Annotated in this window: 41 protein-coding genes (2 of these 41 only partly in view); 13 read left to right on the top strand and 28 right to left on the bottom strand. The window is 43.1% G+C overall.

Annotation, left to right across the window (positions count from 1 at the left end; all coding sequences use genetic code 11):
* The 26 genes from DSM08_RS04050 to DSM08_RS03925 all read right to left on the bottom strand — a co-directional run.
* On the bottom strand, positions 1 to 524 hold the 5' portion of the coding sequence (locus DSM08_RS04050) for an EboA domain-containing protein (protein WP_149524956.1). 319 nt of this gene lie to the left of the window's left edge; only the first 524 of its 843 coding nucleotides appear in the window; the start codon lies at positions 522 to 524; its stop codon lies off the left edge, out of view.
* Between the two features lie 47 nt (positions 525 to 571).
* Positions 572 to 1,372 carry a 3-keto-disaccharide hydrolase gene (locus tag DSM08_RS04045; RefSeq protein ID WP_149524955.1) on the bottom strand — a complete coding sequence of 267 codons (801 nt, stop codon included), beginning with the start codon at positions 1,370 to 1,372 and terminating at the stop codon, positions 572 to 574.
* A 24-nt stretch (positions 1,373 to 1,396) separates the two neighbouring features.
* Entirely contained in the window at positions 1,397 to 2,557 is a 1,161-nt protein-coding gene (locus DSM08_RS04040; RefSeq protein WP_223110861.1) for a Gfo/Idh/MocA family protein, read from the bottom strand.
* Positions 2,558 to 2,580: 23 nt separating this feature from the next.
* Complete coding sequence (locus DSM08_RS04035; RefSeq protein ID WP_149524953.1) at positions 2,581 to 3,618, bottom strand: sugar phosphate isomerase/epimerase family protein; 1,038 nt, start codon at positions 3,616 to 3,618, stop codon at positions 2,581 to 2,583.
* A gap of 25 nt (positions 3,619 to 3,643) precedes the next feature.
* Positions 3,644 to 4,855 carry a cupin domain-containing protein gene (locus DSM08_RS04030; RefSeq protein ID WP_149524952.1) on the bottom strand — a complete coding sequence of 404 codons (1,212 nt, stop codon included), beginning with the start codon at positions 4,853 to 4,855 and terminating at the stop codon, positions 3,644 to 3,646.
* Positions 4,856 to 4,875: 20 nt separating this feature from the next.
* Positions 4,876 to 5,940 (bottom strand): aldose 1-epimerase family protein, encoded by a 1,065-nt coding sequence (locus DSM08_RS04025; RefSeq protein ID WP_187773971.1) that lies wholly within the window; start codon positions 5,938 to 5,940, stop codon positions 4,876 to 4,878.
* Between the two features lie 11 nt (positions 5,941 to 5,951).
* Positions 5,952 to 8,630, bottom strand: coding sequence for a c-type cytochrome (locus DSM08_RS04020; RefSeq protein ID WP_246172441.1), 2,679 nt, complete (start codon positions 8,628 to 8,630; stop codon positions 5,952 to 5,954).
* Between the two features lie 43 nt (positions 8,631 to 8,673).
* On the bottom strand, positions 8,674 to 10,158 hold the full coding sequence (locus tag DSM08_RS04015; RefSeq protein ID WP_149524950.1) for a RagB/SusD family nutrient uptake outer membrane protein: 1,485 nt from the start codon (positions 10,156 to 10,158) through the stop codon (positions 8,674 to 8,676).
* 9 nt (positions 10,159 to 10,167) lie between these two features.
* A complete protein-coding gene (locus tag DSM08_RS04010; protein WP_187773970.1) occupies positions 10,168 to 13,194 on the bottom strand; it encodes a SusC/RagA family TonB-linked outer membrane protein in 3,027 nt (1,008 codons plus the stop codon).
* 780 nt (positions 13,195 to 13,974) lie between these two features.
* Entirely contained in the window at positions 13,975 to 15,252 is a 1,278-nt protein-coding gene (locus DSM08_RS04005) for a M28 family metallopeptidase (RefSeq protein WP_149524948.1), read from the bottom strand.
* The gene (locus tag DSM08_RS04000; protein WP_149524947.1) at positions 15,242 to 17,086 is read right to left on the bottom strand and encodes a CocE/NonD family hydrolase; all 1,845 of its coding nucleotides are present in this window, start codon (positions 17,084 to 17,086) and stop codon (positions 15,242 to 15,244) included. The genes DSM08_RS04005 and DSM08_RS04000 overlap by 11 nt, the downstream gene beginning before the upstream one ends.
* 12 nt (positions 17,087 to 17,098) lie before the next feature.
* Positions 17,099 to 18,574, bottom strand: a complete 1,476-nt coding sequence (locus DSM08_RS03995; RefSeq protein WP_149524946.1) for a glycoside hydrolase family 28 protein — start codon at positions 18,572 to 18,574, stop codon at positions 17,099 to 17,101.
* A gap of 11 nt (positions 18,575 to 18,585) precedes the next feature.
* Positions 18,586 to 19,323, bottom strand: coding sequence for a glycosyl hydrolase family 28 protein (locus tag DSM08_RS03990; protein ID WP_149524945.1), 738 nt, complete (start codon positions 19,321 to 19,323; stop codon positions 18,586 to 18,588).
* Between the two features lie 7 nt (positions 19,324 to 19,330).
* Positions 19,331 to 20,812: a glycoside hydrolase family 28 protein gene (locus tag DSM08_RS03985; protein WP_149524944.1), complete on the bottom strand. Its 1,482-nt coding sequence runs from the start codon at positions 20,810 to 20,812 to the stop codon at positions 19,331 to 19,333.
* Positions 20,813 to 20,829: 17 nt separating this feature from the next.
* Complete coding sequence (locus DSM08_RS03980) at positions 20,830 to 23,691, bottom strand: glycosyl hydrolase (RefSeq protein WP_149524943.1); 2,862 nt, start codon at positions 23,689 to 23,691, stop codon at positions 20,830 to 20,832.
* Positions 23,692 to 23,695: 4 nt separating this feature from the next.
* Entirely contained in the window at positions 23,696 to 24,541 is an 846-nt protein-coding gene (locus DSM08_RS03975; protein ID WP_149524942.1) for a sugar phosphate isomerase/epimerase, read from the bottom strand.
* Complete coding sequence (locus DSM08_RS03970) at positions 24,535 to 25,356, bottom strand: phytanoyl-CoA dioxygenase family protein (RefSeq protein ID WP_149524941.1); 822 nt, start codon at positions 25,354 to 25,356, stop codon at positions 24,535 to 24,537. The genes DSM08_RS03975 and DSM08_RS03970 overlap by 7 nt, the downstream gene beginning before the upstream one ends.
* A gap of 62 nt (positions 25,357 to 25,418) precedes the next feature.
* Positions 25,419 to 27,008: a RagB/SusD family nutrient uptake outer membrane protein gene (locus tag DSM08_RS03965; protein ID WP_149524940.1), complete on the bottom strand. Its 1,590-nt coding sequence runs from the start codon at positions 27,006 to 27,008 to the stop codon at positions 25,419 to 25,421.
* Positions 27,009 to 27,022: 14 nt separating this feature from the next.
* Positions 27,023 to 30,502, bottom strand: a complete 3,480-nt coding sequence (locus DSM08_RS03960) for a SusC/RagA family TonB-linked outer membrane protein (protein ID WP_149524939.1) — start codon at positions 30,500 to 30,502, stop codon at positions 27,023 to 27,025.
* 559 nt (positions 30,503 to 31,061) lie between these two features.
* Positions 31,062 to 32,417 carry an FGGY-family carbohydrate kinase gene (locus tag DSM08_RS03955; protein WP_149524938.1) on the bottom strand — a complete coding sequence of 452 codons (1,356 nt, stop codon included), beginning with the start codon at positions 32,415 to 32,417 and terminating at the stop codon, positions 31,062 to 31,064.
* 7 nt (positions 32,418 to 32,424) lie between these two features.
* Positions 32,425 to 33,699: a TIM barrel protein gene (locus tag DSM08_RS03950; protein ID WP_149524937.1), complete on the bottom strand. Its 1,275-nt coding sequence runs from the start codon at positions 33,697 to 33,699 to the stop codon at positions 32,425 to 32,427.
* A 61-nt stretch (positions 33,700 to 33,760) separates the two neighbouring features.
* Positions 33,761 to 35,869, bottom strand: coding sequence for a bifunctional aldolase/short-chain dehydrogenase (locus DSM08_RS03945; RefSeq protein ID WP_149524936.1), 2,109 nt, complete (start codon positions 35,867 to 35,869; stop codon positions 33,761 to 33,763).
* A 23-nt stretch (positions 35,870 to 35,892) separates the two neighbouring features.
* A complete protein-coding gene (gene rhaT / locus DSM08_RS03940) occupies positions 35,893 to 36,966 on the bottom strand; it encodes an L-rhamnose/proton symporter RhaT (protein WP_149524935.1) in 1,074 nt (357 codons plus the stop codon).
* A gap of 216 nt (positions 36,967 to 37,182) precedes the next feature.
* Positions 37,183 to 37,812: a 3-oxoacid CoA-transferase subunit B gene (locus DSM08_RS03935; RefSeq protein WP_149524934.1), complete on the bottom strand. Its 630-nt coding sequence runs from the start codon at positions 37,810 to 37,812 to the stop codon at positions 37,183 to 37,185.
* 3 nt (positions 37,813 to 37,815) lie between these two features.
* A complete protein-coding gene (locus DSM08_RS03930; protein WP_149524933.1) occupies positions 37,816 to 38,994 on the bottom strand; it encodes a thiolase family protein in 1,179 nt (392 codons plus the stop codon).
* Entirely contained in the window at positions 38,987 to 39,709 is a 723-nt protein-coding gene (locus DSM08_RS03925) for a CoA transferase subunit A (RefSeq protein ID WP_149524932.1), read from the bottom strand. The genes DSM08_RS03930 and DSM08_RS03925 overlap by 8 nt, the downstream gene beginning before the upstream one ends.
* 458 nt (positions 39,710 to 40,167) lie before the next feature.
* On the opposite strand from DSM08_RS03925, the gene DSM08_RS03920 reads away from it, so the two are divergent.
* Together DSM08_RS03920 and DSM08_RS03915 are read left to right on the top strand one after the other, a co-directional pair.
* A complete protein-coding gene (locus DSM08_RS03920; protein ID WP_149524931.1) occupies positions 40,168 to 40,758 on the top strand; it encodes a hypothetical protein in 591 nt (196 codons plus the stop codon).
* A gap of 398 nt (positions 40,759 to 41,156) precedes the next feature.
* Entirely contained in the window at positions 41,157 to 42,149 is a 993-nt protein-coding gene (locus DSM08_RS03915; protein WP_149524930.1) for a transposase, read from the top strand.
* Between the two features lie 272 nt (positions 42,150 to 42,421).
* Here DSM08_RS03915 and DSM08_RS03910 read toward each other — a convergent pair whose 3' ends face one another.
* Together DSM08_RS03910 and DSM08_RS03905 are read right to left on the bottom strand one after the other, a co-directional pair.
* Positions 42,422 to 44,191, bottom strand: a complete 1,770-nt coding sequence (locus tag DSM08_RS03910; protein WP_149524929.1) for a M14 family metallopeptidase — start codon at positions 44,189 to 44,191, stop codon at positions 42,422 to 42,424.
* Between the two features lie 11 nt (positions 44,192 to 44,202).
* The gene (locus DSM08_RS03905) at positions 44,203 to 45,822 is read right to left on the bottom strand and encodes a M14 family zinc carboxypeptidase (protein ID WP_149524928.1); all 1,620 of its coding nucleotides are present in this window, start codon (positions 45,820 to 45,822) and stop codon (positions 44,203 to 44,205) included.
* Positions 45,823 to 46,131: 309 nt separating this feature from the next.
* On the opposite strand from DSM08_RS03905, the gene atpD reads away from it, so the two are divergent.
* The 11 genes from atpD to leuD form a co-directional block, all read left to right on the top strand.
* Entirely contained in the window at positions 46,132 to 47,634 is a 1,503-nt protein-coding gene (gene atpD / locus DSM08_RS03900; RefSeq protein ID WP_149524927.1) for a F0F1 ATP synthase subunit beta, read from the top strand.
* 180 nt (positions 47,635 to 47,814) lie between these two features.
* Positions 47,815 to 48,063: an ATP synthase F1 subunit epsilon gene (gene atpC / locus DSM08_RS03895; protein WP_149524926.1), complete on the top strand. Its 249-nt coding sequence runs from the start codon at positions 47,815 to 47,817 to the stop codon at positions 48,061 to 48,063.
* A gap of 366 nt (positions 48,064 to 48,429) precedes the next feature.
* On the top strand, positions 48,430 to 49,320 hold the full coding sequence (locus tag DSM08_RS03890) for a branched-chain amino acid transaminase (protein ID WP_149524925.1): 891 nt from the start codon (positions 48,430 to 48,432) through the stop codon (positions 49,318 to 49,320).
* A complete protein-coding gene (ilvD, locus tag DSM08_RS03885) occupies positions 49,304 to 51,004 on the top strand; it encodes a dihydroxy-acid dehydratase (protein WP_149524924.1) in 1,701 nt (566 codons plus the stop codon). Before DSM08_RS03890 ends, ilvD begins: the two co-directional genes overlap by 17 nt.
* Before the next feature lie 176 nt (positions 51,005 to 51,180).
* On the top strand, positions 51,181 to 52,923 hold the full coding sequence (gene ilvB, locus DSM08_RS03880; RefSeq protein WP_149524923.1) for a biosynthetic-type acetolactate synthase large subunit: 1,743 nt from the start codon (positions 51,181 to 51,183) through the stop codon (positions 52,921 to 52,923).
* A 1-nt stretch (position 52,924) separates the two neighbouring features.
* On the top strand, positions 52,925 to 53,515 hold the full coding sequence (gene ilvN / locus DSM08_RS03875; protein WP_149524922.1) for an acetolactate synthase small subunit: 591 nt from the start codon (positions 52,925 to 52,927) through the stop codon (positions 53,513 to 53,515).
* Between the two features lie 12 nt (positions 53,516 to 53,527).
* Positions 53,528 to 53,998: a DinB family protein gene (locus DSM08_RS03870; RefSeq protein WP_149524921.1), complete on the top strand. Its 471-nt coding sequence runs from the start codon at positions 53,528 to 53,530 to the stop codon at positions 53,996 to 53,998.
* 37 nt (positions 53,999 to 54,035) lie between these two features.
* A complete protein-coding gene (ilvC, locus tag DSM08_RS03865; RefSeq protein WP_149524920.1) occupies positions 54,036 to 55,517 on the top strand; it encodes a ketol-acid reductoisomerase in 1,482 nt (493 codons plus the stop codon).
* 96 nt (positions 55,518 to 55,613) lie between these two features.
* The gene (gene leuC / locus DSM08_RS03860; protein WP_149524918.1) at positions 55,614 to 57,011 is read left to right on the top strand and encodes a 3-isopropylmalate dehydratase large subunit; all 1,398 of its coding nucleotides are present in this window, start codon (positions 55,614 to 55,616) and stop codon (positions 57,009 to 57,011) included.
* Between the two features lie 18 nt (positions 57,012 to 57,029).
* Positions 57,030 to 57,254, top strand: a complete 225-nt coding sequence (locus tag DSM08_RS03855; protein ID WP_246172439.1) for an antibiotic biosynthesis monooxygenase family protein — start codon at positions 57,030 to 57,032, stop codon at positions 57,252 to 57,254.
* A gap of 91 nt (positions 57,255 to 57,345) precedes the next feature.
* Positions 57,346 to 57,671, top strand: the 5' portion of a protein-coding gene (leuD, locus tag DSM08_RS03850) for a 3-isopropylmalate dehydratase small subunit (RefSeq protein ID WP_149524916.1). Its footprint extends 259 nt past the window's final position; the window shows 326 of its 585 coding nt (coding positions 1-326); it begins with the start codon at positions 57,346 to 57,348; its stop codon lies off the right edge, out of view.

The following is a 57,671-nucleotide window of genomic DNA, read 5'->3' as shown; positions in this document are numbered from 1 at the left end:
ATCTTCTTCCCGGTAAAGAATGCCTTCAGAACCAACTGATTCCAGGAATCCTCATCTAGGTATAAAAAGGGAAACGTGTTATGCTCGATGACCGCTTCCTGAACCGTTCCGATATTACTGCGGATACCTTCCTTACATCTTTCTATCCAGCTTTCCGGATAGTCGAGCAAGGGAAGTGCCGCATAAAGTGCTTCGAGTTCATGCATATCAGCGAACTCGAATAATCTATTGATAAATTGTTGATAGCTAGCCTCATCATCGGAAATCTGCCCGAGCAACCATACCCGTGCAAGCTTCAGAACGCTCCAGTTCACTATCAACAACTTATCGGTATCTTCTGCAGGAATGCTAATTAAGGATTCGCGCGTATCAAAGGATAAACGCCTATTCAGCGTGGAAAAAATACGGACAAAGTGCTTCTTGTAATCGTCTTGAATTTGTTGGGTGCTCAGCTCTAAATATGCCTTCTCTTCATTAGAAAGCACTTGAAATAGTCTTTCAGTTACTTTGTCGGTAGTTTTCATTGCTTAGGTTTATTCAATATTAGCAATTCTGCACATCAAATCCAAACCTACTTCAGGATTTTGATCTGCATATCCTTGTACTCGATTTTCATTGGCGGACCCACGTGAACTTGGACACCAATCAAACCTTTATCGTTTTTATTTTTCGAGTCATTGTCAATGACTTCACTCATCAATTTACCATTTACAAAATGAGAAAGCTTGTTCCCTTCTGCAACAATTTCGATATCATTCCAATCTTCCGATTTAATCGCATTCTTCAGCGCTTCTAAATTATCGATCGTATCCAAGACCCTCCTGTTTGTCCAGGCATTACCTTTTGCTTCGGCAACAAGTCCATCCTCGATCTCGCGAATCTCTGTGCGCTCACCGCGATAAGCTAAAGTCGTACGCTTGCGCTCTTCGTAGTTCTGCCCGGTGTAGTTCTTCTTGCCGTCGATATCCGCCTGATAACCTTTCAAGGCATAGGGTAGTTCCGTAAAGCGCTCGCTACGGTAATTTATCCCGCTATTTCCCTTATCCGAAATCTTAAACTTCGCACGCAGCACAAAGTCACCCGGCTCACCTCCCTTCCAGATAAGAAAAGTATTGTTCTTTAGCTCGGCTCCTGGTTTTATTTCGCCCGACAACACACCCTCTTTCATAGACCAGATCGTCGAGTCGCCCTCCCAGCCATTCAGGCTATTTTGATCAAGCATGGAAACAAAACCCTGCTCTTCAGAATCTTGAATCGTGCTATCCTGCCCTACTTCTGCTTTCTTTTCGCTCGTATTGCCATTGCAGGCTGTAGCAAGCAGCAGGGCACTCAGGCACATGCTGCTATAGGCTAGGTTTTTTAGTTTTTTCATCGTATAGCTTAATAGATCGATTACTTATTTATTTTTCCACTCGACGTCCGTTTCTTCCCAGCGTCTGTTTTTTGCCGAGGAGATAACCGCTTCACAGACTTTCTGTGTTTCATAGGCATCACGGAACGTAGGATGACACTCCTCGCCTTTTTCTACGCTCTCTAAAAAGTCTGCAACTTGGTGAATGAACGAGTGCTCATAGCCAACCGATAAACCCGGTACCCACCACTTGTTCATATAAGGTTGATCGCCATCCGTCACATGGATAGAACGCCAGCCTCTAACGGTAGAGTCATCTGCATTATCGAAGAACTCCAATCGGTTCAGATCATGTAAATCCCAGCGTAAGGATCCTTTTTCTCCGTTGATTTCAAAAGTGAACAAAGCCTTATGCCCTCTAGCATAACGTGTAGACTCAAAGAGTCCTAGGGAGCCATTATCGAAGTGGCAATGGAAAATACAGGCATCATCGATCTTCACGTCTTCCATCTTCCCTGTTTCCTCATGCATACGCTGCTTGACGAAAATCTCCGTTACCGACGATACATCCTTGATTCCACCATTCAGCCACATCGCCAAGTCGATACAATGCGCTAATAAATCGCCTGTAACCCCAGAACCTGCAGCCTCCGCGTCCATACGCCAAAAAGCACGGCCGCCTTGCGGTAGGTTCTCGTTGATTGTCCAATCTTGTAGGAAGTTGGTCCGGTAGTGGAATATCTTTCCTAATTTGCCCGAGTCAACAATCTGTTTTGCCAAGGTCACAGCAGGCAATCGACGATAATTATACCATACCGTATTTTTTACATCTGCCGATTCCACCGCGTCTACCATTTGCTTTCCTTCTTCCAGCGTTCTGGACAAAGGCTTCTCACAAAGTACCATCTTCCCCGCCTTTGCCGCAGCAACAGCAATCTCGAAATGCATATTATTCGGTGTACAGATGTCAACCGCATCAATATCGTCACGCTCGATAAGCTTGCGCCAATCCGTCTCGTACGACTCATAACCCCACTGCTCCGCAAAAGCCTTTACCTTATCTTCACTGCGCGAACAAACCGCTTTTAAAACCGGCGTATATCCTAAATCAGGAAAGAAATTAGGTAAGCGTCTATATCCGTTGGAGTGGGTTCTTCCCATGAAACCACAACCTATTAATCCAATTCTTAATTCTTTCTTACTCATAATACTTGTCGATTTACTGTTGATTATTCAGACCAACCATGTTGATCACGCACTTTGATTAGCGTCTCTAAAATAGAGTTCCAGGTTTCTTGCTTATGCATCACCTCATTCGGGAACATACAGCCGTCCCAACAGATATGATTGAACGCTTTCGTCAAATTACCTTGCTCATCGCGCAACCAGTAACCTGCATCTTTCACGATATCTAATCTTCCGTTCGGATCCGTAGGCAAACAGTGGCGCCCCGTCTTATCATGGGAGCCTGAACCGAACACCGTGCCGTCGTTCTGAGCAACATGGAAATCAATGGTCCAAGGACGCAACTTCGATGTCAGGAATTGTAAGCCGCGCTCTAATTCCGCCCGATCGCTCCATTCAAAATCGGCTTTCAGTATTCTGTCTTCCGGCGCATTGTAGCCCAATAGATACAAAAATGTATGCGACATATCTGCCTGGAAGCCGATATTATCGCGATCCACCATTTCTAATGTATCCAACATGGTTTTCCAGCTTTGCATCCCGCCCCAGCAGATCTCACCCTCCGCAGCAAGGCGCTCCCCATATTCAGCAGCAGCGTCGCATGCTCGACGGAAAGTCTCCGCAATAAGCTTCGTATTCTCTAAAGGATTCTTTGCCCAATCCTCGACACCTGAAGCCGAGTCTATACGAATCACATTGTTGGTACGAATTCCTTGTTTGCGCAATTTATAACCGAATTCTGCAGCGCGTTCTACCACATCGACAAAACGGTCGCGGTCTTCTTGCGAGCCCATAGCTGAACCTCCATCCGGTGGCCAGATCGGCGCTACTAAAGTCCCAATATCTAGTCCATAGCCGCCGATTTTGTCGACAACCCAGGAAATATGATCATCTGAAGTATCTAATTTTACGTGCGGATCGAACAGACCTAAGTCTACCCCATCAAATTTAACCCCATTTACATTCGCAGCAGCGGTCTTTTCAAGTAATTCATCTAATGAAATAATTGGCTCATGATCGCCTTTACCCACGATTCCAGGCCATGTCGCATTGTGTAATTTTGGAAAATTGTTCTTGCTCATAACATATGTTTTTAAGGTCTTTTACTTATTTCTTGATGACTAAGTCCGGATTGTTCGGGCCAAAGTGCTTCAGCATCACGATCGGATCTACCTGCGAATGGTTCTCAATCCAAACTCCCTTTACTGCGGCTTCCTCAGACACGAAATACTCATCATACGTTAGCTGCCCATAACGGATCAACGATGGCGTTTCAATCGTCCAATCGTTCAACTTACCATAACCCTGCATCATAATTAGACCATAAGCGGCAGCATCTTGGATCAATACTTTCTGCCCCGGAAAAACCGTCAATTCCTTCGCTGAAAATGCCTCAGACTTATAGCAAATCCATTTCTCACTATAGCCTGCTGCTTCCATTTCTCCTTCATCCTTTACCGGAATCGGCGCCATGAAGCGGTTCTGCATCATATTCGGATCAACGTTCAAATCCCAATCAATAATATCCATCAAACCATCGTAATTCCCGCGTTGATCTTCCGGAAGTCCTTTCCATAACAACTCCTCGTCAATAATCGCCTCATTGACCAATGATTGATACATCGCGAACACATCGGATGCTTTTTGTGGCTCGTAGGTACACATACTGCCCGGCGCGTGCAATAGTCCCGGAGGAACATCCCAACCGGTACCCGGCTCCAAGCGGTATGCCTGAGAATAATTGGTGATTTTATTATCTCCTTTAGAGAAATTCTCTAAACATTCCTTGATCGTTTCCTTTGACGTGCCTGGCGCAATCCCCATAAAGGTATATGGAAAATCACCGCCATGATTGTTCAGCTGCGGAGGGAAGTAGTATGCCTCGGGCTTACCTGCCTGACCGATTAACGCTGCTTTCTCATCGTTATGGTGAATGTGATGAGGCAGTGGACCCATGTTATCAAAAAACTTCGAATACATCGGCCAGCTTTGATACTCATCCCATAAGCGGTCACCAATAAGGCGGCCTTTCAATTCGTTTACAAAATCCGACAACAAGATTTGCTCCGTCTTGCCATCTTCCTCATATACTACAAAACTTAAGCCTTCGAACTCCCCGGTCAAAGGGCCGTTCTTTGCTGGCGTTGTAGATGAAAACCAACGCTCATCGATCCCTCCACGTTCGCCCCCTAGCACATAATAATCATCAGGATGAAGTTTAATGCGACGACCAGGTACACAAAATGATCTCGGCACCCAATTCGGTGCTAACCTTAATACTCCTTTTCCTTGCTCAAAAGCCTTTTCAATATTTGCCATTGGATTTATGTTTATGTTGATTAATTCTTGTTTATAATTTCTTCGATACCTGCGGCGGTATCCGATAAATGTATGGTTAGCTCGTAGGTTCTTTTTTCGTGGGGCTTCAGCATGATAAGTTCCTTGCGCTCGCGCAGTTTCTGCTGGCCCACCGGAGGATTGGTTCCAGGTTCTAGGCCCGTCACATATTCCCCCTTGCCCCAGTGCTGCCAATTCGTAAGCCAGGGCAATTGACGCTTATCGAACGATAAGCGCAGCGCTAAACCCAATTTTTCATTATAGATCGCGCAATGGCTCATATGCTGCGCATCAGCAGCGATATCGATAAAAGCAGCCTCTTCACCGCTGCCTTTATGGTCGTTGCGAGGAGCCTGACAGCGTTTAAACGACTCTCCTACCTTAAATATCTTGTTGGCTTCGCCTTGCTCACGAGCTGTCCAAGCACCTTCCCACAGCAACGCTGTAGCTTCATCAATTAAAGGCCACCCAAAATTGAAATGATATAAAATCATATGAGGAGTATCAATATTGCCGACATTAATGATCTCATCAACGATGTGTAATGTAGGCTCGCCTAGCGTACAACGGATGGTGCGTTTCATTTCGATGTTGGTACCTAGGGGGTGGCCTTGTTTAATAATGCCTGTAATAAACATTTCTCGATCGCCACTGATCACGTCAGGTTGTTTTACCTGTATAATTTCTGCCGGGGTATTACTGATTTGATCGTGCAGACCACGACGACCGAATTCATCTTCTTCCGGACCGCCCACATGGGTCAAACCGCAGGTAACTAGTAAGCCACCGCCGAAGGTCCGCAACCAATCGACTCCACGATCGGAAAGTGGCTGTGGCGGTGTGACGCCCAATCGGCTGATCCAACTTAAATTATATTGGTTATATGCCGCATCAGCAATGTCCATAGCGCGATCTAAAAGCACTTTGAACCGTAATCCGGCGCCCGTGTTGATCCAGGCAATACGAGAACCGCGACCCAATCCATTGTCTAAAACAGAGGTTTCAATCCCGCCTACCTGTGACGTATGCGATACTTTGTCTAACCAATCCTTATTCGAGTAATCCACGATCTTATCTTTTATTTCTTCTTGTATATTTCTGCATTCTCATTTCCCCCCGACATCAGATACGCCATGATATCCTTCACTTCGTCCGGACTCATCGTATTCAAAGTTCCAGGAGGCATAATCGATACTTCCGAACGTTTGATATCCTGAACATCTTTCTTCGCCAGCTCTTTCGTTACATGCGGAGCATATGGGTTTTGAGAAATGACATAAGCTTTCTCATTTTCGCTCATCAATCGTCCCAACACGGAAGTACCGTCTTTCATATTGAATACTTTCGATTCATACTGATCGGAGATGACTTCGCTAGGCTCTATAATCGCTTCCAACATATCGCGCTTCGAGAAACGGGTACCCAATTGCGTCAAGTCTGGACCAACCGAACCGCCTTCGCCCTTCATCGTATGGCAGGAGCCACATTTCACAGCGATATATAATTCCTGACCGCGTTTGAAATCGCGAACGCCCGTATTTTCTTCTACCACTTTTAAGGCCGAATCTATTTCCCATTGTCTGCCGGGTCCTTTTGGTGGAACCACATTCTCAGCTAGGCGTGTCCCCTTCTGATTCAACAAAGAGTCTCCCGACATCTTACCGTACATGGCCAATTGATCCTTCGGCACATGAGATAAAGCTTTCTTTCTAGCATTATCGATAAAACCGATGTAAGAATTTCCACCTTTGAATCCAAACGCTTTGTAGAACCAGCTAAAGTATTGCTCGCGCAGTTCCGGCGTCCAGCCGGCTTTGGAATCGCTTAAAGCGGTCGCTAAGAAAATTTGTTGTGCAGGCGGAATATTTGCCAACATATTGGCGATATCTAATCCATATTGAGGGTTGCGCAAGATCAAGTCCGAAGAACTCATGAAGTTGGTCTCCGTCGTATCATCCTTTGCATTCGCTAATAAATCTAAAGACTTTTTCACGGCTGATTCAGAATTCAAGGCCAATAACAATTTCGACAATTGTCTGTTCAGGCTATTGCTTTTTGCAGGATAGAGCGGCTCTAAACTCGCTGCTAGCGCCCGACTCGCCTCTTCTGTAGGTTTGCCCATACGCGCAATAACAATCTCATACACGCGGGTCAAATTCTCCAACATGCGTGGAGTAAGCTTATCCACGGGAATCGTCGCTAACTTAGCCATAATTCGTGGTTGCAAGGAAGCATCCCCTACGCGCGCAGCAGCAACCATAGCCTCCGTTAAACGAACGACGTTACGTTCCTGAAACAATAGATTTTGCCAAGAAGCGAGCGGTTGGTGTTCCAACGCTACGCGTGCCGCATAACGGATATGGCGATCTTCATGACCCAAGTATTCCCAAATCTCTTCGGCCGTCCCTGGCGCTGAAGCTTGATGATATTGTTCAATTTCACGACGTAACTTCACCAATTCCGGAAGATCTTTTTTCTTCAGTTCGGCTTTTACCTTATCCTGATCTTTGTAATAAACACGGTATAAATCCGAATCAAGCTTGCGCCCGCCAGTTAGGAAGTATAAAGCGCCGTCTGGCCCCACTACCCCGTCGGTTAATGGAAGCGGCGAACCGGAGATAAACTCTTCGGCCTTCGCCGTATAGGTGGCACCCTCGGATTTCAGTTCTAAGGCGTAGATAATACCAAAACTCCAGTCGAAGGCTAACAAGCTATTTCTATATTTTTCCGGGAATTTCGCTTGGCTTGGGTTAATAAAGTTGGTCGGAGAACCCTGACCAATATTTAATACGGCTGGAAGGTTATCTAAGAATCGTGAGTCCCATTTAGCATCCCCTTTTCTCCAACCGAATTCCGAGCCGCTCGTTACGTGTAAGATACGCGTCGGGCGATACCAAGGCATCCCGAAATCCCACTCCATATCTGAGTCGTAGGTAAATAATTCGCCTTCATTGTTGAATGCGATATCGAACGGATTACGGAATCCCGCGGAAATCAACTCCCAGTGCTTTCCTTCCGGATCGGTCTTCGCAATCCAGCCACCGGAGTTATGAGAATCCGAATCATGACCATGCGTATCGAGAATTAATGGAATAAGGTTATCGACACTATCATTTGGTTTTATACGATAGGCATCCATTTCCGGAACCTTCGTGAAGTTGCCAGCGACAATGTAGATTGCTGAGTCTGGTCCCAATACAATGCTGTGCGGGCCATGCTCGCCAGATCCATCAAGCGACAAGATTTCGGTAATTTTATCTAATTTATCATCGTTGTCTGTATCCTGTAGTCGGTATAAACCAGAACCTTTCTTTAACTCATCGTTCGGCTTATGATTGACCATCACATAAAGACTGTTATATGCCCACAATAAACCCTGAGCAAAGCCCATCCCTACTTTTTTCTTGGTGGTATCTGCTAAGGGAGGTCCTTCGACAGGAAACTCAATAGGCTCAATCTTAGGCTTGACCGTCGAGTCTGATCCTAATGGTGGCAGCTCTACTCGGAATAACCCTCCAAACTGATCGGAAGTGATCATTCTACCTTTATCATCGAATGTCATCGACACCCATGACCCGTTTTCATTGTCCGAAGGGCTGTAAATATGCTCGATGGCAAATCCTTCAGGCAAGGTTATTTTCTCTGTTTTCGGGTTAGTATCCACTACCTTTGGCTCCTCTTTCCCCTTACAAGCCCCCGCTGCGAAAAGCAAAAACATGGAAAACAAATACAATTGTGCTCTATTAGTTCTTATCATTGTGGTTTAATATGTTGATTAAGTTTATAACAGCTTATATCGTTTAGTACCCAGGATTTTGGCTGATGCCATTCAACTGGATCTCACGATTTGGAATTGGATAAAGTAGCATGTATTCTTGAACATTATATGAAGCGCTACTCAGTCTCGTTAATCTATTTTTTTCCGCTTCACCATGCGCCTTCATCACTTCTATTGCTTTCCCTGTTCTGAGTAATTGATACCAGCGCTGATTTTCGAATGCAACTTCCACTCTTTGCTCATTTGCTATAGCTTCTCGAAGTGTCGCTTGCGACAGCCCACTTAATGCAGTCAAGCCTGCACGCGCACGGACAGCATTTAGATGGATATAAGGGTCACCCGACCCGGTCTCATTGTAGGCTTCAGCCAACATCAGCAACACATGACCATATCGATAGACAGGCCAATTTTCATTCGAACGTCCATTTTCAGGATAAGGCGGATGGTAGAACTTTTTGATATAAGGCATTTTCCCACCGAATGCTATTGCCTCTGGATATTTTGAATTCGTCGCATCATCGAATAAAGCGATTGAGTGATCTTTCCGTTTATCTCCGGGCTCATAAGCATTATAGATACTCGGCGTCGGAATATTACTTGCACCAAGCGTTCCTGTAAATCCGACTAATTTTACTCTTGCGTCACGCGGACCGAACATGTAAATGAAATTACTGTTCTCTCCTTCAATCGAGTGATCATATTGTACTTCAAATATTGACTCCGCATTATTCTTTGTCGAAGGATCAAAACAGTCACCATAATTGCTCATTAATGAATATCCTAGCAGAGGAACTTCCTTTAGCACGGTAACAGCATCAGGAAATTGTTTGCGCGTTAGGTAAACATCGCCTAACATTGTCAATGCTGCTCCTCGCGTAGCACGACCTACTTCTGCAGTAGGGTATTCTTTAGGTAAGACATCGGCTGCACGCTTTAAATCTTCAATAATAACATTGTAGACTTCATCCACAGATGATTTTTTTCCATCGGTAAAAGCTCCTTGAGGACTCGTTACCTCCACAGTATGTAGTGGTATTTCTCCAAACAAACGAACTAGATGAAAATACGCAAAAGATCGAAGAAATTTCACTTCCGCAACGTACCTATCCTTCAATTTATCATCTGAAAAAGTAACATTATCGATACGTGTTAAAATTACATTGGCCTGAGCGACAATCCCATAGAGATTCGCCCAAGCAGTATTCACAAAGTTGTTCGACGAGGTGATCAAAAACTCATCTATTTCTTCTCTTTGTTGAGCGCCACGGTCGGATTCAGAATATTGGTAATTGGTATTATCCGCACGCATTTCAGTTAATGCATAAAAATCGGAAGTATGAAGCCCCTGAAGACGTCCATAAACGCCGTTTACAGCACGGAGAACCTGAGCCTCATTTTCATAGTATGTATTACCACTGGAAAACGTATAGGGATCAACCTCTAGTAAATGGTTACAAGACGTTAGGCTCCAAATCCCGAGACTTAATATGATATATTTTATTTTCATGACGTTCGCTTAAAAACTAAAATTCAACCCTAGTGTATAAATCTTTGGTACTGGATACGCGCCGTAATCAATACCCGGCACTAATGGACTTGTATCTCCACGATTCATATTAGTACCTTCGGGATTTCCATCATACCCGGAAAACATAAATGGGTTTTGAAGATTGCCGTAAATACGAACATTATTGATTACGCCGCCAATTGGCTTGGGCAAGGTATAGCCGAACGTAATATTTCTAACCCATAAATAGTCGGTCTTTTCGATAAACAAGGAGTGCGTATCACGATACATAACGCGACCACGCCCTGTACCATTGGTAGTCGGCACTAAACCGCTCCCCGGATTATCTTCCGATCGCCAGCGATCTGCAACTTCTTTGCGGACATTGAAAACACCATCGATATTATCCGTGTAGAATCGTGTTGCATGCAACATCTCTTGTCCCATCGCACCAACCATCATCACACGTAAATCAAAGTTCTTATAAGTAAAGCTATTAGTCATACCCCAAGTAAAGTCAGGGTAAGGATTCCCAATTACATCAAAATCATCGTTAGGTGTAATCTGACCATCTCCGTTGACATCGCGCATGCGCAGGTTTCCAGGAATTGCACCAGGAAAACTTGGATATTTGTCTAAATCAGCCTGATTCTGATAAATCCCATCCACGACATAACCGATAATCATTCCAACCGGCTCTCCGATTCGCGTAATGTTGGTGAAATTACCCTCTGAACTCTGACCAGAATAAATCGGATCGGTACTTCGTCCTAGAGCGATTACTTTGTTACGGTTAAACGAAATGTTGAAATCGGTAGTCCAAGTAAACTTGTCCTTTTGAATATTTGCAGAACTAACCGAGAATTCATAACCTTTATTTTCTACATCCCCTCTATTCTCTGTCACACTAGTAAATCCGGAAGATTGCGGAACAGGAGTGTTTAAAAGAAGATCAAGTGTATTTCTTCTATAAAAGTTCGCGGTAAATGTCAAACGATTATTCCAGGTTGAAAAGTCCACTCCAATATTCAACTCTTTCATTCGCTCCCAGCCCAACAGGGAGTTCGCTAAACTATTCATCACACGTCCCGGCGCTAAAGCCCCACCCAGCACATAGTTACCTGTGCCGATACTGCTTAGCGAAGCATAGTTTGCAATATTGAAGTTACCACTTCGACCATACGATGCTCTCAAGCGCAATTCGTCTAACCACTCCTTACCTTTTAAGAATGCCTCTTCAGATAAGCGCCAACCGACTGCAACCGAAGGGAATGAACCCCAGCGATTGTCTTTCCCAAATCTTGAAGATCCGTCCGCACGGAAGGATGCTGTTAAAACATATTTATTTAAATACGAATAATTTACCCGCGCTAAATAAGATAGTAATGCCCAATCTTCAATCGCAGTTCCACCGGTAATTCGTGCAGCACCATTTAAGGTTTGAATGTCGTCGTCAGGAAACTGTGTGCCATTGAAAGAAGCGCCTTTATTTTTCTGAACCTGTACGGAATAACCCGCAAGTGAATTTATGGAATGGCCATTTTCGCTCGACCAATCATAAGTTAGCGTATTTTCGTTTGCCCAGTTGATATAGGAGTCTCTATAATAGCCCCCACTCGGAATCGATAATCCAGGCGCATTTTGATTGGCTAGCGTAGAAGGACGGAAGGTTTCCCGACTTTCATCTAAATAATCAACGTTGAAGGTAGTTTTGAACTTCAGGTTAGGTAAAAAACTATATTCGGCATAAGTGCTCATCAATAGTTTCAATTCTGACGATTTGTTAACCCGTTGATTCAAATACATCACAGGATTCGGGTTACCGAAAGACCCCGCTGACTGAATGTAGGGAACATAACTCCCGTCGTCGTTGTAAATCTTAGCAACCGGTGTAGTGATTTCAAAAAACTCATCGCGACCCTGCCCGTTTACTCCACCTTTCAGATAGGAAAGCGTAGGAGATAAATTGATCCCCAATTTTAATTTATTGAAAATAGTACCATCTATATTTGCGCGAACTGAAAAACGATCGAAACCTGTATTTAGCATCGTACCGGTTTGATTCAGATAACCCGCTGAGATAAATGATCGCATATTTTCACTACCCCCACTTAAGCTAACATTTATGTCTGACATAGGCGCAACCCGAAGGACTGCATCATACCAGTCTACACCTGCTCCTAAAGCAGCTGGATCTCTATACTCTTCGGGAATATCATTGATAGTTGGTTCTCTATTCTCCTCAAAGCGTATCTTATCCTCGATTGCCTCTTTACGAAATTGTGCAAATTCTTGAGCATTCATCAGATTTGGACGACCCTTTTGCGGAACGGACTGTAGCCCTGAACTCGCGGCAACATCGATTTTCATCTTCCCAACGGCGCCCTTCTTCGTATTAATCAATACCACGCCATTGGAGCCTCGAGAACCATAGATCGCTGTAGCAGAAGCATCCTTAAGAATAGTCATCGATTCAATATCATTTGGATTGATGGTCGCTAAAGGATTGCTCCGCTCGCTAGACGACGCAGGAACAGGGAATCCGTCGATCACATATAACGGTTGACTTCCCGCACCGATTGCACCAATACCGCGAACTTGAATTTTTGGCCCACCGCCAGGAGTACCATTGGATGTGCTCACCTGGACACCAGCAATCTGTCCGGTTAGGGCTTGATCTGGACTAATAATAGCTTGACCACGAACGTTCTTCATCGAAACTGTCGCGATTGAGCCTGTAACATCCCTTTTTTGTTGACTTCCATACCCAATCACCACAACTTCGCCGATATCTTGCTGACTCGATTCCATCGTTACATTGCGAACACTGGACTCCTGAATAACAAATTCAACATCCGCATATCCAATCATCCGAAACAACAAAGTTTGGCCTTTATTCAATTCTATTTCATAACGGCCATCTTGATTCGTAGCAGTAGCAACAGAGCTCCCCTTAACCAACACCGAGACACCCGCCATGGGCGAGTTTTCTGGATCGGTTACGAGTCCGCGAACTGTTACAACTTGTTGAATCATATCTTTTTTGTACTTACCGTCTATTTTTTTAACAACTATTTTCTTTTTTTCAATTGTTACATCCTTATTAGAGGATCTAGCGATCGAAAATTGGCTCATCAGCACTGCTGCAACAAGGCAGGCAGTTTTCGGGAAATTCCCCTTTGCTAACATGCACTTTGTATAATCTACTATCCGATTACAACTAAATCGATTGCGATTATTTCTTAGTATTTTAGGTTTGTTTAATTGGTCAGTTTGCATACCTTTGCAAAGTTTAAAGGTTAAACATAATTAAGAGTCAGGAACCTCTTTTTGATCTTGTTTGCTTTAAATTTTAACCGACGGTGCTCGAACACTGTCGGTTTTTTTAAGCAATTATTTACTGTATTTTTTTTTCTGCTTAAAAAATCCTCCTTTCTATAAATCATTAATATTTTATTTTATAGGTTCGCTTCGTACCGGGCGAAAGTAACAAAGCACATTACATTTATAATTGTTAGTAGTTCGGATGTTAGAATTCCGAAATGCGTCTAACCAAATATATTAATCACAAAAGTGGAAAGCATCCTGTGCTATCCTGACACCTCATCTAGGAAGGCCAGACGATTTATTGTCCAGACTACTTCAACTATAACCCCTTTCAAACCCAATACAAACCCAATACAAACCCCATACAAACCCCAATCATAACCGTTCGGAAAGGGTTATGATTGGGGTCTGTATAAGTTAAAGTGAGTGTTTAATGTTTCGCAGACTGCCATAAGAGGGCAGTCTAAGTTGAGGAGGATGTCTAATACCTTAGAACTGATCGATAAAGTCTGTCAACAGGTTTGCATAACCGTTAAACCTTGTGAATGGCAAAGTTTCGTAGCGGTCATAGATATCGTGATAGGCTGTTGTGCCTCCCAGTGTATAGATGAAAAAGGCAGGCACGCCCTTTTCATAAAAAGGAGCGTGATCGCTGCGGTTCATGGCACCACGAACTTTAACTTCCGGCAAATATTTTTTTTCAGCATTCAACTTCGTGAGAAGGTCAAATTCTTTGGTGAAGATACTTCCGTTGACCACCTGAATCCCGTCATCGCCTGTACCGGCCATATCCACGTTGATCAGGAACTTTACTTTTTTCAGATCGTTCAGCGGGTTTGCTGCATAATATTTAGATCCTAAAAGTCCACTTTCCTCGCCTGAGAAAGCTAAGAATATCATGTTATACTTCGGCTTATTCTTACCGTAATATTGCGCCAAGTACAGCATGAGTGCTGTTCCACTAGCATTGTCATTAGCCCCGTTGAATACGACTTTTTTACCGATGACGCCCAAGTGATCGTAATGTGCTGTCACGAGGATGGTAGAATCGGAGTCACTACTTCCTTTCAAGAAACCACAAACATTCTGCGTTTTATAATCGGGTTGATATTTTGCCGTAATATCCAAAGATATCTGACTGTCGTTTGGATTTATCGCTAAATCTTTGATGTAGACTGCCGGTTTTAAACTTTGGCTTACTGAGGCTCTCCAAGTAAATTTGCTTGGGGTATTCACCACAATGGCGCGGTACTCTCCTGCAGTCATCAAAAGCATTATGGCACGACGAAGCTCCTGCGCATTGATAGTCTTCAACTGTTCGGCCTCATCAATATAGATGGCTTTGCCTGCGTAAGCTTTATCTTGTGCAATTTGTCTTAATACGTTATCATCATTCAATTTTCCGGAAACAGGAACGAGATCGAAGCTTCCATTGATGGATGGCGATGCGGCATCGACCAAGACATTCACCCCCATTTTCAGTTCTTCATTATTTAATTTGACGGTTGCCGCTTTCGGGAACACATTAGCCCCTAGGCTGAAATATTGCATAAAGGATTTGCCATCTACTGGTGTCAATCCTGATTTCTTCATTTCCTTCGCAATATATCCGGCTGCTTTTTTGTCGCCATTAAAGACATAACCGCGACCTGCGTACTTATCGGACGCTAATACACTAACGACTTTGCGTGCATAGTCTTCTTGCGCCTGAGCAAATTGACAGGCCACAAAGAGCATTGCAATCAGTGTAAATAATCTATTTTTCATTGTTTTTAATTAGTGGTAATAGGATACTAGAAGGATATTGACGATTAAAAAATACCCGATGATTATGCGTTTCGAAATCCGCTTCGTCGGCTTCATAAATATTGACAAACTTCTGCGGATTGCGATCCACCAAAGGGAACCAAGAGCTTTGAATCTGCACCATGATTTTATGCCCTTTCTTAAACACATGGGCAGCATCTTGCATATCAAATTTAACTTGTGTGACTTGGTTGGGTTGCATCGGCTCAGGATGCGAGAAACTATTTCTATACTTGGCGCGCATCACCTCCCCTCTGACCAGGATTTGCGCATCCGATAAGGGTGCATCTTTTACATAGGGATGCACATCGATTAATTTAACGATATAGTCTGCATCGGTACCGGTTGTACTAACGAATAAATTCGCCTGTAGGTTTCCCATGATTTTGACATCCTCCGTCAACACCTCCGACTCAAAAACCAATACATCGGGACGTCTTGAAACAAACACCTGATCTTCGAACATGTATTTAAAGCCGCGCATTAAGGTTTTCTCTGCCGTATAAGGTACGGGCTTGCTCGGGTCTGCGGTGTATTCCGCGTAAGCGGTATCAGCAGCTTCCGGTTTATTAAAAGATAATCCGCCGTTGGCTTGTAGATAGAGAGGTGTTTCCACCTGTTCCTTCGATGGCCATTCACTCAAGTAATTCCACTCATTCGCTCCCGTTACGAAGATGGAAACAGGGGCTAAGGGCTTTGATTCTTCATTTTTCAAATGCTTTTTGAAAAAGGCTAATTCTAGCTCTTCGCGATAATAATTACTGGTATTGGATGCAAAATCGAGGTCTCCTAAGCTTCTGCCATCTCCCCTTGTCCAAGAACCGTGATACCAAGGCCCCATCACAAAAGACAGTTTATTTTTTCCGGATTTCGCAAGTGCTTCGTAAGTCTTCAAAGGACCATATAGATCTTCCTGATCGAACCATCCGCCAACAACAAGGACCTCAGGTTTAACCTTGTTAAGATATTTGGTATAGCTACGCTCTTCCCAATAGGCGTTGTAATCCGGATTGTTCATCATCTCATTCCAGAGGATGCTTTTCCCTTGCAGGTAGTTTTTGTTGAAGTTCTTTAACGGACCTGACTTGAGGTAAAAATCATAGCCATCGCTGGTGTTGTATGCATAGAATCCTCCTGGGTGTGTGGTGCCTACGGAGTCTCTCATTTTTCCGAAAGAAGATAGGAAAGAAAAACTTCCCATCAGCATAAATGCGCCGTTATGATGTCTATCATCTCCCAAGAACCAATCGGTCACTGGCGCTTGTGGGGAGACTGCTGTTAGATTCGGATGCGCATCAATCAGTGACATGGATGCATAGAAACCCGGCGAGGAAACACCCCAAATACCGACTTTCTTATTCGATTTAAGCTGTTTTATGAGCCAATCGATGGTATCGTAGGTATCCGTTGTTTCATCCGTTTGGCCTTTTTTCTTCTTAGGAATATAAGGACGATTGGCGATGAAATCACCTTCCGATTTATACTTCCCCCGCACATCTTGATACACGAAGATGTAGCCGTCTTTTGCAAACTCCATGCTTGGACCAATGCTAGGGCGCATCTTATCCTCCCCATAAGGGGCAACGCTATAAGGTGTGCGGATCATCATAATAGGATAAGATTTTGACCTATCCCTGGGCTCATAGATCGCCGTGAAGAGTTTTGTTCCATCCCGCATTGGGATATACACTTCACGCTTGCTGTAATTGTTTTTTATGTACTCGGCATCATTTGTTTGTTGTGCGAACAAAAGCGTTGCACAACAAACAAAAAGGCCTACTAGAAAGTGCTTCATTCTTTACAATCGTTATTTCTTTAGTGTCGACTTGTATAAAACCAGCTGTTTTTTTCCTTTTTTATTAGGTTCATTGTATTCCACGTTTGTCATCTGCGCGTTCTTCACGTCGTCCATGACAACAGCTGGACGGTATTCCTTATCCTTCGCTGTGAACTTCACGTTTTCGAAGGTTACTCCGTCTACATGGCGCAAATAGAATGCCCATGCAGGTAATTCCTTAAATTGAGAAAACTCAGGGTAAGCCGCTTCCATCTCCGGAATGCTATCCAATTCTTTCGGGCTAGTGCCACGGAAGGCGTAGTTGGGATTTGAACCTCCCGGATAGACAATCTCAACGTTTCTCAAGACTACATTCTTGATCGGTTGACCTTTCAATCCAACAATACTCGCTGGTGAGATATTTCTTGGATTGTCTTCAACAGGTCCTTCGAATGCATAACCAGCATCGGGTTTGTCTGCAGGAACTTCGATGTAGATATTCTGCATCGTCACGCCATCGATCGACCCTTGTCTGCCTTTATTCCATCGCGCACCGATGCGTAGATAGATGGCATTACCGGTATTGTAAGCATACAAGCTGTCTACTAGTACATCTTCCACGATACCTCCGTCAGGAGTCGCAATCGTGAAAGCAGAACGAAACGTGTCATACACACGGTTGTTGATGATGCGGATATTTTTATATCCACCTGCTGAAACGGTTCCAAACTTGATACCATTTGCACTGGAGCGTGCTACACAGTTTCTGATTTCGATGTTTTCATTCATCTTCGTCGCGTCATGCGATTTCAAACAGATGGCATCGTCAGAAGCATCGATATAGGAATTTAATAATTTGAAATTCTTACAATCAACGATGTCGATACCGTCATTGTTCCAGAACACTTTGCTATCCACCGTGATGCTGTCGATCAACACATCCTCACATTGATCATAGGTCTGAACCCAGTCGGCAGAGTTTTTCACAGTGACATGCTTGATGGTTACATTATTGCATTCGCGGAAATAGATCGCCTTTGGGCGATTATTTCTTGGTCTATCGTAATCTAATGGATCCTTGATAATCCCTTTGTGGATATAATCCATCAGGCTGTAGGCTACTTCTTTTCCCTGTCCATCGATGACACCCTTACCGGTAATTCCCACGTTCTTTACCCCTTTGGCGTAGACCAAAGCATTGTTAGGCGTTCCGACATTATAGTCATTGATATTGGTAGAACCTAGCAATACCGCGCCCTCTTCTAAATGCAGAGTGACGTTGGATTTCATATGGATAGTCCCAGTCAAGTATCGCCCGACGTAGAACTTTAAAGTTCCTCCACCGTTCTCACTAATGAAATCAATAGCACGCTGAATGGAAGTCGTATTTAGTGTAGTTCCATTTGATTTAATCCCAAAGTAGGAAGCATTATAATCCTTCGCCTGCAACAATCCTATGCTAAAGATCGTGCACAGTATACTTAAATATATATTCAATCTCTTCATGCTCTTCTCGATTAAATGGATTTGCCGTTTGGCGTTATACTCTTTTTAATGGCGATCGTTTGGCTTGCTTTATCTTTAACCAAAGCCTTGCCAGCGGTATCTACATAGAGATTCTCGAAGCTTACACCTTTGGAACCGGTAAGCACTAAACCTCTAGAATTTGCATAGTTTTGGCTGCGGATAATCTGATTTTTGAAGGATACATTCGTACAGTTTACCAACTCCGCGACATCACCAGATGAGTCTTCTAACACGATTCCGTCAATCTCTACGTTCTGGCAATTGTTAAACCCTAGTAAAGTCGGGCGAACGGTATTAAGTTCATTGGTCACAACGCCCTTATTCACCTGATCATCAATCTTTGTTTTTACCGCAGCTGCTTGTCCTAGGATAACGCCTTTCCCGATAATTTTTACGTTGGATTGGTTCTCTCCATAGATAAAATAACGCTTACCGTTCTTTTCAATGAAGTCGTAGTAGCTTGGATTCGCAACTAGGATAGCACCTTCATGCAAGTTGATCGTAACGTTAGATTTTAGTTCTATACCGCCTGTTAAATATCGTCCTACGTAGAAGTTTAAAGTACCTCCTCCTTTAGATGATATTAAGTCGATAGCGGCTTGTATCGAACGCGTATTATTTGTCTGTCCGTCGGATACACATCCGAAAGCAGAGGCGTTATAGTCGACTGCTAAAGCCTGACCGAATGACATCGTCAGCAATAGCATGATGTATAAGATTCTTTTCATGTGATTATTATTTTACGATGTCAACATTATTGCTTTTATGCAAGAAGATCTGCTCCTTATTTCCAGCTTTTACCTCATCAAACGTCACGTTTTCAAACTTACCTGTATTCAGGTCGTCCGTTACGATGGCTGGTCTGTAGTCGGCTGCTAGCGCCTTAAATTTCACGTTCTTGAACGTGATGTTGTTCGCATGACGAATATAGAATGCCCAGGCCGGTAGCTCTTTGAATTGTGAGAATTCAGGATAGGCGGCTTCCATTTCTGGGATACCATCCAATTCCGCTGCGGAAAGCCCTCTTTTCGCATAATATGGATTACCCGCGCCTGGATAAACAATTTCGATGTTCTCCAATGTTACGTTTTCGATCTTATAGTTTGGCAATCCAATAATGCTCGCTGGAGAAATATTTCTAGGCAGGTCTTCAATCGGCCCCTCATAGTTATATCCCTTATCAGGTTTCTCCATAGGTACTTCAGCGTAGACATTTCTTATCGTAATATCCTTCATTACCGGTTCTTTCCCCTTGCTCCAACGATTACCGATTCTTAGGAAGATCACATTTCCTGTGTTGATTGATCGAACACCATCCACTAGAATATTCTCCACGATACCACCGTCTACGGCGGCGAAAGTAATTGCAGAACGATATGTATCATAAACCGTTAGATTTCTCACCACGAAATTGCGGAAGCCACCACGTGAAACCGTTCCGAATTTTAAACCTGATGCACTTGAGCGTGCCGTACAGTTTTCTACTAATACATTTTCGCAAATAGCGTTGGCATCATGCGACTTAAAACAGATCGCATCATCTGCGGCATCGAAATGCGAGTTACGAATAATCACATCCTTACAATCGACAATGTCAATACCGTCATTATTCCAGTAAGATTTACTATCCACCGTAATACTGTCAACCAATATATTGACGCATTGATCGTAGGTTTGATTCCAGCTCGCAGGGTCTTTTAACGTGATACCAATAATCTTTATGTTCTTACATTCGCGGAAATAGATATTCTCCGGTCTATTCCATTCGCGAACGCGGTCGTATTTCAATTCATCTTCGATCAGCCCACGGTGGACAAGATTCAGAGTATTCATGGCGTTGTCAAAACCACGACCATTGATAGTCCCCTGCCCCGTAATACCGATATTCTCCTGCTTAATAGCATAGATTAATGATTTCCAATTAATATATGGATCCTTATCGTAATCAAAGGGATTCAGAGAACCTAGAATACTAGCTCCCCTTTCCAGATGTAGCGTAACATTTGACTTGATGTAAATTGTCCCCGTTACGTAATTGCCTGGTCCAAATACTAATCGACCCCCACCTTTCGCATTTACATAATCAATAGCAGCTTGAATAGATTTCGTATTCAGCGTGTTTCCATCGCCCTCAATACCAAAATCTCGAACTGCATAGTCCTTTGCAAATACCTGAAGGCTGCAAAAACAAACGAGTAAGCATAATAGTTTCTTCATTATTGTAGTCTTTTTGGTTAGTTATAAATTTCTACGGGGCCTACAATCCCCATGGATTGTATTTCCTGTTCGCGTCCAGGTCTGTTGACCCAGTACTGCGCATTTTCATTGTCTTTTAAAGTCTTTAGATAGTTGCCCATCGTGGTAGTCACACGAATCTCAATATCATTGCTTCCCGGTTTGAGGAATTTACTGATATCGTATATGCGGCGACCAAACCATTTTACACCCACAGGCTGTCCATTGATAAAAAGGTCTGTAATTCCGAACACCTGACCTAGATTAAGCGTCTGGTTCTTGACGTTCTGAACATTGATTTTCTTACGATAGATCGCCGTTCCGGAGAAGTCGCGCAATTCATCATCAAGCTTCATGTCGATCAGCTGAGATAGTTGAATCTTCTTACTGCGGTTCTCCTGAGCATGCTTGAGCTCAAGCTCCCATTCCGCATTCAGATTTTGTTTGTTAGTACCGTCTAGTTTCGCAGGCTGATACCATTCGCCACCCTTCGACTTGTCGAATACGACAAGAAGGGACTCCGTTGGTCCGAAATTGTGCTCAAAGCCATTAGAGCTATCCAATTTCAATCGAAAACGCTCGCCCGTGTCGGCATCCCAAATCCAAGCTTGTTTGCCTTTGCCAACTCCCGATAGGAAATCAATGCGCGTTTTATGGCTGTTGAATCGGTGCGCATTCTGAAAGAAAAAGAACTCCGACTGATCATCACGGATATATCGATTCTGCATGAAGAAGCGATTCGGCTCACTGATTTTGACATACTTTGGCAGGTTTTGCTCTTCATGAAAGCTCTGATACCATTCCAAGAATTTATTATCTACGGGCTTTTCTACGAAGACGAAGTTTGAACCTAGCCCTTTAATTTTCTGCATCCAGGTCTGCACTTCCCGATCTCTAGCTTGCATATCCTTAAAGCCCAAGCTTTTCGACGGAGTCGTCTCCATACAGATCAGTTTGCCACCCTGCTGTACAAACTCGTGCAATTTCTTGGCAGTTTCCACACCTAGGCTTTTAACGCCAGGAAGAAACAATACGCCGTATGATTTCTTTCCAAACATAATCTTGCCGTTTTGAATCTTAGAATCTTTAAGAATCAACTCCGTGACGTAATCTGCCGCACCTCCTGTTTTATGGATAGCTTCCCATAGCAGGGAAGTGTAAGGCACGTTGAGGCGCTCTGGGAAAGGATCCGTTTGCACACCTTTCTCTGCCCACAGATCGTAGTTTGCAGGGAGTATAGCCATATCGGTATACATATCTGCATTCTGCAATTGTGAGGACAAACGAGCCTTGTAAGTATTTAAATATTTAAAGTAAGGCCACCAGTTATTCTTCTCCGAATAGTAAGATCCATATTGAATCCATCCAGGGAATGGCGCCTGCTTTGGCGAATAGTTGAAACCATGCCAAATGGAATGCGTAATACCCGAAAGTAAACTCTGATCTGACCCTAATTTAAGCAGTTCTAAGGTCGCATTGAATACTAGATAGGTGTTGGTCATCTCCTCGCAGCTTACCACTCGCTTGCCTGTCAGATGAGCGGCAGAAGAAACGTACTTATTGATCATCGTATAGCCTCGACCACGACGATAGTCTTCATCCGACATCTCTTCGCCTAGCTTATGTCGTAGGTAGTTTGTTGTCCAGGACTCTCCTTCAGGAATGTCATAGCCTAAGGAAGTTTCTAACGGGAAAAAGCCGCGTCCATAAGCCTGTGCTCTAGACTTAACTTTTAAGCCCTTACACCAGGCTAAATAAGTTTCTGTAAATCGCTCTCTTAATAAGCAAGCCTTCACATATTCGAAGTCAAATCTAACGCGACTCAATACTTCCTTAAAGTCTTCCGACTTCTCCGCACCATAGTTTTCATCAACTACAGCGCCTAGTCGACCTACTTTAAACATAATAAAAGGCAGGTAAGGCATCAGGTCGTAGCCGCAGCGCTTTTGGAATTCTTCAGCAAAATCATGAGTCCAGTTACAGCCCTCTAATTCCATGCTATCAGAAAATAAAGCACGCAAGTAATTTGAGAGCGCCCCAATGCGATTCTGCATGGTATTGGACATGCGGTTCAAGTAATTCTGTACCGCCTGCTTGTCCATATGATTCAAGATAGAGCCTGATGCGCCCGGCGCGCCGTTGATAACCTGTGCAAACGAAGTGTATCGAACGACCGCATAAAGCACATGCTTTCCTTCCGGTACATCCACATGTATCGTCGCGTCGTTACGCTTAGCAGACAGGTCCTGTGCTTGATCAAGACTGCTCATCGGATCTTTCGCCAGATGCAGCGATAGAATCTCCGGCTTGCGAAGTGGATTCTTATCGGTTACTCCCGGATCCACGGCCTGACAGATATTGAACTGCGAGGTCTCAAATTGCATGGGTCCTGTCAGCTTCTCCGCATAGACTAGCACAACCTGCGCACGCTCGTCCTCCTTCAGGTCTTCCGAGCCGAAAGGCCATCCCGAGCCCACGATAAGATCACTCGTCATATCTAATGACTTCGCATCGTCTGCAGTATGTTTTACCAGATCAATCCATTCATTGCTCAGCCATTTTACCGATGGTATCCCCATATCGTCTGCCCTTTTAGGAAAGGATATAGGGTTTATTTCTACCCCGCCAATGCCGGCATCTTTCAACAGACGCAATTGACGCGACAGTTCGCCTTTTTCTACCTTATCACCATTCCACCACCAACGGACGAAAGGACGATAATGCATGCTTGGATTTTTAAAGAGTGTATACCAATCCTCTTTTGCTTTAAAGGCTGAGGAAGCAAAGGATTCCTCGAGGTTGGCTAATGCCAATCCCGCACCTAACAGAGAGGTGTTGCGTATAAAAGATCTTCTATTCATAAATTTAAATAGTCTTCAAATGGTCCATTAGGTATTTTTTTATCCACAGGTTTTGACGCCATTGCTCCTCATAATCCTTCACTGAATCGCCGGACGTAATGAGATACGGTGGAGGGCCAAACTCCGTGGTAAAGGTTAGTTTCTTTCTTCCTAATTGGATTTGTTTAATAATATATTGTTGCCAGACCGCTAAATGGGTCTTTACAATGTCTTCAAATAATGGGTTGCTAACATCCGATATCTGTGAGCCTTGCGTGTGCCCGACACGCGAATGCACATGACATACATCGGATAATAGGCTAGTTAATAGGTCTTGCTGATCTTCCAGATAGCTTTCCGATACGCAATACCAATGTGAGATATCCAACGTCAATTTAAGACCCGGAAATTGCTCTTTGATTGCTGGAATTCGATGAATCCCGTAGGTCCATTTATTACGGTGTGTTTCCTGATAAATGGATATTCCTGTTTGTTGTTCTACTTTAGAACAGACCGCTAAACATGCTAATATCTGCTCGCTCGTATAGTACTCTCGACCCACCTGTGCAGAAATGAATTCCGGAGCCAAACCATACTCCCCTAAGTTAGCGAGTTCTGTAAGCTGTTCCTCTAATAATTCCAAATAATGTGCAAAGTCCTTCGCTCCGCCAAATACAGCGAACACGATACTATAACGCAGTTGGCGATCCTGCAGACTTTGCAACATCTGCTGGTAGTCATTTTTATTTTTCTCCCCATAAGGGTACCATTCAATTCCTTGATATCCGGCGTCTTTAACGCGATCTAGAAAATCAGTCCAAGCAGTATGCTCTGCCCCCCAACGCGGATAAAAGAATTGGATATCTACCATGATTTATGATAGATTAATGGGTTTTGTTCGTCATCATTCAACAGATCGCCTACTTTCAATGTAGCCAGGTAATCCGGAGGAAGAATATTCGCTTGTCCGTTGAATACATTGCCATCCGGCATGTACGCGCAAGTCATTGCCCGGCGGTAGCCGTTGGTCATGTTCGGACCAGCGCCGTGAATGGTCAATCCGTTGTGGATAGAACAGCTTCCGGCTTTCAATGGTGCTGGGGCAGGATTTATCTGCGCTAGCTCGGGATATACTTCAAAAATACCGTTCATATTCTTGCCGATACCGATGTTCGTAAAGTCCGTTTTCTTAAATGATCCAGGCACAAAATATAAACAGCCATTCTCCAAGGTAGCATCGTCTAATGCGATCCAGATGGATAGCGCTTCACGGTCGGAAAACGACCAGAAAGGCGTATCTAAGTGCCATGCTGTCGGGTTGGCGAAGGGACGTTTGAATAAAGCCTGATCGTGCCAAATACGAATACCATCCGCCTGCGCTAAATTGCCAACCAACTCACCGATACGACGATCCAGCATCAATTCTTTAACACCTTCATCCGTTTGCCATAAATTCAATAGCTGATCGAATACTTTTCCGAAGTAATCCGCATCTTTATTGATTCCATCGTCCTCTCCCACTTGTGTTTTCTTACCAGGCATCTTTTGCCCTGCTCTTTTTTCCACGGCAGAGAAAACGACCTCCCGCCAATGTTCCAGCTCTTCGGGACTCAAAAAATCCTCGATAACTAAATAACCGTTCTCACGATAGAATGCAATTTGCTCCGGGCTAACTTGATACTTCATAATATTAGTTTATTTATAACATAGGTAAAGCAAGGTCTTGGCAGACCTTGCTCTATGATTGATTAATTTTGAACCATCTTATCGTTGTACATCATCTCATCCAATGGAATCTGCAAAGTCATTTTTGATACCGGGTAAGAAGATTTATCGACATGGTTTGTCGAACCAGCACGGTTTACCGCGATATTCCAACGCTTATTGTTGAAGAATTCGCGACCACCTTCGCCCCATAGCTCGATACGCGTTTGCAATTGAACCATTTGAAGCGGCGTAAGGCCTGCCATTCCTGGATAGTTGTCCACTGTAAGCGTTGTTGCACCTGCTTTAGTTCTAGCCGCCAACAATTTATTTAAAGTCGCTTTCGCTCCTGCTGCATCGCCGCTTTGTGCCTGTGCTTCTGCTTTCATCAACAAGGCTTCCGATGTACGGAAAAAGTAAGCCGTATTTTTGCCCACATTTTTCTTATCGTCACTGCCTAGTCCATGCGTTGCAGCAAACTTCAGGTTCGTGTATGCAGGAATAGTACGTTTGTCGTTGTTTGTAGGATAGGTATAATCGCCCCAAGCAGTTGCCATAAACGCATTCTTACGGAAGTCATCTGCAGCGATGCTATTGTACAATCTGGCGTCGATACGTTGGTATCCGCGCAACAGACCACCCTCAGCTTCGGCAAATGGATTCATCCACATGTTATGTGTCGTCAAAGCGTCGCCTAAAGGAAATCCGAAGATTACCTCTGGGTTCACAGCATTGTTCAGGAAGCCATTCTTCTCCGGACGCATAATTGGGCTTGCCTGCGTACCGTCGTTCGTTGCTCCATAGGCCGACTGCGGTAATAGATTAGGATAGTTTGCTAAGATATCATTCGTCGATGAAATTACCGTAGCCCAGTCTCCTGTCCATAAGGCAACACGCGCAAGAATAAAATTAGCAACCCCTAGATCAAAATCGTTTACCTCAGCAGTATAACCTTTCCCGGCATCTTTTAGATATTGGATGGCTTGTTGAAGATCCGCCTTGATGAAGTTATAAGTCTCCGTTGCTGTAGCACGAGCTTTGCTTTCTTGCGTTGGCAGGTAGGTATCATAAAGCGGCATTCCTAGCTTATCCTTGCCACCTTGAAGGTAGGCATCCTGATAGTTCTCCATCAAGAAGTTATAGGAGTAAGCACGAAGGATCAAGCCTCTAGCTTTGAACTCTTTCAAGATGGTATTGCTTCCCACCGTTGCATCATCTAAATAGTTGAGCATCTTGTTGGCCGTGGTGATACCATTCCAAGCAAAAAACCAGTATGGCGAGTTTTTATTTGTTCCTTCGGAAATAAAATCCAAAAACCTATACTCATCGCCACCAAAGATCGTTAGGTTCTGATCTCCAAAAACGATGTCATTTCCTTCCAAGTTACGCATAACTTCCAAACCGAAAACGTTCGTATATCTAGATTCAGAGTTACCTGATCCACCGTAGTTGAATGCGCGGGGCATACTATTCGCCATACCACCTAAGACGGTACGGATTGTTGCTTCATCACCACTTTTCAATAACTCCTGGATTTGCTCATCCGTAATGTTATTCGGTGGTGCCACGTCTAATTTCTTATTACATGAAACGAATAACGTTCCTGCTATAAAGAACAAAAATATCTTTTTCATAATGTGATTCTTTATTAAAATTCTAGATTAACACCTGCTGAGAATGTACGCATCGTAGGGTAGCTGTAAGCACCTACTTCCCAACCACCAACTAATGACATTCTTGGGTCGATACCACTGTGTGAAGTCAGCATAAAGATGTTGTCGCCAGAAGCATAAACTCTTAATCTTTTGATTTTGCTATTTCCTAATAGATCCGCAGGAAGTGTATAGCCTACTGTAATGTTCTTTAAGTTCAAATAAGAAGCATTGAACATCGCCATATCGCTATACATCCAGCTTCCGAAAGTAGAACCGTTTCCATACGTATTTCCATACATCACCATTGGGAATTTAGCACCTGTATTTTCTGGCGTCCATGTATTGCCAATCAATTCTGATGATAAAGCTTTACCTGGGTTCTCAGTTACGTATAAGCTGTTTGCATACTCTGTACTCAAGAATTTACCACCAACTTGGTAAGCAAATGCACCGTATAGGTCGAAGTTTTTATAACGCAATGAAGTAGAGAAACCACCAATCCAAGAAGGAACAGCACTTCCCATTTCATAACGGCTCGCTTTCGAGTAATCTGTAGTCGCTACACTTTCTCCAACTTTAGAGCCTGAGAATAAACCAGCGCTTAGATCTGCTTCCGTTACTCTATGGTAGAACATCGGTAAACCTGTGCTCTGATCGACACCCGCGTATTTGAAAAGATACATGTTGAAGTAGTCCTTGTCGATACCGCGTAGGTAAGCAATATTCGTATTGCCAGCTGTACCTGCCGAACTCCAGCCGTCTACACCGCCAGTCCAATCACCATCCAATGCTGCAGAACCAACACCCGGAGGAACTTCCTTCAAGATTGTACGGTAGTGCGTTCCATTAGTAGAAACGGTCCAGGTCCAGTCCTCGTTTTTAATAACATCCACACTTAAGTCAACCTCAAAACCGTAGTTGCTTAATTTCGCAGAGTTCGTTAATATCGATGATTGTCCTTTGGACATAGCGATAGGCTGTGACCAGATTGCATTGGTTGTTAATCTGTTATAGTAATCGAATGTGGCACGAACGCGATTGAATAATCCGACCTCTAAACCTGCATCGAAGGTGTTGATTTTTTCCCAAGTCAATTGATCATTCACATAGGCATTTTGGTTCAACACGTAGGATGTAGGAATACCTGTACCACCCGTCGTCTGTTGATAAACTGCTGAGAATCCCCAAGTCTGATAACCTGAATAGTTAGAAATACCATTCTGATTACCAATAACACCATAACTAGCGCGAACTTTTAAGTTATCTAACCAGCCTTGTGTATTCTCCATGAAATCCTCTCCGTTGATTCTCCAACCTGCACCAACAGACCAGAATGTACCCCAACGTTTATTTTTCAATTTGAACTTCGAAGAACCATCACGACGTACAGAAACTTGCGCAAAATATTTATCCGCATAATTATAGTTACCGCGAGCGAAATAACTTTCCATACGACGTGTATCAATACCACCACCAGGGTTGGAGAATGTACCGCCGTCATAGCGACCAACATAGTTCGCATAGGTCGGGAAGTTGTCGATCAGGGAGTACGATGAACGATAGTTTAAGGTCTCAAATTGGAAAGCATCATATTCATGTCCTAATAAACCTTCAATCGTGTGAGAGCCTATGGTTTTGTTATAGTTCAATAATTGTTGCGCATTCATGATAGACACATTCGAGAATACTTTTCCGAATGCACCAATTCCAGCTGCTTGGCCAGATTCCGCATTCCAGTAACGCGTACGGATATCATTGAATTTATCTAATGAGAAGTTTGCTGTAAACGTGAAATCGTTCAAGAAGTTGATCGTTCCGTAAACACGCGTATTCCAATCATCAGAAACTCGCTTATCGATATCATTATCTAATACCGTCAACACATTGGTTGAGCTTAATGCTGCTGCCGTTGGACCTACCGGTGACCAGGTGTCGCCTTGTAGCACGTGTACTTTATCTTTACCATTTTCCTGAATGATATTTCCATTCTGATCACGAGCGAACAATTGCGTCAGTGGGTTTTGTCCGTTGATAAAGCGGAAAGCGTTTGCTGTCGAACTACCCGGATTACGACCAAAACGTGTTGCCGGCGATTGCGTATCGCGGTTAGCATAGCCAACATTGGCACCTAATTTCAACCAATCATAAACCTGTGCATTCACATTCGCACGACCGTTATAGCGTTTGAAGGATGAACCGCGGATATAAGATGGGTCTCCCAGGTAACCACCCGAGATAAAATAGTCTATTTTGTCTGAACCGCCAGACGCTGAAACATTGTATTCCTGTCTAGTTCTGTTTTGAAGTAAATGTGAGTCATAGTTTTCGTTGTAAAGTAATCTTGCATTTGGATTCAACTTACCGTCTGTATTAACAAGGTAAGCGCCAGTCATCGTCGACGATGCATTTGCACCTGTTCCTCCTGTTGGCGTGTAGATGGCTCCCGGCACATCATACAACATCCAGTTGCCTAAGTTATTTACTTTAAAATCAGTTGTTGAGCCGGTATAGTCAAACAAGTGCTGCGACGCAAATAGCGCTGCCTCCTCATGTGACATATTCGGATTTTGGACATTCGTCGTGTAGCCTTTGGCAGTTCCTGAACCGTCTACGCCATAGCGAACTGAATTATAAATGGACAACCAAGCAAATTCATAGATATCTTTTGGATCAGATATCTTGTCATATTGGTATGGTCCAATTTGATTCATCCCTAGTTTACTTTCAAACGCAATTCTTGGCGTTCCTTTGACACCCTTCTTGGTCGTGATTAACACTACCCCATTGGCACCACGAGAACCGTAAAGCGCTGTGGAAGCGGCATCTTTTAAGATCGTCACGCTCTCGATGTCCTTCGGACTGATCGATGCAAGCGGGTTATCGTTCTGTGCTGGAACACCATCGATTACCACTAATGCATTAGACGTGTTTTGATTTGCCGATCCTAAACCACGAACGCGGATACCCATATCGACCCCTGGCTGACCGTCAACCGCCGATACTTGAATACCCGGTGCAGCGCCTTCTAAGGCTCTACTCACCGTAGAGTTGGATTGTTGCGTTAATGCTTTGGAGTCGATTTGCGACACAGCACCTGTCAAATCACGCTTCCTTGCCGTACCGTATGCAACGACAACAACCTCCTCCAGTTCTGACTCGTCCTCAGACAGCTGAACTCGAATGTTGGACTCCGCGCCAACGGTTACTGTTTTTCTTGCATAACCAACATATTGAAAGATTAATGTTGAATTGGTTCTGGTTCCAATTTCGAATGTACCATCATTTGCCGTGGAAGTGGCATTCTTAGTAGCAGAGTCGGAAATGGATACTCCCCCTAATGCAGCACCTGTTGTAGCATCTACAACGGTACCCCGGATTACTCGATCGGTCTGAGCCATACTCATGCTCGTGGTAAACACGAACAGCATGCTCAAAACGAAAGAGAAATACCTTCCTAATTTAGATTTACACATAGTTGTTGATATTGATTAATAACTTGATAACCAAATATCATTTATTTACTATGAAAAACCATCCTGTTGCATCCTGTATCGTTTTAGCACGCTATTAGCGAATAATTAAGGCTTTTATTGACTTTCAATATATTTTAAATTCTGGTCTCGAAAAATAATCCAGCAGCTAATATAGCTCAGCCTAAAATTCCCATTAGGTTAATTATCTTTTATTAGGACAGGAAAAATTCTTGAAAAAAGTTTGAAAAAGATGGCTTCTGTAAAATTCGAGCCATCAAAAATGACCGGCTCTTTAATTTTGCTAGATCTTGACTGAGGGAGAGTCGCTTCTAGCAGGAGACTGGTTCTACACTAAACCCTTTCAAAGCCCTTTCAAACCCAATACAAACCCCTATCATAAGCCTTTCGGATTGGGTTTGATAGGGGTTTGGTGGGATTGGAAGAAAGTTGTCATTCATAGAAGGCCAATCTCTTTCCTTAGGTTGGTTGATCACCTACTTGATGACGATCAGAATGATCATCAATTGATTCTGAAAGGATTTATTTTCACTAAGTTATTTTACGCTCTAAAAAACCTGATCTCGATCAGGTCGTTTGGTATCGCTTGCTTATTCCAATGCTCATGTATAACCAGGGCAGCGCCAATTGCTGTTGCCTGTGCCATAGAGGCTGCATAAACCTCCATTTCAGGAAATTCATGCGCTAACAAATTCATGTAAATATTATTCTTACTAAAGCCGCCATCAACAAAGATGCGGGTTGTTTTCTTACCTGCCTGTATCAGCTTGGTCGATACGACCTGCGCTCTGATCAGATGTAAGATCAAGGCGTGGTAGGCCACTTCGTAATTGGCATATTGTGCTAAGTCGATTTGACCGAAAGCATCTAATTCAGATGATAGGGTTGATTTCTCTAACTCTTTCACGATTCCCCAATTGATATCCATATGCTTGAATTTCGCTGTGGTGATATCAAAATGGTCGGCTATCCTTTTCGATTGAATTTCATGTTCCTGTCCCGCAAATAAGCGCGAAGCTTTAACATGCTTCCCTTGAAAAGAAAGATAGAACAAGCAATCGCTTTCTAATTCTGACTTGGTTAAGGGCTGATCATTGAACGGATTGATTGAAATACACCAAGTTCCGGTCGAGATCAGAATGAAAGGCTCATGGAAGTTCAATAGGTAAGGAATCAATGCTGAGGAACTATCATGCAGCCCGACACCAATTTTAAACGTACTGCCGGGAAAAGTCGCCGGGAAGACCGCCGAAGCATCCACCACCGGCGCTAATTTCTCATCAATCTTTTCATCCTTCACCCATTGGTGATAATCATGCTGCTTATAATCCCATAGTGCTGTATGGCAGCCTATGCTCGTCATATCGGAATAGGCCTTTCCTGAAAGCAAGAAACTCAAATACTGCGGTAGATGTAGAGCATATTTCGTTCTCTCGTAGACTTCCGGTTGTTCCTTTTTAAGCCTGTAGACTTGAAGTCCGGAGTTCAGGCTTCCCAATGCCGGCGATGCCGTATCGAGACTGAACTGCTCAATACCACCATATTTTTTATGTAAGTCAGTGGACAGGGCATCCGGGTATTCTTTTAGGTAATTATATAGCGGTGCCAAGGGACGTCCGTTCTCATCAACGTAGACGAAACTCGCTCCATAGGATGTAAAATTGATGGCTTTCACATCAAACTCTTCACGGCGAAAGATTTCGTGCAAAGAGTCGAAGACTGACAATCGCAGGCTCTCCAAGTTTTCACAGGGGTCGCCATCCTCATCCAACGTCTCTAAGAAACGCGCAGATTTCTCATATACAATCTGATAATGCTCATCGAATAAGAAAAGTTTCTTATTGGTCTTGCCTACATCAAATATGGCTATTACCGGTTTGCGTGTTTTTCCCCCCATACGCTTATTATAAACCGGTAGCTACCGTATTATTACCACGTTCTTTTATTAATTGCTCACGAACAGCAAGCTCATTGAACAAACCGATTGGATCCAAGGCTGCGCCATCGCGAAGTCTTGCTTCAGCAACGACCGCACGTAAATCCGTACGGAAAGCATCTTGCAAAATTTGTTGTGCCTTTACAATATCGTTGTTGCGTTGTGCTTCTTTTAATGCATTGCGATCCACTAATAATGCTTGTGCATAGGCTATCATAATCGCTTCTACGGATTGCAATAAATCTACCAAAGGATCCTTTAAATTATGTGAAGCGTCGATCATCCAGCCCAGTCCCGTTGCATGGTCCATTCCTCTGGCGTCCATCCCCTCGACCAATTCGTTAAAGATGAGGAACAATTGATATGGCTTGATGCTTCCTGCCGTTAAATCATCGTCCGCATACTTACTATCGTTGAAGTGGAAACCACCGAGCTTACCTTCCATCAAAAGCAAGGAAACAATCTGCTCGATATTCGCATTCGGTAAATGGTGACCTAAGTCTACCAAAGTGTAGGCCTTAGGACCTAATTTAGAAGCCAACAATAAAGACTGTCCCCAATCTCCTATCGTCATCGAATAGAAATAAGGTTCAAAAGCCTTGTATTCCACAAATAGTTTCCAATCCTCCGGAAGGTGCGCGTAGATTTCCTTCAAGCTTTCCAACGTATTTTGGAATGCCTCGCGGAAGTTCAACTGTCCCGGGAAAGAAGAACCATCGGCCAACCATACCGTCAATGCCTTAGAACCCAAAGCAATACCATGATTGATTACATCGATGTTATGCTGTACAGCTTGTTTGCGCACTTTCGGGTCTACATGATGTAAGGAACCATACTTATAGCTCAATTCTTGCTCGGCTTGATCCTGAAAGGTATTTGAATTTACCGCATCAAACTGTAGTCCGAAGCTTTCTGCCAAAGCCTTGGTTTGTTCGGCGTCTTTTGGAATATCCCATGGAATGTGCAATGAAATGGCCCCACTAGAGCGGTTTAAAGCATGTAGCAATCCCACATCTTCGATCTTTTGCTCTAGGTTACCCGGTTCGCCCTTGCCGGAAAAACGTCCGAAGCGCGTACCGCCGGTACCCAATGCCCAACTCGGGATAGCAATCTGAAACTGCTGCAGTTTATGGATAATAGATTCCACCTGAGGAATATCCTCAGAAATAAAATCAAATGCTCTCTTATGCTTAGCTGCTAATTTACTATTATGCTGCTCTATTTGTTCTTTCTCTAATCTCATCGGTTCAGCTTTAAAATAAGTAAGGAGCATAGCAAGCGCTATGCTCCTTGCTTTTGTTGGTTTATCTTACGAATGACATGGCTACACCGCCATCTACATTCAATACATTTCCGGTCGATTTGTTCAGCAAACCGCCTACAAAAGCGAAACATGCATTTGCAATATCCTCCGGAAGAATAATTTCATTTAACAATGTACGTTTTGCGTAGTAACCCGGCAATTCTTCAACCGTCACACCATAGGCTTTCGCTCTACCTTCAGCCCATCCGCCAGCCCAGATATTACTATCTGAGATCACCGCATCAGGATTTACCACATTGACGCGAATCTTCGCTGCGCCAAGCTCGGCTGCATTCAGCCTGCTCAAATGTAATTGAGCCGCTTTTGCACTTCCGTATCCGGCATTGTTCGGCCCACTCACTAATGCATTCTTGCTCACAATGTTCAATACATCCCCTCCTACGGCCTGAGCCTTCATGATTTTAATACCTTCCTGTGTCACGAAGAATTGTCCTTTAACTAACACATCATATAATAAGTCAAGATCTTTTTCTGTATGATCTTCAATTGATTTAGAAATCGATAATCCAGCATTGTTGACCACAATATCAATCCCGCCGAACGCTAAACTAGCCTTCTCGAATGCTTTCTTAATCTGTTCTTCATTGGTAACATCTAAAGATACGGAAACTACGTTATCCTTGCCAAATAAGCCTACAAACTCTTCTTCAGCGCCTGACAAACGCTCCGCATTCATATCATTCAATACCACGACCGCACCTTCCGAAGCAAACTTTTTCGCGATTGCTTTTCCGATACCGCCGGCACTGCCCGTTACTAGGGCAATCTTTCCGGATAAGGCCTTCGGTTTTGGCATACGTTGAAGCTTCGCTTCTTCTAACAACCAGTATTCGATATTGAATGCCTCCTGACGAGGTAATGAGGTGTATTCGCTCACCGCCTCGGAACCTTTCATTACATTGATTGCATTGGTATAGAACTCCGCAGCAACACGCGCGGTCTGCTTATCCTTTGCAAAGGCAAACATGCCGACCCCCGGATAGATGATGATTACCGGGTTTCTATCGCGAATAGCAGGACTGTTTGGATGTTTACAGGTTTCGTAGTACTCCGTATACATCGCTCTATAATCCTCAAAAAGAGGTGCTATCTTTTCTTTGATTGCCTGTAAGTCGCTTAAATCTTCGCTCTTATCTAAATTCAGGATAAGGGGCTGAATCTTTGTGCGCAGGAAGTGATCCGGACAACTTGTACCTAAAGGCGCAAGTTTCTCTAAATCATTCGAGTTAATATATTCCAATACGCGAGGATCGTCTGTAAAGTGACCAATCATATGGCGCTCGCTTGAGCAGAATCCTCTCAAAATTGGAGCTAATTTAGCTGCTTGCGATTGTCTATCTGCTTCGTCTAAGCTTTCTACTTTTTGGCCTCCAAATACAGGTCTATCTTTACCGTAATTCTCCTCCAAATAGGTCGCACAAGCTTCAATTACATCTAATGAATTCACATAGCTTTCATAAGCCGTGTCGCCCCAGGTGAACAAGCCGTGAGAACCTAACATGATTCCGCGGATACCTGGGTTTTGTTCCAAGCACTCTCTCAATTGTAAACCTAGATCGAAGCCCGGTTTCTGCCAGTCAACCCAGCCAATAGTCCCGTTGAAAAGATCTTGCGTAATCTGCTTACCGTCTTTGGCCGCTGCAATAGCGATCGCAGCATCCGGATGCAGGTGATCTATATGTTTGAAAGGTAGGAATCCATGTAATGGTGTATCGATGGAAGGTGCTTTTGAATTCAAATCGAAGATACAATGGTTGAATAACTCCACCATCTCGTCTTCATGCTCGATTCCACGGTACACATTCTCCAAATTACGAAGACGGTCTACGTATAGTGCCGCTAATCCGGATTTCTTCAATGTACCGATATCACCACCGGAACCTTTGATCCACATCACTTCCACCGCTTCGCCAGTCAATGGATCTTTATCCATCACCTTGCAGGATGTATTTCCTCCACCATAGTTCGTAATTCTCAAATCTGAGCCCAACAGATTCGAGCGGTATAACAATAACGCAACCTCATCACCCTCAAGTGACTTTGCTTGCTCATCGTTCCATAAATAGTTGACGTGCTTGTATGTTTTCACTTTCCTAAGTTTTTTTAAGTTTTTTATTCTAATGTTTTCGCAAAACCCACAATGCAAATAGATAGAATGATGGTTACAATTCCAGCAATAATGGCGGTGTACGTGGGTTTACTCACACCCTTCCATTCTTTTAACGCAACTCCCCAAGCATTGGATATCAAAATGATGAAGGCCATGTGTAAGATCCAGGAACTCGCCCCGTTCCCAAGTCTACTCTCGCCCATACCATAGAAGAAAAACTGCAAGTACCAGGTTGTTCCAGCAATGGCACATAGCAATAAGTTCTTTCCAATTGGAGAAGTTGAATTTGTATAATCTTTATATGTTTTATTTTTTAGTAGAAGATAAGCACACCAGATGAAATTGGTACAGAAACCACCCCAAAGGATAACGATATACGTCACGTTATTCTGATACAAGAACTCGCCTTGTCCGGGGTTCGCGGCCTTCCATAATTGGTTTGCTACATCCGCCATAGGCTTCCCGGCTTCGATACCGAAATTGAAACAAGCGCTCAATACACCCGAGACAATCGCAACGACAATCCCTAAGCCGAACTTATATTCGGACTTCGCCTCTTCGGAAAGTGCACCTAGCCCTTTTTCCTTGAGCATACCTGCCTTACCGCAGAGATAAATCCCGACGATACAAACCAGTAAACCAATCATAACACAGATACCGGCGCTTTCGGTAAAGAAATAGTCGATACCATGCTTACCCTCTGTTTTATTGAAAAAGTAATAGATGGCCGGCATCAGCGCCCCAAAGACCATACTTAATCCCAGGATAATACTGCTTCCTAAAGACACGCCCAGATAGCGAACGCCTAAACCATAGGTCAAACCGCCTATCCCCCAGAGCACACCAAATAAAAAGGTGTAGCCTAGGATACTTGCGCTACTCTCAGAAATAATCTCGACAAAATTTGGAATGGTTAACCAGGCAGCTATCGGCGGAACGATAATCCAGGAGAATAATCCTCCAAGGATCCACATGGATTCCCAGGACCAGCCTTTTACCTTCTTGTAGGGAACATAAAAGCTTCCTGATGCAAATCCTCCAATAAAATGAAATATAACACCTGCGATTGCATTCATATACTATTCTTTAATATCTCTGTTTAGGTTTCTAATTAATCGAAGATATTTTAAATAGTACGTTTAACTGTTATGTACTGTCATGCCAAGCGTGGGAAAAGTGTGGCAGGGAGCGAAGAACGAAAGGAGTGAATAGGTTTAGTTGGAGGCAAAAAGAATAGGGATGTCTCACGACAACCCTATCCCACTTTTTAATTAAAATTCATATGAAAAATTCTAATATATCAGTTTCCCATTGGTATATTGCTTCACGGTATCTATTGACACCCCTTCATGCAACTCGACGACTTTAAATCCACCTTCTGGCAGCACATCGAACACACCAAACTCCGTCACGATTTTCTTCACGCAGCGGACGCCAGTTAATGGCAGGGAACATTCTTTTAATAATTTCGATTCGCCATGTTTATTCACATGTTGCATGGCAACAATGATATTTTCAGCACTGGCCACTAAATCCATCGCGCCGCCCATTCCTTTCACCATTTTTCCGGGGATCTTCCAGTTGGCGATATCCCCATTTTCCGACACCTCCATGGCGCCAAGAATGGTTAGGTCTATTTTGCGGGCTCTAATCATGCCGAAGCTCATCGCCGAGTCAAAGATCGCAGAACCGGGCAAGGTCGTGATCGTTTGTTTTCCGGCATTGATATAATCAGCATCCTCTTCGCCTTCATAAGGAAAAGGTCCCATTCCTAGCAAGCCGTTTTCACTTTGCAATACCACCTGCATACCGTCGGGAATGTAATTTGCCACCAAGGTCGGAATACCGATACCCAGATTGACATAATAGCCATCTTTGATTTCTTTGGCTATTCGCTTTGCAATTCCAAATTTATCTAACATAGCTTAAACCTTTTTAATGATCATCGCACTGGCACCACCCCCACCATTACAGATCGCAGCTAAGCCGATGCTTCCATTTTCTTGATGTAATACACTGTTCAACGTAACGATGATTCTAGCACCGGAACATCCCAGTGGGTGACCTAATGCAACTGCACCACCATATACATTTATTTTATTCGTTGTAATCTCCAACAATTGTGCGTTGGCTAATGCAACCACCGAGAATGCTTCATTAAATTCGAAGTAATCGATATCGTCGATCGTCAGCCCTGCTTTTTTTAACACCTTCTGCGTTGCGATGGCTGGTGTCGTCGTGAACCATGCTGGATCTTGTTCTGCATCAGCATAAGCTATGACTTCCGCCAAAGGCGTTAAATTCAATTCTTTTACTTTCTCTTCGCTCATCAAGATTACGGCTGCTGCTCCGTCGCTCAGCGTAGAAGCGTTCGCCGCAGTAATCGTACCGTCGGTTGTAAATGCAGGCTTTAACTGCGGTACTTTTTCAAAGTTTACCATTTTGAACTCCTCATCTTCCGCTACAGAAACTGTTCCTTTACGCGATACTACCTCTACAGGAGCTACCTCATTCGCAAATTTTCCTGTTTCCCAAGCGATCTTACTTCTTGTATAAGATTGTATTGCATAAGAATCCTGATCCGCTCTGCTAATATTGTATTTATCCGCACAAAGCTCACCACAATTCCCCATCGCTTCGTTTGAATACACGTCGGTCAAACCATCTTTATGTAGGCCGTCGATTAACTTCTGATCGCCGTATTTTGCACCCCAGCGGGTAGTTGCGCTATAATACGGTACCTGGCTCATGCTCTCCATACCCCCTGCTACAACCACATCCGCATCGCCCAACAGAATTTGCTGCACACCTAAGCTGATGGCTTTCATACCACTGGCACATACTTTATTGATTGTTGTTGCCGGAATATGATCTGGCAATCCCGCAAAGCGTGCTGCTTGACGCGCTGGCGCTTGTCCGACATTCGCCTGCAATACGCAGCCCATCAATACTTCATCAATCTGATCTTTGTCTAAACCTATTTCTGCAACAACTGCTTCGATGGCCTTTGCTCCTAGCTGCGATGCTGTAAAACTTGATAATGCACTTCCAAAACTTCCCATTGCAGTACGTTTTGCTGCAACGATATATACTTTTTTAATCATTGTCTTCTTTATTTCTTACTGTTCGTTGTTCTATTCTTTTCTCGTATTTATCGCCTTGAAAAATCCGTTGCACAAATACGCCTGGTGTATGGATAAAATTTGGATCTAACTCGCCCGGCTCAACCAACTCTTCGACTTCCGCGATCGTGATCTTTCCGCACATAGCTACAGCATGGTTAAAGTTCTGTGCTGTTCCGCGGTACACTAAATTACCCGCCTTATCACCCTTCCATGCTTTTACGAAAGCAAAATCAGGCTCAAAAGCATATTCCATTAGGTATTCTTTTTCTACGCCATGGAAGGTGAATTTTCGAGTTTCCTTGCCTTCGGCAACCTCGGTCCCCACCCCTGCCGGCGTAAAAATTACAGGCATACCATATCCGCCGGCCATTAAACGAGATGCTAAGGTGCCTTGTGGAATCAGATCCACTTCCAATTCACCGCTCAACATCTGGCGCTCAAATTCCGCATTCTCTCCTACGTAGGAAGCAATCATTTTCTTGACCTGCTTTTTCTGTAGCAGCAGGCCCAAGCCGAAGTCGTCAACACCGGCATTGTTACTGATACATGTCAGATTCTTAGTTCCTTTTTGCAGCAATGCAGCAATCAGATTCTCCGGAATTCCGCATAGCCCAAAGCCACCCAATGAGATGGTCATCCCATCTTTGACGTCTTGGATTGCGTCCGAAGCATTTGCCACGCTTTTATCAATCATAGTTTGAATAGATTTACAATTCCCCTTCGGGAGATAAATAATTATTAAGTCAGCAGTAGTCTTTAGTCTCAGTTAAATCGAAGCATTTGCATCCGTTACATCGGATTAAAAATACTGTGATGCAGCCTAAATCTCCTGGACTTTGATTTTATAAGTTTATAAGCGATATAAATATAAGAATATTTTGTTAAGCATTTAACTTTCAACAATTTTTATAAATAGAACATTAACTAAACAGAATTTTTAAAAAGTTATCAGTGTTTAAAACAAATCCTTGATTTGTTTATCACATTATGACAAAATTTAATAGACCGCGTATTTCAAAAATCTTCTTACAGTTAAAAGAGAAGGTCTAAAAACCGCAAAAACAGTGGGTTTAAGAGGGATTAATTTTTAATAATTTTCACAATGTCTAATTAAATTGGTAAAATTGACATGTAAAGCTTAATCAAACCCGTATGCGCGTATTTATTTATTCCCTTTTATTTTTTGTTTTGTTAGCTCCCGCAGCTCAGGGACAAATGTTACAGCAGAAGTTGAGAACTTCGAGCCTTGACAGCCAGTTTGTTTATTTGAACTTGTACTCCAAGTCGCAAAGTGCAGATTTTAAAATTATCCGCCGAGCAAACCTAGAAACCGTACGTCAAAATGTGCGCGACTCCCTCAGCACCTACAGAAAGCAAATTGCAGATTTATCTTCTTCAAATTCTTCTTCTGCCGGTAATATCAAGGGGCTTCAAGATTCGGTCAGCTCCCTGACTACACAGTTAGAAGCAGAACAAAAGAAGACTGATAGCATCTCATTTTTAGGTATGGACTTCTCCAAAGGATCATACCACACCATGGTTTGGGCTATTATATTAGCGCTTGCAGCAGCATTCTTCGGAACGCTAGTCGCATTCCGCAAAGCCAAAGTAGACACCGACGACTCCAAGAAAACTGTGGATGAATTGCAGGATGAACTGCAAACACTCCGCAAGAAATCGATGGAAAGAGAACAACACCTAAAACGACAACTACTGGACGAACAGCTGAAGAGAAATTCTTAGGCTAGTAGTTAGTAGTTAGTATAAAGACCTTGGGCGCCTATTTGGCGCCTTTTTTGTGATTAAATGATAGTATTAGGATAGACGTGAATACGGTTTGCTTTAAGCTAGAAAAGGAAGGATTAAGGGAATGCGGTTGTCTTGAACCTTTGGTTTAAACAGAGAGTAATTGATGAATAAATACTTAATAGAAGATATAAGGTATTACCTAACGGAAGCGTTAGGATGAATAAGGCAGGTTGAACATTATTTTGAAGTAGTCGTTAAGGACTTTTCCTGGTATCTGTGCCTACCTTATTCATTGCCTAAGGCCAAACTAGAATAGTTTTATTATCAAAGGTACTTCAAAGGTACTAGGTAACGGGCAATTTTTCAATCATTTACATTAAAAAGTTTAGATCATGAAAAAAGATCGTATTACCTTAGGTGTCGACGTTTCTAAGAAGACATTGGACATCTGCCATTGGGGCACACATGATTTCATTAAGATCGAGAACAACAGTTCGGGATTTAAGCAATTGGCAAAGTGGATGCGAGGGAAAGGTTTTGTATCAAGCCAAGTCTTCTTTATCATGGAATATACTGGTGGATATGAATATAGATTCCTGCAGTATTGCGAGTCAAAAGGTCTTTCGTATACACGCAAATCTGGTCTAGAGATCAAGAAGTCGATGGGCATGGTCCGTGGCAAGAGCGATAAGCAAGACTCCTTTAGGATTGCCCAGTATGGGGAAGAAAAGGCTTATATGCTCGAACCAAGCGGTAAATTGAATTCTACAATATTTGATCTTAAGCAGCTGATCTCCTTTCGTAAACGTCTAGTGAGAGAGATGGCCGGTTACAAAGCGAGCAGCTCTGAGCGCAAGGCGATGTACGGGAAAGACGCAGGGAAGGTGATCCTGAAGGTCAGTAAAACAATGATAGATGTTTATAAGAAAGAGATCTACAGAGTAGAACGAGAAATCTTACAGCTCATCGAAAGCGATGAATCGCTCAACAGGAACTATCAGATCCTCAAAAGCGTCAAAGGGATAGGCCCGGTCAATGCCTGGATGACGATCGTTTATACGGAGAATTTCAAGGCTTTTACCGATCCCCGAAAATACGCTGTCTATGCCGGTGTGATACCATTTGAGCACACTTCTGGGACCAGTATTCGCGGTCGAAAGCGAGTCTCGCATATGGCCAACAAGGCCATAAAGCAGGAGTTGAACCAAGCGGCAAAGATTGCCATTACACATGACAAGACGCTCCGAGAATATGCGCAACGGAAGCTCACAACCAAAGCTTACCCGTTGGTCTTGAACAATGTGAAATTCAAGCTGATTTTGATCATGTTTTCCTTGATCGGACGACAGGAGATGTATCGGGAAGATTATCATTATGCAGCGTGATAGAAAAAATATTAAAGAAAATTTGCATATGTCAAAAACCTAGAATACCAGGAAAGGAAGGTGTAAGGATGGGCAGGATCTTCCACCATCGGTCTAACTACTAAATACTTACTACTAAATACTATTTCTGAACCAGGAAAGGAAGGATTAAAAGATAAGCAGGATCCTGTAAATCCTTACATCGTTCCTTTCCTGGTATTCAAAACAAAGTCCATTATGGCGTCTAATGTCTAACGTCTAAAATCTAACGTCTAATGTCTCATATCTAATATCTAAATACTGCTTAAATTATATTCCAAGTAGCCGCCTTTGGGACTATCGATTACAATCTTGGCGTTATTAGGATTTCCTTTCACGATCCAACGTACGGAAACCGCGCTCATGCCGTCGATGGTTGCGACTTCGATTTGCTCGGGTTTAAAGCGTTGCTCTTTAGTTTCGTTGAAATCTTTATTTACGACTTGCATGCCAGTGATGACCTGTGCTCCTTCTAGTCGAATATGGTTCGGACGCTCGATCTTCATTCGCACGTCATGGTCGGAATGGGTCGGGATAATACGGCTATTCCATATCGTTGCGTTGACTTCATATAAGTTGCCGCCAAGCGATCTCGTTGTTGCTTCTATGACCTCTAACTTCGGCATATGGTATGCGTGATAAATTGTGAATGCTGCATTCCGATGTGCATCTTCTAATAATAGGAATCCCGGGTGATTACGCGTGTAATTCTTTTTCGCACCGCCAATCTCGATTTTTCCGTATTGGGGATGATCATATTCCTTCCATGGCACGTATGCATCACCAAACATCAGCAATCGGTCGAACTCATAGTATTCATCCGACTGTCTAAAACCGCCTTCCGATTTTTCATTAAATAGTTTATAGGTTGTCATTAACTCGTTAGAGAAGGTAAAAATGCCGCGCGTCAATGCGAAGAAGTCTATCTCTCCGCCGAATACCGTGTATAAGTCTTTATGGATGACGATATAATTATATCCAGGCAGCATTTTTTCACCAGTCTGCCCAATAGCATTATACACTTGCACATCTTTGTTTGAATAAAAGCGTTCATCATCCGCTGCCCCAGGACCGCGCAAAATCATTCCGCCATAATTGTGATAGGATTGCGCGCCGGCAATATTGGGGTGTTTATAGACAAAATCTTTGACGGCCTGTGTTTCTGGCAATGTTCCAGGATAGTACAAAGCGCCCCCTTGCACATAGTTGGGTTGCCAGTTCCAACCCCAGTCGCGGTTAGGGTCGTAGGTGCCAGTAATATCCTCGTTGACTAGGCCATCGCCATCATTGTCAATACCTTCGAATCCTAACATCTCATACTCGCCAACCTCACCTGGCTTAACCATAAGCATGCGATTCGGGTTTTCCGAATCAACCTTGTATCTGCCTGTTTTTGATTTGCGGCGCATCATTACAATTTCACCATCACCATCTAAGTCGTCATATAAATCCTCTGCTATTAAGCCATCACCATCGTTGTCGAATGGACGGCGGCCGGTACGTGACGAGTGCATGCTGTTGGGGTTATAGATGAAATACTCGCGCGAATCAGGGTTAATGGTTGGGGCAATATAGAACACCTTGTCCTTTAACAACTCTTTAATAAAGGGTACCGCATGATAATTCTCGGCCAGATACCAGGCTGTGTACATCGATATTTCGGAACCCTGTAGTTCATTGGCGTGAATATTTCCGTCGATCCACATCGCAGGCTTACGATCAGGATTGCCTTCCTTAAAGTCTGTAACGGTCAATACGAAAATATCTCTGCCCTCATAACTTTTACCGATGGACTCGCATTTTACTAAATTAGGATATGCCTTCTGGAGATCCTTATAGAATTGCTCCATCTGTTTCAAATCATGATAGCGGCTCCAGTTCATTTGCACTTTTGGATTTGATGGAGACCCCACAGCACGAAGTCCAGCAATTTCTTTTGGTGCTTCATCCGATTTCTTTTGTGCAGATGCTGTGGAAACAGCTAATGACAAGCTTAAGGCTAAAATTTTATAGGTTAATTTCATGTTCGGACGCATTAAAGATTTATATCGATTACTTTCATCCCGGCAGTCGGACAACCGACAGTTAATTGTGCTCTACCTCTTCCTTTCACTAACCAGGAAAGGTCTTGCGACTTACCCGCTCCTAAGCTGGGGTAAAGCTGCAAACGCTTACCACTTAGGAAGGACTGGTTTTTCTGCAATTCCAAAACAGATTTAAGTTTGGATACATGCTTAATTTTATCTGCTATTTCCGGGTAAATGGGCAAAGCCCCGGTGTTGAATAAACGCACCTCGATTCGAAAGATATCATCGCCAAGTGGAGTGATTTTGGGTTGTGAAAATTCTAAACTCGCCATGGCACGCATCAACTGCACGACGAAATTGCTATGCGCCTGTGCGGAGGCGTTCAGATGTTCGATGGGTGGGTTATGTTGAAAACGTTCTACCTTGCCCCCTACCTCTACTTCCTGATTTGGGAAATCGGGGTGATTGACCTTAGTCCATGGCAGGATGGCGCCTTGTATATTGTTGGCTTTAACCCATCTTACAAACATGTCATCGTCCTTCGCTCCAGACGGCTTAGCAGTAGTTTTGCTACTGTCCTGCGTGGTTGGAATCCACCAAGAGGGTGTAACAAAGCTGAATTTTCCAGCATGATAATAGGCGGTGCTGGAAAAATTACCCTTACCTGCCGGCATTTTAGGGGCATCGCCTAGCTCTTTAGCTGCCTCTTTATAAAAGTTGGTTACCAATGCGGACACTTGCGCGTCATTGTTTGTCCAAGATTTCATGATACGTTCTGAGGCTTTCCTTTGGTCGAAAACCTCCGCTGTCGAAAGGTTATTCTGTAAACCAAAATGAAGAACAACGGCTATCTGCGGATTATCGAAGATTAAATTCATCAATGCTCGGGTTTCAGGCTCCGAGGCAGCATAGTCGCCGGTCTCCGATTCAAAAAAAGGATAATCGTAGGTGAAATTCTTATCGAGGTTAACTCCAGATAAACCATCTTCACCGTAGAATCCATCCTTATCTGCGTCTACTCCTTCTTTGTAGAGTTCAAATATGCCGGCCTCCCCTTTATTCTTTTCCGCGAGCAAAAGGAAATCCGGAGAAAGCAAATGTGGTCGGTATGTTCCGGCGGGCGACTTCACGCGCATTTGAGAAATGAGGCCATCGCCATTGAGGTCCTTCTCGGGATCTTCATCGATGCGCCCATCTCGATCAAAATCAATCTGGCGAGCATTGCCAGCTGTTAATTCGATGTGATTGGCATTCCTTTTATAGGCATCCGCATTCAGCAGCGGTAAAACCCAAATCGATTTATTTGCCAAGAGATCGGACAACTCATCTTTAGGGAGATCCAAAAGTCGTTCCGCCACATTCAAAGCATTGATCGTTCCTGCGGGGTGTTTACCGTCGATGCCAGCAACCAGTAAGAGCGTAGGTTTCGCCTCCTTACCACGCTGTATCTTAATAATGGGGATTTGTTCAGCGCCAAAGGACTTGCCAATAACGTCTAATTGCACATTGGATTTGGAGGTGAAGGATTGGATGCGCGCTTTCAGTTCATTATACTTAGGATAATTCCATTGAGCATACGTAAAGAAAGGCGTGCTGCAGAGTAGCAGCATGATGAACCTTTGTTTCATAATTTAGGGACTAATTAGTTTCTAAAACTAAACAATAAAGTGATGATTTGAAAAAAAGGACTGTCACATTCTTGATTTATTGACAATCGATCAAAAGAGCCATCTTATTATTTATATCGGTCAAAAAATCAGCCTTTTAAATACCTATATTCTTAGTAAATGATAGGGTTAGAGGGCTTTTAAAAAAAATATCCATTTATTTAGCACTTGTCTTTTGCTTTTAAGGAGATAAAACTTATTTTTGCATTCCAAAATGCAGTGTGTAAAAAGCTGTATTAAAATTGAATAATAAATTTTAGTCCCTATAATATGCCCAATATTGGTAAAATAGCGCAGATTATCGGCCCAGTAGTTGACGTCAACTTTGCCGACAATGAAAATCTTCCTAAGATTTATGATGCCTTGTACATTGAGAAAGAAAATGGACAACGCATTGTATTAGAGGTTCAACAGCACTTAGGTGAGGAACGTGTTCGTACGATTGCAATGGATGCTACCGAAGGTTTAGTTCGTGGCATGAAGGTAGTTGATACTGGCGCTCCGATCAAAATGCCGATTGGCGAAGAAATTAAAGGTCGCGTATTCAACGTTGTTGGTGACCCAATTGACGGTATTAAAAGTTTGGACAAAACAAACGGTCGTCCTATCCACAACGTACCTCCAAGATTCGAAGATTTATCGACAGAATCTGAAGTACTATTCACAGGTATCAAAGTTATCGACTTATTAGAGCCTTACGCAAAAGGTGGTAAGATCGGTTTGTTCGGTGGTGCTGGTGTAGGTAAAACGGTATTAATCCAGGAGTTGATCAACAACATCGCAAAAGGACACGGTGGTTTATCCGTATTCGCAGGTGTGGGCGAGCGTACTCGTGAAGGAAACGATTTACTTCGTGAGATGCTGGAGTCCGGCATTATCAAATATGGTGAGCACTTCATGGAAGGCATGGAAAAAGGCGAATGGCCTTTGGAAAGTGTAGATTTAGAGTTGATGAAAGATTCTAAATGTACATTCGTGTTCGGACAGATGAATGAGCCTCCTGGTGCACGTGCGCGTGTTGCCTTATCAGGATTAACAATTGCAGAATATTTCCGTGACGGTGATGGTGAAGGCCAAGGTCGTGACATCTTATTCTTTATCGATAACATCTTCCGTTTTACGCAAGCAGGTTCTGAAGTATCGGCTTTATTAGGTCGTATGCCTTCAGCGGTAGGTTACCAACCAACACTTGCTACAGAGATGGGTTTAATGCAAGAGCGTATTACATCGACTAAAAACGGATCTATTACTTCAGTACAAGCGGTATACGTTCCTGCCGATGACTTAACTGACCCTGCTCCAGCGACAACTTTCGCTCACTTGGATGCAACAACAGTATTGTCACGTAAGATTTCTGAGTTAGGTATCTACCCTGCGGTTGACCCATTGGATTCAACTTCACGTATCCTTTCTCCAGCGGTTTTAGGTAATGAGCATTACGATACAGCACAACGCGTAAAAGAAATTCTTCAACGTTATAAAGAACTTCAAGATATCATCGCTATCTTAGGTATGGATGAGTTATCTGAGGAAGATAAATTAACAGTACACCGCGCACGTCGTGTACAACGTTTCTTATCTCAACCGTTCCACGTTGCAGAGCAATTTACAGGTTTGAAAGGTTGTTTAGTAGACATCAAAGACACAATCAAAGGATTTAACATGATCATTGATGGTGAAGTTGATGAATACCCAGAAGCATCTTTCAACTTAGTAGGTAGCATCGAAGACGCGATCGAAAAAGGTAAAAAACTATTAGCAGAAGCAGTTTAAATTAGTAGTTAGTATTTAGTATTTAGTAGTAAGACCCTTGGTTTGCTAGTAAATACTAAATACTGGTATAAAATCTATAGTTCTTTTGATTTAGGGAAATACGAAAAAACAATTTATTGTCGACAATTATTTCCATCCTAGGTCTTTATACTAACTACTAACTACTAAATACTATATTCAATGAATTTAACAATTATTACTCCAGACAAATTAGCTTACGAAGGTACGGTTACTGCTGTTACAGTTCCTGGATCTGCTGGTTCCTTTCAAATTTTGAAGGACCACGCTGCTATTGTGTCTACGCTAGATGATGGCAAAGTCATTATTAAAAATAATAATGACGAACAAGTCATTATTATTAAAGGTGGTGTGGTTGAAGTAAAGGACAACAAAATCATCATTTTAGCGGAAGGAATTGCCGGAGAATAGATAGATAAAAATAAAGATTTTGTAGCCCTTAAAACTTCAGGTTTTAAGGGCTATTTTTTTGCAAGCTATTTTACGTTTTTAGGGATTTCAGGAAGAATTTTGAGACTTTTTGAAAAAACTCGATAAACCAAGGAATATACCGATTTTAGTTTTAGTCTACTAACCTCAAAACTAAAATGTAATAAATATCAATTTTTATAAAATATTATTTTGTTAATTTTTAATCGTCAAAATAATAAACTTAATGAAAATACTTTATTTGGCTATTGTAAGAAATTTTAAATCGGAGTAACTTACAAAGTGATAAAATCACGGTGAGTGTAAACCGAATAAATAGTTCGATTCAGGTAACAAAAAAAGAAGTGTATGCAGTACTATAATCAAGACACCCAGATCTACTTAAATAATAGCTTTGTAAAAGCTAGCAGTGCCGGTGTAGACTTATTCGGTCAATCGTTGCATTATGGCTATGGCGCATTCGAAGGATTACGCGCATATAGCACGCACAACGGCACACGCATCTTTAAGGCAGAAGAACACTACGAGCGATTAAAGAGATCATGTGAGGCAATAGGATTGCCTTATACATGGAATAATCGCGAGCTTATTGAAAAGACTTATGAGCTACTGGAGGTAAACAACCTGCGTTCGGCATACATCCGTCCGTTGATCTATTCGGGATCGAATATGCACCTGACCTCAGCGACCTCGGCAAACATCATGATTGCTGCCTGGGAATGGGGACCTTATTTGGGGCAGAACCTATTAAAGGTGAACATTTCGAAAATAGAGCGTCCGAATCCGAAGTCCTTCCCTGTAGGGGCGAAAGTTTCCGGACAGTTTATCAACTCTATCTTAGCAACCAGTGACGCTATTCAGCATGGTTTTGATGAGGCCTTATTGGTAGATCAGGAAGGTTTTGTGGCGCAAGCTTCGAGCGAGAACTTATTTATCGAGAAAGACTTTAAGATCTATACCCCACCGTTGGGTAATATCTTCCCTGGAATTACACGCCAGACCGTTATTGATATCTGTAAAGGATTAAACTTTGATATTATTGAAAAGCGTTTGTCTGTTCAAGACGTTTATGCTGCAGACAGTGCTTTTTTAAGTGGTACCGCAGCGGGCATTATAGGAATTAAACAAGTAGACCAGGTTGTTTACCCGGAAGCATGGGAAGACAGCATTGGCGCATCTATCCAACGAAAATATAAAAACTTAGTATTAGAGCAAGAGAATTATGAAGTCATCATCTGATAACGAAAAGGGAATCAACAAGTACAGTAAGATCTTTACGCAAGATCAGACGCAGCCAGCGGCAAAGGCTATGCTCTATGGTATCGGCTTGACCGATGCAGACATGGAGAAAGCACAAGTTGGTATTGCGAGTATGGGTTATGATGGGAACACCTGTAATATGCACCTAAATGATTTGGCGAAAGTCGTCAAAAAAGGAATTTGGGATAGCGAATTGGTGGGTTTGACCTTTGGAACTATTGGAGTGAGTGATGGAATGAGTAATGGTACAGATGGGATGCGCTATTCGCTAGTTTCACGCGATGTTATTGCGGATAGCATCGAAACAATCTGCGGCGGTCAATACTATGATGGGGTAGTAGCGATTCCCGGCTGCGATAAGAATATGCCCGGTGCTATTATGGCGATGGGCCGCTTGAATCGTCCTGCTATCATGGTTTATGGCGGAACGATTGCTCCTGGTCATTATAAAGGCGAGGAACTGAATATAGTATCGGCATTTGAAGCCTTAGGAAAAAAGGTTGCAGGCACTATTTCTGATGAGGATTATGATGGAGTGATCAGACATACCTGTCCGGGAGCAGGCGCTTGCGGTGGTATGTATACAGCGAATACCATGGCTTCTGCAATTGAAGCGATGGGGATGAGCTTACCTTACTCCTCTTCTAACCCGGCGACTTCAAAAGAAAAACAAGAGGAATGTTTAGAAGTCGGAAAATACATCCGTATTCTATTAGAAAAAGATATTAAACCTTCGGATATCATGACACGCAAAGCTTTTGAGAATGCGATGCGCACGATCGTTATCCTAGGTGGTTCAACAAATGCTGTATTGCACTTTATCGCAATGGGTAAATCGGTAGGAGTCGATATCTCTCCTGATGATTTCCAACGCATGTCTGATGAGACTCCGGTATTAGCGGATTTCAAACCTTCAGGAAAGTACTTGATGCAGGATTTACATCAGTATGGAGGTATCCCAGCGGTGCTTCGTTATTTGTTGGATGAAGGGTTATTGCATGGCGATTGCTTGACCGTAACGGGTAAGACCATGGCGGAGAACTTAGCGGATGTTAAATCTATTATGGATTACAATCAGCCAATTATCCAGCCATTGGCGAAGCCAATCAAAGCAACGGGTCACCTTCAGATTCTATACGGCAACTTGGCAGAGCTAGGTTCTGTGGCGAAGATATCAGGGAAAGAAGGTGAGAAATTTACTGGTCCTGCGCGCGTATTTGACGGAGAGCATGATCTAGTGGCTGGTGTATCGACGGGTAGAATCAAGCCGGGCGATGTCATCGTTATCAAGAATGAAGGTCCTAAAGGAGCTCCTGGAATGCCGGAGATGTTGAAACCGACTTCATTGATCATCGGCGCAGGCTTAGGAACATCGGTTGCATTGATTACCGACGGCCGCTTCTCTGGCGGAACACATGGATTCGTTGTAGGACATATCACACCTGAGGCTTACGAAGGCGGATTGATTGGTCTGGTACAGGATGACGATGTTATTGAGATCGACGCGGTAAATAATACGATTAACCTGAAGGTTTCTGATGAGGAGATCGCTAAACGTCGTGCTAATTGGACACAGCCAGCCTTGAAGGTAACAAAGGGCGTCTTATACAAATACGCGAAGACTGTAGCTAACGCTTCAGAGGGCTGTGTGACGGATATGTAGTTAGATGTTAGATGTGAGATATTAGATATTAGAGCAGGGGTTAACACTAGAGGTCAGCGAGGAACAATATCCACATCATGACAATAGAATTTGAACATTAAATTTTAATATACATTGGGCGAACAGGCGAGCAAGCTATCTTACCGATAAGGTCCAATGTCTAAATTCAATAAATAATGAGTACACTTGAAAAAACGGAAACTTTGGAAGCTACTACCGTAGCGGCAAACACACAGATTAGTGGTTCGCAAGCGGTTTTAGAGGCCTTAATCCACGAGGGTGTGGATACCGTATTCGGGTATCCGGGTGGTGCGATTATGCCAATTTATGATGCGTTGTATGATTACAATGATAAATTGAAGCATATTTTGGTGCGTCACGAACAGGGTGGAATTCATGCTGCACAAGGATACGCACGTACATCAGGACGTGTGGGTGTGGCTTTTGCAACAAGCGGTCCGGGCGCTACAAACCTAGTTACAGGTTTGGCGGATGCGATGATTGATAGCAATCCAGTGGTCTGTGTTACAGGTCAGGTATTTGCTTCATTGCTAGGGACAGATGCATTCCAAGAAACTGACGTGATTAACATTACTACTCCAGTCACGAAGTGGAACTATCAGGTTACTGATGCCAATGAGATTCCAAGTGTACTAGCGAAAGCATTTTATATTGCTCGCACCGGTCGTCCGGGGCCAGTATTGATTGATATTACTAAGAATGCACAATTACAGCTTTTCGATTATGAAGTCTATGAAAAGTGCAACCATATTCGCTCATATCGCCCTGCTCCTATTGTTCGCAAGGAATATGTAGAGGAGGCAGCGCGCGTAATCAATGCGGCAAAGAAACCATTTGTCTTATTCGGCCAAGGCGTTATCCTAGGTAAAGCAGAGGAGGAATTCCAGCGTTTTATTGAAAAGAGCGGATTCCCTGCGGCTGCAACCGTAATGGGCTTGAGCGCCCTTGCTACTGATCACCCGCTTCATGTCGGTATGTTAGGTATGCATGGTAACTATGCGCCAAACGTGATGACCAATGAGTGTGATGTATTGATCGCTGTTGGTATGCGTTTCGATGACCGTGTAACCGGTCGTTTGGATAAATATGCGAAACAGGCGAAAGTGGTCCATTTGGATATCGACCCTGCAGAGATCGACAAGAATGTGAAAGCAGCTGTTCCTGTATGGGGCGACTGTAAGGAAACACTTCCGATGTTGACTGCCTTATTAGATAAGGTAGATCACAGCGCCTGGTTACAGCAGTTCCGCGAATTGGAAAAAGAGGAAATCAAGGAAGTTATCCAGGAGGAACTTAATCCTACGACGGATATCATGACGATGGGCGAAGTTGTTCGTGAGCTTAATGAGCTAACGGGTGGTAATGCTGTTATTGTTACTGACGTCGGTCAACATCAGATGGTAGCTTGTCGTTACGCAAAATACACTCAATCAAAATCCAGTGTTACATCAGGAGGCTTAGGAACGATGGGATTCGGTTTGCCTGCGGCAATCGGTGCTTGGTATGGTGCTCCAGATCGTGATGTCATTGCGATTATCGGTGATGGTGGTATACAAATGACTATTCAGGAGCTTGGAACGATTATGCAGTTTGGCGCAAAGGTGAAGATTCTCATCTTAAACAACGAGTTCTTAGGAATGGTTCGCCAATGGCAGCAGTTGTTCCACGACAAACGTTATTCGTTTGTGAATATCACCAGCCCTGACTTTGTTGCTGTAGCGAAGGGATATTATATCGATGGAAACAAAGTATCAGAACGTCAGCACCTGAAATCAGCATTGAAGACAATGCTTGAGCATGATGGCTCTTACCTATTGGAAGTGATGGTGGGGAAAGAGAACAACGTATTCCCGATGGTTGCACAAGGAACGAGTGTTTCTGAAATCAGATTGAAGTAAAATGGAAAAGCAAGAATATACAATAACTGTTTACACAGAAAATACTATCGGGATGATCGGCCGTATCACCGGAATCTTCTCGCGCCGTAAAATCAATATAGAAAGTTTGAACACCTCCCCTTCTGAGGTGGAAAATATACACCGCTTCACGATTCTGATTACCGAATCGGAAGAGGTTGTCCGCAAGCTATGCCGTCAGATTGAAAAACAAGTGGAAGTATTGAAAGCTTATTTCAATACGAACGATGAGTTAATTTGGCAAGAGCAAGCTTTATATAAGGTCCCAGCAGATGTAATTGCTGAGAAAGCATATGTAGAGCGTTTATTACGTCAGTACGGAGCTAACGTTGTTGTTATCCGTAATGACTACATCGTCTTCGAAACAGCAGGACATCGCGAAGAGATCGACCGCCTAACGGAAGAACTTGGGAAGTACAAGCTTATCGAATTTGTTCGTGGCGCTCGTATCGCTATCATTAAAGATAGCGCAGGATTCCACAAAAAGCTTAAGCAGTTCGAACAGGAAGAGCCAGCACCGGAAATCGTTGAAAACGAGTTCCTGGATCAACGTGATGATGTATTTACTATGTAATTCGGGACGTAGATGGAAAATGTATTTAAATTCATATTCGAGAGTCGCCGTGCTTTCATCAAATTAATCGAAGAACTTAACTTAGAACAGTTGAACGAAGTCCCTGCAGGTTTCAATAACAACATCATTTGGAACTTCGGCCATATCGTTGTCAGCACACAGACCCTGAGCTATACACGCACTGGAATCAAAGAAGGCGTAAGCTGGGTAAAGTATGTGGATGCATATGCTAAAGGCACAAAGCCAACATACTTTGTGGAGCAAGCGGAAGTCGATGAACTGAAAGCCCTAGCCTTATCGACGATCGAGGAAATCGAAAATGATTACAAGGAAGGTGTATTCGATATTATTACAGCTTATGAAACTGCTACTTATGGTGCAACGATGAATACCATCGAAGATGTCCTGACCACCTCCATTGGCCATGACAACCTGCATCTGGGATACGCAGTAGCCCAAAAACGCATAATCAACAATCAATAATCAATCTAAAAAGAAAAATATTTTAAACAGTACAGCAATGGCAAATTATTTCAACACATTACCTCTTAGAGAGCAGTTAAATCAATTAGGTGTCGCAGAGTTTATGGATTCTTCAGAATTCAACGATGGTGTAAATGCTTTAAAAGGTAAAAAGATCGTAATCGTAGGATGTGGTGCTCAAGGCTTGAACCAAGGTTTGAACCTTAGAGATAGTGGTTTAGATGTATCTTATGCTTTACGTAAAGAAGCTATTGAACAAAAAAGAGATTCTTGGAAAAATGCAACGGATAACAACTTCAATGTAGGAACTTATGAAGAACTTATCCCTACTGCTGATTTAGTGATCAACTTAACTCCAGATAAACAACACACTTCGGTAATCAATGCGGTAATGCCATTGATGAAAGAAGGCGCTACATTATCTTATTCTCACGGTTTCAATATCGTAGAAGAAGGTATGCAGATCCGTAAAGATATTACTGTTATCATGGTAGCACCGAAATGTCCGGGCTCAGAAGTTCGTGCAGAATACTTGAGAGGATTCGGCGTACCTACGCTAATCGCTGTTCACCCGGAGAATGATCCTCAAGGTAAGGGCTGGGCAGAAGCAAAAGCTTACTGTGTCGGAACGGGTGGCCACCGCGCAGGTGTTTTGAAATCATCTTTCGTAGCGGAAGTGAAATCAGACTTAATGGGCGAGCAAACTATCCTTTGTGGTTTATTACAAACAGGCTCTATCCTATCATTTGACAAAATGGTAGAGAAAGGAATCGACGCCGGCTATGCTGCAAAACTTGTTCAATACGGTGTGGAAGTGATCACAGAAGCGTTAAAACATGGTGGTGTGAGCGGTATGTTCGATCGTTTGAGCAATCCAGCTAAAGTTAAAGCTTTCCAATTGTCGGAGGAATTGAAAGACATTATGCGTCCTTTATTCCAAAAACACCAAGACGATATTATGTCGGGTCATTTCAGCAAAACAATGATGGAAGACTGGGCGAATGGCGATGCGAATCTATTGAAATGGAGAGCAGAAACTGGAGAAACCGCTTTTGAAAAGACTGCTGCTGGTGATGTTAAAATCGACGAGCAAGAATACTTCGATAACTATTTATTGATGTCTGCATTTGTTCGTGCAGGTGTGGAATTAGCTTTCGAAACCATGGTAGACGCAGGTATCAAGCCAGAATCTGCATATTACGAGTCATTACACGAGACTCCATTAATCGCAAATACTATCGCTCGTAAGAAATTATTCGAGATGAACCGTGTTATCTCCGATACGGCAGAATACGGTTGTTACCTATTCGACCAGGCATGCAAGCCATTGTTGAAGGACTTCATGAGCAAAATCGACACGGATGTTGTGGGTAAAAACTATAATGAAGGCAAAGACGGGTCAGTAGACAATATAACATTGGTTCAGGTCAATGAGCAATTACGTAATCACGAGGTTGAAGTAGTGGGTAGAAAGCTGCGTAAAGCTATGACTGCCATGAAAGCTATTAAAACTATTTAAATTTTTCGTAAATTAGATAGCTTTCAATGGGGTAAAATTAATAATCTCATAATTTTACCCCATTTACAATTAAAACCAAACAGTTCAATAAAAGAAATGGGAAAAACATTAGTAGAAAAAATTTGGGATGCACATGTCGTCAAGCGTGCTGAAGGGTTTCCAGATATGTTATATATCGATACCCATCTAATCCATGAAGTAACCTCTCCGCAGGCTTTCGATGGATTACGCAAAAGAGGACTACCGGTATTCAGACCTCAACAAACGGTAGCCACTGCTGACCATAATGTGCCTACATTAGATCAGCACCTTCCAATAAAAGAAGAGCTATCTCGCTATCAGGTAGATATGCTTACAAAAAACTGTAAAGAATTCGGCATTGAACTATACGGCTTAGGACACCCTTACCAAGGTATTGTCCATGTTATAGGTCCTGAGTTAGGTATTACACTTCCCGGAAAAACAATGGTGTGTGGGGATAGCCATACTTCAACGCATGGTGCTTTCGGTGCTATTGCATTTGGTATTGGTACTTCACAGGTTGAGCAGGTATTTGCTACACAATGTTTATTGCAACAGAAACCAAAGACCATGAAGATCGAGGTCAATGGTGAATTAGGCAACGGAGTAGGTGCGAAGGATATCATCCTTTACATTATTTCAAAAATCTCTGCTGCTGGTGGGACTGGATATTTTGTTGAATACGCAGGTTCAGCTATTCGTTCTTTAAGTATGGAGGGTCGAATGACGATCTGTAATATGAGTATAGAAATGGGTGCTCGCGGTGGTTTGATTGCACCGGATGAAACTACCTTCGAATATATCAAGGGAAGAGAATTTGCTCCAAAAGGCGAAGAATGGGATAAAGCATTAGCCTATTGGAAAACATTATACTCTGATGATGATGCACAATTCGATGAAGTATTAATATTTGACGCTGCGGATATCCAACCGATGATTACCTATGGTACTAACCCGGGTATGGGGATCGGTATTACGGAACACATCCCAACCACAGATTCTCAACCTGAGAATGAGCGTCCATCCTATCAAAAAGCGCTGGATTACATGGGCTTCCATGATGGCGATTCTGTAATCGGCAAGCCCGTTGATTATGTCTTTATTGGAAGTTGTACAAACTCTCGTATCGAAGATCTGCGTCAAGTCGCTGCCTTTGTCCAAGGTAAAAAGAAAGCCGACAATGTAGAAGTTTGGATTGTTCCGGGATCAAAACAAGTTGAAGCCCAGGCAAAAGAAGAAGGTATCGACAAGGTATTTGAAGCAGCAGGCTTCATGCTTCGTGAACCCGGATGTTCAGCATGTCTAGGGATGAACGAGGATAAGATTCCTGCAGGTAAATACTGTGTTTCGACTTCTAACCGTAACTTCGAAGGACGTCAGGGGCCAAATGCTCGTACGATGTTGGTAAGCCCATTGACTGCAGCAGCAGCAGCAGTAGCCGGCAAAATCGTAGACGTAAGAGAATTGGTATAACGAAGAGGTTTCTCGTCTATGGTATTGGAGGTTGCAATTCTACATATTAAAGCTGGTCTTTCTAGCGAATTTGAGAAGGCTTTTAAAGAAGCTGAAGCAATCATACAGTCCATCGACGGATATATAAACCATGAATTAAAAAAGTGTATGGAGCATGATGATCAATATATCCTGCTTGTCCATTGGAAAACCCTAGAAGATCACACGATTGGCTTTAGGCAATCAGAAGTGTATCAGGATTGAAAAAGCTGTTACATCACTTTTACGATCCTTTTCCTAAGGTCGAACATTACATTTAATTCTGACATTCCTCTAAAGCATAATAAATAAAGAGATGAAAAAATTTGAAAAACTATCCTCACGCGTAGTTCCTCTACCGATAGAAAACATAGATACCGATCAGATTATCCCGGCGCGTTTCTTAAAAGCGACAACACGCGAAGGCTTCGGTAACAACTTATTCCGTGACTGGCGATTCGACAGTTACGATCAGCCGAAGGTTGACTTCGTGATGAACAATCCTACCTATTCAGGAAAGATTCTTGTTGCTGGAAAGAACTTCGGATGTGGTTCGTCCCGTGAGCATGCTGCATGGGCTATACAAGACTACGGATTTGATGTGGTTGTTAGCTCATTCTTCGCGGATATCTTCAAAGGCAA

The sequence above is a fragment of the Sphingobacterium hotanense genome, from assembly GCF_008274825.1.
Classification (GTDB): domain Bacteria; phylum Bacteroidota; class Bacteroidia; order Sphingobacteriales; family Sphingobacteriaceae; genus Sphingobacterium; species Sphingobacterium hotanense.
Note: the sequence above shows the minus strand (reverse complement) of the source record. Positions and strands in the feature narration are given on the sequence as shown.

Bases quoted from the DNA above. Each gene is read 5' to 3' on its own strand.
- DSM08_RS04030 (WP_149524952.1), bottom strand. From the start codon at position 4,855: ATGGCAAATATTGAAAAGGCTTTTGAGCAAGGAAAAGGAGTATTAAGG.
- DSM08_RS03910 (WP_149524929.1), bottom strand. From the start codon at position 44,191: ATGAAATTAACCTATAAAATTTTAGCCTTAAGCTTGTCATTAGCTGTT.
- DSM08_RS03965 (WP_149524940.1), bottom strand. From the start codon at position 27,008: ATGAAAAAGATATTTTTGTTCTTTATAGCAGGAACGTTATTCGTTTCA.
- DSM08_RS03905 (WP_149524928.1), bottom strand. From the start codon at position 45,822: ATGAAACAAAGGTTCATCATGCTGCTACTCTGCAGCACGCCTTTCTTT.
- DSM08_RS03980 (WP_149524943.1), bottom strand. From the start codon at position 23,691: ATGAATAGAAGATCTTTTATACGCAACACCTCTCTGTTAGGTGCGGGA.
- DSM08_RS03995 (WP_149524946.1), bottom strand. From the start codon at position 18,574: ATGAAGAGATTGAATATATATTTAAGTATACTGTGCACGATCTTTAGC.
- DSM08_RS03950 (WP_149524937.1), bottom strand. From the start codon at position 33,699: ATGAGATTAGAGAAAGAACAAATAGAGCAGCATAATAGTAAATTAGCA.
- DSM08_RS03935 (WP_149524934.1), bottom strand. From the start codon at position 37,812: ATGTTAGATAAATTTGGAATTGCAAAGCGAATAGCCAAAGAAATCAAA.
- ilvN (WP_149524922.1), top strand. From the start codon at position 52,925: ATGGAAAAGCAAGAATATACAATAACTGTTTACACAGAAAATACTATC.
- ilvB (WP_149524923.1), top strand. From the start codon at position 51,181: ATGAGTACACTTGAAAAAACGGAAACTTTGGAAGCTACTACCGTAGCG.
- DSM08_RS04035 (WP_149524953.1), bottom strand. From the start codon at position 3,618: ATGAGCAAGAACAATTTTCCAAAATTACACAATGCGACATGGCCTGGA.
- DSM08_RS03890 (WP_149524925.1), top strand. From the start codon at position 48,430: ATGCAGTACTATAATCAAGACACCCAGATCTACTTAAATAATAGCTTT.
- DSM08_RS03960 (WP_149524939.1), bottom strand. From the start codon at position 30,502: ATGTGTAAATCTAAATTAGGAAGGTATTTCTCTTTCGTTTTGAGCATG.
- DSM08_RS04040 (WP_223110861.1), bottom strand. From the start codon at position 2,557: ATGAGTAAGAAAGAATTAAGAATTGGATTAATAGGTTGTGGTTTCATG.
- DSM08_RS04045 (WP_149524955.1), bottom strand. From the start codon at position 1,372: ATGAAAAAACTAAAAAACCTAGCCTATAGCAGCATGTGCCTGAGTGCC.
- DSM08_RS03975 (WP_149524942.1), bottom strand. From the start codon at position 24,541: ATGGTAGATATCCAATTCTTTTATCCGCGTTGGGGGGCAGAGCATACT.
- DSM08_RS04010 (WP_187773970.1), bottom strand. From the start codon at position 13,194: ATGATTCAACAAGTTGTAACAGTTCGCGGACTCGTAACCGATCCAGAA.
- leuC (WP_149524918.1), top strand. From the start codon at position 55,614: ATGGGAAAAACATTAGTAGAAAAAATTTGGGATGCACATGTCGTCAAG.
- DSM08_RS04000 (WP_149524947.1), bottom strand. From the start codon at position 17,086: ATGAAGCACTTTCTAGTAGGCCTTTTTGTTTGTTGTGCAACGCTTTTG.
- ilvD (WP_149524924.1), top strand. From the start codon at position 49,304: ATGAAGTCATCATCTGATAACGAAAAGGGAATCAACAAGTACAGTAAG.
- DSM08_RS03870 (WP_149524921.1), top strand. From the start codon at position 53,528: ATGGAAAATGTATTTAAATTCATATTCGAGAGTCGCCGTGCTTTCATC.
- DSM08_RS03985 (WP_149524944.1), bottom strand. From the start codon at position 20,812: ATGAAGAAACTATTATGCTTACTCGTTTGTTTTTGCAGCCTTCAGGTA.
- DSM08_RS03920 (WP_149524931.1), top strand. From the start codon at position 40,168: ATGCGCGTATTTATTTATTCCCTTTTATTTTTTGTTTTGTTAGCTCCC.
- DSM08_RS03855 (WP_246172439.1), top strand. From the start codon at position 57,030: ATGGTATTGGAGGTTGCAATTCTACATATTAAAGCTGGTCTTTCTAGC.
- DSM08_RS03970 (WP_149524941.1), bottom strand. From the start codon at position 25,356: ATGAAGTATCAAGTTAGCCCGGAGCAAATTGCATTCTATCGTGAGAAC.
- DSM08_RS04015 (WP_149524950.1), bottom strand. From the start codon at position 10,158: ATGAAAATAAAATATATCATATTAAGTCTCGGGATTTGGAGCCTAACG.
- DSM08_RS03925 (WP_149524932.1), bottom strand. From the start codon at position 39,709: ATGATTGATAAAAGCGTGGCAAATGCTTCGGACGCAATCCAAGACGTC.
- DSM08_RS04005 (WP_149524948.1), bottom strand. From the start codon at position 15,252: ATGAAAAATAGATTATTTACACTGATTGCAATGCTCTTTGTGGCCTGT.
- rhaT (WP_149524935.1), bottom strand. From the start codon at position 36,966: ATGAATGCAATCGCAGGTGTTATATTTCATTTTATTGGAGGATTTGCA.
- atpD (WP_149524927.1), top strand. From the start codon at position 46,132: ATGCCCAATATTGGTAAAATAGCGCAGATTATCGGCCCAGTAGTTGAC.
- atpC (WP_149524926.1), top strand. From the start codon at position 47,815: ATGAATTTAACAATTATTACTCCAGACAAATTAGCTTACGAAGGTACG.
- DSM08_RS04020 (WP_246172441.1), bottom strand. From the start codon at position 8,630: ATGATAAGAACTAATAGAGCACAATTGTATTTGTTTTCCATGTTTTTG.
- DSM08_RS03955 (WP_149524938.1), bottom strand. From the start codon at position 32,417: ATGGGGGGAAAAACACGCAAACCGGTAATAGCCATATTTGATGTAGGC.
- DSM08_RS03990 (WP_149524945.1), bottom strand. From the start codon at position 19,323: ATGAAAAGAATCTTATACATCATGCTATTGCTGACGATGTCATTCGGT.
- DSM08_RS03930 (WP_149524933.1), bottom strand. From the start codon at position 38,994: ATGATTAAAAAAGTATATATCGTTGCAGCAAAACGTACTGCAATGGGA.
- ilvC (WP_149524920.1), top strand. From the start codon at position 54,036: ATGGCAAATTATTTCAACACATTACCTCTTAGAGAGCAGTTAAATCAA.
- DSM08_RS03915 (WP_149524930.1), top strand. From the start codon at position 41,157: ATGAAAAAAGATCGTATTACCTTAGGTGTCGACGTTTCTAAGAAGACA.